At 62.1% G+C, this 47,496-nt stretch carries 35 protein-coding genes; 18 read left to right on the top strand and 17 right to left on the bottom strand.

Translation table 11 applies throughout. The features are described 5' to 3' along the window. The 9 genes from FJ222_02965 to FJ222_02925 all read right to left on the bottom strand — a co-directional run. A partial coding sequence (locus FJ222_02965; GenBank protein ID MBM4163389.1) for a hypothetical protein occupies positions 1-2,454 on the bottom strand: 2,454 nt, incomplete at its 3' end. A gap of 170 nt (positions 2,455-2,624) precedes the next feature. After that, positions 2,625-4,430, bottom strand: a complete 1,806-nt coding sequence (locus FJ222_02960; protein ID MBM4163388.1) for a hypothetical protein — start codon at positions 4,428-4,430, stop codon at positions 2,625-2,627. A 2-nt stretch (positions 4,431-4,432) separates the two neighbouring features. After that, the gene (locus FJ222_02955) at positions 4,433-6,694 is read right to left on the bottom strand and encodes a hypothetical protein (GenBank protein ID MBM4163387.1); all 2,262 of its coding nucleotides are present in this window, start codon (positions 6,692-6,694) and stop codon (positions 4,433-4,435) included. Further along, positions 6,678-8,822, bottom strand: coding sequence for a hypothetical protein (locus tag FJ222_02950; protein ID MBM4163386.1), 2,145 nt, complete (start codon positions 8,820-8,822; stop codon positions 6,678-6,680). The genes FJ222_02955 and FJ222_02950 overlap by 17 nt, the downstream gene beginning before the upstream one ends. Continuing rightward, a complete protein-coding gene (locus FJ222_02945; protein MBM4163385.1) occupies positions 8,816-9,733 on the bottom strand; it encodes a DUF58 domain-containing protein in 918 nt (305 codons plus the stop codon). Before FJ222_02945 ends, FJ222_02950 begins: the two co-directional genes overlap by 7 nt. Before the next feature lie 101 nt (positions 9,734-9,834). Continuing rightward, positions 9,835-10,842 (bottom strand): MoxR family ATPase, encoded by a 1,008-nt coding sequence (locus tag FJ222_02940; protein MBM4163384.1) that lies wholly within the window; start codon positions 10,840-10,842, stop codon positions 9,835-9,837. 131 nt (positions 10,843-10,973) lie between these two features. Continuing rightward, entirely contained in the window at positions 10,974-11,753 is a 780-nt protein-coding gene (locus FJ222_02935; GenBank protein MBM4163383.1) for an ABC transporter ATP-binding protein, read from the bottom strand. Then, positions 11,750-12,556, bottom strand: coding sequence for a cobalt ECF transporter T component CbiQ (gene cbiQ, locus FJ222_02930; protein MBM4163382.1), 807 nt, complete (start codon positions 12,554-12,556; stop codon positions 11,750-11,752). The genes FJ222_02935 and cbiQ overlap by 4 nt, the downstream gene beginning before the upstream one ends. Positions 12,557-12,583: 27 nt before the next feature. Beyond that, positions 12,584-13,609, bottom strand: a complete 1,026-nt coding sequence (locus FJ222_02925; GenBank protein MBM4163381.1) for a cobalamin biosynthesis protein CbiM — start codon at positions 13,607-13,609, stop codon at positions 12,584-12,586. 211 nt (positions 13,610-13,820) lie between these two features. On the opposite strand from FJ222_02925, the gene FJ222_02920 reads away from it, so the two are divergent. From FJ222_02920 to FJ222_02905, 4 genes are read left to right on the top strand one after another with little or no spacing between them, the layout of a single operon-like run. Then, the gene (locus FJ222_02920) at positions 13,821-15,125 is read left to right on the top strand and encodes a homoserine dehydrogenase (protein ID MBM4163380.1); all 1,305 of its coding nucleotides are present in this window, start codon (positions 13,821-13,823) and stop codon (positions 15,123-15,125) included. Positions 15,126-15,150: 25 nt separating this feature from the next. Then, entirely contained in the window at positions 15,151-16,512 is a 1,362-nt protein-coding gene (locus tag FJ222_02915) for an aspartate kinase (protein MBM4163379.1), read from the top strand. Between the two features lie 12 nt (positions 16,513-16,524). Further along, a complete protein-coding gene (locus FJ222_02910) occupies positions 16,525-18,141 on the top strand; it encodes a citramalate synthase (GenBank protein MBM4163378.1) in 1,617 nt (538 codons plus the stop codon). Positions 18,142-18,145: 4 nt separating this feature from the next. Then, a complete protein-coding gene (locus FJ222_02905; GenBank protein ID MBM4163377.1) occupies positions 18,146-20,839 on the top strand; it encodes a valine--tRNA ligase in 2,694 nt (897 codons plus the stop codon). A gap of 111 nt (positions 20,840-20,950) precedes the next feature. On the opposite strand, the gene FJ222_02900 is transcribed toward FJ222_02905, so the two are convergent. From FJ222_02900 to FJ222_02885, 4 genes are all read right to left on the bottom strand, one after another. After that, entirely contained in the window at positions 20,951-21,172 is a 222-nt protein-coding gene (locus FJ222_02900) for a ChpI protein (protein ID MBM4163376.1), read from the bottom strand. Positions 21,173-21,682: 510 nt separating this feature from the next. Continuing rightward, the gene (hisS, locus tag FJ222_02895) at positions 21,683-22,966 is read right to left on the bottom strand and encodes a histidine--tRNA ligase (protein ID MBM4163375.1); all 1,284 of its coding nucleotides are present in this window, start codon (positions 22,964-22,966) and stop codon (positions 21,683-21,685) included. A gap of 11 nt (positions 22,967-22,977) precedes the next feature. Further along, positions 22,978-23,268 carry an HU family DNA-binding protein gene (locus FJ222_02890; GenBank protein ID MBM4163374.1) on the bottom strand — a complete coding sequence of 97 codons (291 nt, stop codon included), beginning with the start codon at positions 23,266-23,268 and terminating at the stop codon, positions 22,978-22,980. 72 nt (positions 23,269-23,340) lie between these two features. After that, entirely contained in the window at positions 23,341-25,074 is a 1,734-nt protein-coding gene (locus tag FJ222_02885; protein MBM4163373.1) for a proline--tRNA ligase, read from the bottom strand. Between the two features lie 224 nt (positions 25,075-25,298). On the opposite strand from FJ222_02885, the gene gatC reads away from it, so the two are divergent. Genes gatC through trmB form a run of 9 tightly spaced genes read left to right on the top strand, consistent with a single transcriptional unit; the run spans position 25,299 to position 35,724 of the window. After that, positions 25,299-25,589, top strand: coding sequence for an Asp-tRNA(Asn)/Glu-tRNA(Gln) amidotransferase subunit GatC (gatC, locus tag FJ222_02880; GenBank protein ID MBM4163372.1), 291 nt, complete (start codon positions 25,299-25,301; stop codon positions 25,587-25,589). Between the two features lie 26 nt (positions 25,590-25,615). Next, positions 25,616-27,061, top strand: a complete 1,446-nt coding sequence (gene gatA / locus FJ222_02875) for an Asp-tRNA(Asn)/Glu-tRNA(Gln) amidotransferase subunit GatA (protein ID MBM4163371.1) — start codon at positions 25,616-25,618, stop codon at positions 27,059-27,061. Beyond that, complete coding sequence (gene gatB, locus FJ222_02870; protein MBM4163370.1) at positions 27,058-28,500, top strand: Asp-tRNA(Asn)/Glu-tRNA(Gln) amidotransferase subunit GatB; 1,443 nt, start codon at positions 27,058-27,060, stop codon at positions 28,498-28,500. The genes gatA and gatB overlap by 4 nt, the downstream gene beginning before the upstream one ends. A gap of 41 nt (positions 28,501-28,541) precedes the next feature. Further along, positions 28,542-30,239, top strand: coding sequence for a type II/IV secretion system protein (locus FJ222_02865; GenBank protein ID MBM4163369.1), 1,698 nt, complete (start codon positions 28,542-28,544; stop codon positions 30,237-30,239). Next, a complete protein-coding gene (locus FJ222_02860) occupies positions 30,239-31,330 on the top strand; it encodes a type IV pilus twitching motility protein PilT (protein ID MBM4163368.1) in 1,092 nt (363 codons plus the stop codon). Before FJ222_02865 ends, FJ222_02860 begins: the two co-directional genes overlap by 1 nt. Before the next feature lies 1 nt (position 31,331). Further along, positions 31,332-33,038 carry a pilus assembly protein PilB gene (locus FJ222_02855; GenBank protein ID MBM4163367.1) on the top strand — a complete coding sequence of 569 codons (1,707 nt, stop codon included), beginning with the start codon at positions 31,332-31,334 and terminating at the stop codon, positions 33,036-33,038. A gap of 20 nt (positions 33,039-33,058) precedes the next feature. Further along, positions 33,059-33,979 (top strand): thioredoxin-disulfide reductase, encoded by a 921-nt coding sequence (trxB, locus tag FJ222_02850; protein ID MBM4163366.1) that lies wholly within the window; start codon positions 33,059-33,061, stop codon positions 33,977-33,979. A gap of 29 nt (positions 33,980-34,008) precedes the next feature. Then, complete coding sequence (gene queA, locus FJ222_02845; protein ID MBM4163365.1) at positions 34,009-35,064, top strand: tRNA preQ1(34) S-adenosylmethionine ribosyltransferase-isomerase QueA; 1,056 nt, start codon at positions 34,009-34,011, stop codon at positions 35,062-35,064. 39 nt (positions 35,065-35,103) lie between these two features. Next, entirely contained in the window at positions 35,104-35,724 is a 621-nt protein-coding gene (gene trmB, locus FJ222_02840) for a tRNA (guanosine(46)-N7)-methyltransferase TrmB (GenBank protein MBM4163364.1), read from the top strand. A gap of 4 nt (positions 35,725-35,728) precedes the next feature. Here the strand turns inward: trmB and FJ222_02835 are convergent, their stop codons facing one another. Both FJ222_02835 and nadB read right to left on the bottom strand, forming a co-directional pair. Continuing rightward, on the bottom strand, positions 35,729-37,957 hold the full coding sequence (locus tag FJ222_02835) for a hypothetical protein (GenBank protein ID MBM4163363.1): 2,229 nt from the start codon (positions 37,955-37,957) through the stop codon (positions 35,729-35,731). Positions 37,958-37,971: 14 nt separating this feature from the next. Then, a complete protein-coding gene (gene nadB, locus FJ222_02830) occupies positions 37,972-39,609 on the bottom strand; it encodes an L-aspartate oxidase (GenBank protein MBM4163362.1) in 1,638 nt (545 codons plus the stop codon). Positions 39,610-39,752: 143 nt separating this feature from the next. On the opposite strand from nadB, the gene FJ222_02825 reads away from it, so the two are divergent. The 4 genes from FJ222_02825 to FJ222_02810 are packed head-to-tail and all read left to right on the top strand — an operon-like array spanning position 39,753 to position 43,496. Next, positions 39,753-40,808, top strand: coding sequence for an N-acetyl-gamma-glutamyl-phosphate reductase (locus tag FJ222_02825; protein ID MBM4163361.1), 1,056 nt, complete (start codon positions 39,753-39,755; stop codon positions 40,806-40,808). After that, positions 40,805-41,842 carry a ParB/RepB/Spo0J family partition protein gene (locus FJ222_02820; protein MBM4163360.1) on the top strand — a complete coding sequence of 346 codons (1,038 nt, stop codon included), beginning with the start codon at positions 40,805-40,807 and terminating at the stop codon, positions 41,840-41,842. Before FJ222_02825 ends, FJ222_02820 begins: the two co-directional genes overlap by 4 nt. A gap of 12 nt (positions 41,843-41,854) precedes the next feature. Then, a complete protein-coding gene (locus FJ222_02815) occupies positions 41,855-42,658 on the top strand; it encodes a DUF432 domain-containing protein (protein MBM4163359.1) in 804 nt (267 codons plus the stop codon). A 10-nt stretch (positions 42,659-42,668) separates the two neighbouring features. After that, on the top strand, positions 42,669-43,496 hold the full coding sequence (locus FJ222_02810) for a mechanosensitive ion channel family protein (protein ID MBM4163358.1): 828 nt from the start codon (positions 42,669-42,671) through the stop codon (positions 43,494-43,496). A 102-nt stretch (positions 43,497-43,598) separates the two neighbouring features. Here FJ222_02810 and FJ222_02805 read toward each other — a convergent pair whose 3' ends face one another. Both FJ222_02805 and FJ222_02800 read right to left on the bottom strand, forming a co-directional pair. Continuing rightward, complete coding sequence (locus tag FJ222_02805; GenBank protein ID MBM4163357.1) at positions 43,599-44,804, bottom strand: hypothetical protein; 1,206 nt, start codon at positions 44,802-44,804, stop codon at positions 43,599-43,601. 124 nt (positions 44,805-44,928) lie between these two features. Next, positions 44,929-46,380: a S1 RNA-binding domain-containing protein gene (locus FJ222_02800; GenBank protein ID MBM4163356.1), complete on the bottom strand. Its 1,452-nt coding sequence runs from the start codon at positions 46,378-46,380 to the stop codon at positions 44,929-44,931. 211 nt (positions 46,381-46,591) lie between these two features. On the opposite strand from FJ222_02800, the gene FJ222_02795 reads away from it, so the two are divergent. Next, the gene (locus FJ222_02795) at positions 46,592-47,296 is read left to right on the top strand and encodes a hypothetical protein (GenBank protein ID MBM4163355.1); all 705 of its coding nucleotides are present in this window, start codon (positions 46,592-46,594) and stop codon (positions 47,294-47,296) included. Positions 47,297-47,496 lie beyond the last annotated feature (200 nt).

The following is a 47,496-nucleotide window of genomic DNA, read 5'->3' as shown; positions in this document are numbered from 1 at the left end:
TCGGAAGCGGGCATCAACCGACATCGGCTCCGCTGAAATACTGCCCAGCGTCATCTTCAGTGGTTGCCCCGGAACGAGCAGCATCGTCTCGTCCGGATAGTCCAGTTCGGCGACCAGTTCCTGCTTTGCCGACAAATGCGTGCTAACCGTGACCTGGTCCACCCGGATCGCAGCAGGCCCCCCGTTCTCGGTCCAGGCCAACAGGGTCAGATTCAGTGGATACCGCGGCGCATAGAACGGATTTCCTTTACCGTCCGACGATCCGTATGCCGGAGGGATTGGAGGCGCGGCGAAACGGCAGGCTTTCCATCCCTTCCAATCCACCCGCACCGGCTCACTGGCGTGCTGCTGGTACGGCAGGTCGAACTCCGCAGATCCGCTGTCCGCAAAAATCGCCTGCAGCATCACGGGAACGCCATCGCCAAACACCTGCATCTCGACGCTTTCGACAACCCCGGGCAGGGCTGGATGCAAAACCACGGATACCGGAATATTCGTTGTGACCGTTAACGGCAGCGACCGCGCCGTGCCGTCCGCGCCCCCCGCCACCGGATCGGCGCCAACGGGCGTGCTGACCAGCGCCCACTCGGGCTGCTTACTGTCTCCCGGAGGCCTCTTGTTCAGGTTTCCGCCTTGCAGGCTGATGTAATACTTGCCGCCCGAGAGCACCATCGAATGCTTGGGGTAGGTCGATTGGTAATACCACGCTGGCGCCACGGGATTGAAGTGCTCCTGGCGCTCAAAATTCCAAACCAAACCAGCGCCCGTCGGGCGGCTAAACACCAAGCGCCCCTGGACCCGCTGTCCCGCCACGGGCCCCGTGACGGTCACGACGGCCGTGACCGGTCCGCGCGGCTTCCGCGCCTCGACCGCCGCCAGCGACAGGGTCTTGACCACCACCTCGCCCATGCCCACGTCGAGCCCCTCCGTCAGGTCAGCGTCCGGTACGGTTTCCCCTGCACCATCGAGGAATGTCACAGCAATGCGTCCGTTGCGGATGTCGTAGGGCGTCCCGTTCCCGACCGAGACTATCAGCTTCGCGTCGGCCTGCAGTCGCCTCTCCGGTGTGTCGCCACGCAGCTCCAGCATCATCCGCTCGCTCCGGGGCGCCTGCGTTTCCACCAGGAGATCGTCAACCCAGACGCTTCGCGGCGCGACGTTGGATGGGGCGGCCTTGCCCTGCGGCTCAGGAATCACCCGCAACGCGGCGCAATGAAAAGGAGTTTGGATCGGATGCCGGGGCTCCAGGCCCGAATTCCCCGCCATATAGGATCGGTTGTCGCGCGCGAGCAGGCCGTTGCCCAGCACCGGAACCGTGAAACATTTCCAGTCCGAGAAATCCAAGCGGCAGACCTCCACGGCCGCAGCGTTCATGAAACGCTGGTAGGACGCAGCGGTGAAGTTGCAGGGATCTCGCCACTCGATCACCAGCCGGTCGCGGGTGTTATTCCCCTTGACCCAGATTCGCGCCGCCGTGGGCAGACCCGGCAGGCGCACGTTGCTGCCGATGGTGGCCGTTGCCGTCGGCAGGTAGTCGATTCGAAGGCTCCGGGCGCCCTGGTGTTTCACCTCGGCATCGAAGAAAGGGCGATCAAACGGCTGGTAGACGCTGAACAGGATATTGGGCACCGATCTCGCAGCCCCTTCGCTCAGCGGCGTTCCGGGAAGATGCCAGTCGGCCAGTGTGTCGCTCTCCATGCTGGACACCGGCACCAGGAGGTTGGCATACGGAAACCGAACATCGCTGGCCACCTGCATGCCCAGCGTCTCGTTGTTCACCGTGAACGTGACTGTGTAGGGGCCGGTCATGTCGCGCTTGGGCGTCACGTCCTTTTCGAAATGAGTCGGCTGGGTGTCGGACAAGGCGACCTCGGCATCGCCGCTCGACACGGGGTTTCCTTCGGCATCCAGAAGATGGAACTCGACGGCGGCCTTCTGTTCAATCCCCTGCTTGTGCGGACCAAAGTGCAGTGCAAAGTACGCCTGGCGGTCACTGAATCCGCCCGCGAGGCGCACCGTGCAGGACTGCAGCGGCGAATCCGGCTTGAAGGGGTACACGAGCACCTCGCCGGCCAATCCGATCCCATCGTCCCGCGCAGTCACCCGGATGTAATCACCGGGAATCATCACGTCCTCTTTACCCAACCGCCCCGGAGCCTTCCAGAGCCGTTCCAGCGGAATTTTTGGATTCAATATCGGAAAGTTCGTCGTCACCGACTTGCCGTCCCCTGCCAGCTTTATGGCGCAACCGGTCGTAAAGCCCTCGGGACTCTCGCCGCGCTGGTTGACCGGCTTGACGGCAATCCAGACGGTTTGGGTCACGGCCGATCCCGGATCGACCGTCACTTGTAATCGGGGTTCCGCTCCCACCCAAATCATGTGCGACCGGAAGGTTGCCGCCGCGTGCGAATCCAGACTGGAGCAGCACCACGCAAGAACAGAAAACGCAAGCATGACGACCTGGCGCCCGGTCTGAGAAATGGTGTGGAGGGCTCTGTTGCACGCTGTGTCGAACGCGCTCCCCACCCAGCGGGAAGCACGTTTCTCATGCCGTGTTCCATCGGGCGACACCGAGACAGCGCCCCCGCTGAAACCTGAACCCTGAAATCTGAATACGCTCTTCATCATTTGACTCCTGAGAAGGCTTTCCCGTAGTCTCCGGCCGTCTCGCCGCGCGCTCCGGTGACCTCTCGGCGGCTATCGGTGACCCGATCGCTCTTGAACTCGTTCTTGCCGCTTTCCGTCGTGTCCAGCTTAGACGGCATCCCGATCACGCGCGATCCGCCAACCTGCGTGTACACGCGGGTCACCCTCGGGCCGCCGTCCCTCTTCACCCTCGACGTGATATTATCCACCCCATCGTTGATCGTCCCCCCCTCGCTCCCCTGCCCCCGGATGAAGATGGAGAAGCTGGCGGAAACGGTCGATTGAGCCTTGGGTTCCCGGTTGTCGAACGCCTCAATCTGAAAGGTGAAGAGATCATCGCCCTCAGCCGTTTGCGACTGCTCGCGGAAGATATTCTCGAAGACCGCCACGACCGTCGGCCTGGGCGGAATGAAGACGCGTTCGATCGGTTCGCCCTTCACCTTAACCTGGTTGGGCTTGTCCGTGGTGGATTTGTGCCACTTCACCACGCACTTGGCCGCGCCGAAATCGTCCTCCACGCGCACGCCGAAGGTGAACCCACCCAATTCGTCTGCCGTCAGCGGCATGTCCGCCTTCAGGAATGGGGGCACGAAGAGCTTGGGCGGCTTGTCCACCGTGAGGCCGAAGTCGATGACGTGCGGCTTGTCCAATGCGAACCCGTGTATATCCTCGACCTGGAGGATGGCTCCTCGCTCCAGCGCATGCACAAACGACAAGGAGGCGAAGCGTCCCACCACGTCCAGCGGGATGCGCGTCGTGTCGTCGAACGTCAACACGGCCGATTTGAGCCCCTTGCTGAATACGAAACCCATATTCACACGTGTTCCCGCAAGCGCAGTGACTCGGTCCACAATGCCTTCCGACTCCTTCGGCACCAGCCGGGTATAGAGCGGATAGACCAGTTCCACCTGCATGTTCTCGATCATGGGCGTCGTCGTGAACACCAGCGTCATTTCCTCGGTCATGCGCTTTCCGAAGGCGAACCGGACCCGGTATTCTCTCTCAACCGTGGACTCCAGCGTCACGACAACGCGCCCCGAGGCGTCAGCCTTCAGGACGCTCCGCTCGACCTCTTCCCGGTCCGAAGCTGCGGTCAGCATTGTGACGTCTGGGTAGCCGAACCGGGTAAAACGAAGCCCCACCTCCATCGGCGTGCCGATCCGGCAAACCGTTGTCCCCGGGAACAGTTCGTAGCGAGTCGGGAACAAAATCTCCCGAAGCTCCACCGCAGACCGCGTGACCGTGCGCCCCATCCTGGCGAAACCGAACCCGGAAATCAACCCGGACCCCAGCAGCAGGAAGAGGACCAGCAGGAGCACGAACCGGACGCGCAGGCGATTGCGCGCGCTCCGGTCGATCAGATGCTCGAACGGCCGATCCAGATCCTGACACGCCCGCTCGATCAGGGCGGCAACCAAAGGCGCCACAGGCGCGGGCCGCTTCAGAAAATCGACGGCGCTGATCAGACGGCTGTTGAGGTCGCCGGCCAGATCCTCCAGCCGGAAGGATTCGGAGAGCGTCTCGCGACGCCATTCCCATCGCCGCGCCAGGCGAACGAACTGCCAGACCAGCAGGCCGCCCCCGATCAGCGTCAGCGCGCAGTTGACGAATGGATTGGCGATCCAGCCCCTCAGCAGGAGCATCGCCGTGATCCCGACGCCAAGCATCGAGACGCCAGCGGCATAGGCCTGCCTGCCGTTCGCCACCCGACGCCGCGCGCGACCAAAGCGGTCGATCCGCCTCTTGAACTGTTGCTGAACATCGTTCATGGGTTCACTACTCATCGCTAGGCCAGTCCCTGCCGCTTGCGCACAAAGCAATCCGCGCACACCAGCAAAATGAACAACACCAGGACAGCCGGGCTGTTCCACACTTCCAGATCGCGCGCCGCCGGCTGCGTGACGGGCCGCCGGTCCGCCTGTTTCACCCAGGCGGGAAGATCCTCCATCAGACGCCCGTCCGCCGCCGCCAGAAGCGTCTTCATGCGCTCGCGGTCCACCGAGAGGTCCGCATACTCGTCGTCCTCGCTTCGCACCACGAACCGGGTGGTCCGGTTGGTCTTCGCGTAACTGACCGTGGCGGTCCAGTCGCCCGGCTGGTCGGCCGGGAACCGGTATTCATAATAGCCCGGCCGCTCCGGCAAATCGCAAGGGTAGAGTGTCAGCGACTGCCCGTCGGGCTTTATGACCCGCACCTTGAGTTCCGCCCCGCGCACGGGTTCGTAGCTCTTGTCACGCAGCACGGTGGACAACACCACCGTGTCGCCCAGCGTCGGCGTCGGGTCTTCCGCCACAATATTGACGCTCCCCGCCCGCAGGCCCGGCTCAGGAGCCATGTACCGGACAATGTTGGCCGTCAGCGTTTCGAGCGGCGGCGGGTCAATATCAGCTTGCAACTGCCAGTACCAGAACGTGTCCACGGAGGCGGCCAGAATCTTGCCGTTGCCGAAGTCCTGATAGGCCAGAACCGGAACCTCTACGATGTTCGTGGTGCCGGTGGCGCTCCGGATTCGCGTGTGCCGGGTCAGCAGCGGCTTGGCCATGGACTTGAAGGATCCCACGTTGTTACAGCCGTCAAGCTCGGGCATCGCGTTCCAGCGGGCCTTGTTCTCTGCCGCGTCAGGCAAAAGCCGCAGGAGCGGGTGGTTGTACTGATCGTTCACGACGTTCACGATGAAACGGCCGGGAAACTGCGGATCCTTCGAGAACCGGTCGCTCAGATCGAACGGCAGGACCGCAGCCAGCGGGCTGTCTTGGTACCCGCCCGCCCGGTACACACTCTGCCCGCCGGTGACCATGAGCCCTCCGCCCCGCTTCTGCAGGAAGGACACCAGCAGCTTCATGGATGTCTCGGACTGGTCATCGCCCGCCCGGAAAAGGGAACGCGGCACATCGCGCAGGATCACGACGTCGTACTTGAACAGGTCTGGCTCGCTCTGAATGATGCCGACGGCCGGATTGGCGTGCAGCGCGCCGCCCTGCACATAAACCCCGCCGCCGGGCATGTGGCAGATCGTCACCAGATTCACGAGCGGGTCGGTCTCAAGCGCCACCTTCATCAGTTTGAACTCGAAACGGGGAAAACCCTCGATCATCAGCACATTGATCTTCTCCTCGAGCACATCGGCAAAGAAGGACACGGTGTTGTTGCCAGGGTTGGTGTCCTCCTCCGCCATCGCGAGCGTGTAACGGTGCAGACCGGCCTTTTCCGGCTTGTAGGCGACTTCGAACCAGCCGAACGAGTCGCGCGGAACCGACACCTCCCTCACCTTCTTGCCGTTCTCTTCAAGCGTCAGCGTACAGGCCGACTTCCCCGAGGGATCCTTCAGGGCGCCGCGAATGAACAGCGACTCGCCGAGCCGGATCACGCTGCGCTCCGGTTTGGCGGTGATCTGCGAATCCTGCATGGGCTTGTCGGTGCCGTACAGCACGACATCCAGCGCCACGCCGTGCGACTTCAGCGCCTCGCCGGTCCCAACAAAATCCTGCCGCTCCACGTCCCGCCCGTCGGTCAGCAGAAGCAAGCGTTGCAGGCGCGGCCGCTCCGCCAGCTCCCGGAGGATGGCGGCGTGAATACGCGTCGGGGTCTTCTCCCCCGCCTCCTCGCCGAGCGGTGCTCCGCTGAGCGTGGCCGCATCGAGGGTCACGTGGCGGCCAGCGGCCCGGCGCACAGCCTCCAGGTCGGCGAGGGCCGCCTGGAACCGCGTGCCGTCCCTGACGTCCTTCGTCCGCATCGATCCCGAGTCATCCACCAGCGTCAGCCAAGACTGATCGCGCGCCAGCCGGATATTCAGATCCAGATGCACCCGTAACAGCACCAGCAGGAAGAGGCCAACCATCCCAAGGCGAAACAGGAACGTCAGCACGCGGACCCGCATCCGCATCTTGACCGCCGGCAGGAAATTGATCGCCGCCATGGCCAGTCCGAACACGACCACCGCCCACACAATGGCAGGCGGCATACCGGGCTCGGTCACGAGCCGCATCCCGGTAATCCGGTCAACCTGTGTAAACGGGTCCAGCCCGAACCATCTAAGCACCTGCTCCATGCGTCTCCTTCTTTTGGCGCGACAGCAGCGTGCCTGCCGTCTCGGCCGTCAGGGCCACGAAAACCAGCGTCAACAACAGGATGAACAGCTCGCGGCGGGGACGGAACAGCCCGTCGAGCCGGTCGGACGTCGCGGTCACCTGTCCGACACCGCACAGGCCCGCCAACTCGTCCGAGCTCATGAACGCGGATGACGACTCGTCTGTGGACGGGTTCACCGCCAACCACCGGTCCCGGGCGGCTGTCTTGGCGGGATGGGTTGCGCGGTAGGCGCCGGCAACGTAAATATCCTTCACCGTCACGTAAGCATCCTCCGACGATAGCTTAAAGGCATAGGACCGGGGGCCCTCCAGCGTGACATCCCCGCCAAGGCCGCGGAACTGGGGCAGCCCCATTCGATGGGAAGTCCCGGCCGAAACCTGATCGGGGCCGCTGTATCCTTCCGTGTCCGCGTCCAGACTCGACAGGTGATCCACGACGGCATGCGCGACGCCAACGAAGGAAAGGCTGCGAGGTAGGGAGGTGTCCTCCACATTCCAACTGTGGGTCTGGATGCACACCCGCCCTTTCCCCATCTCGGCGACCGCCAGAAGCACGTCGCCATCTTGCGTCTTCAACGCCGCCCGGGTGCTGCCGATGTCCAGCGTCTCAAAATAGCGCGCGAACCGGATGTCGTTGACGGTTCCCCATTCGCCGCGAATCAGCCCGGTCAGCAGCGGGTCCGCCACATTTTTCTCGTTGGTGTCGAGAGGCGCGGCGATCTTCGGATCCCGCCGATCCCCCAATTGGAATCCAGACAACAACGGGGCCAACTCCCGGTTGAACGTCGAGGAGTTGACCGTGGTATCCGGGATGATGTATAGGCCGCCGCCCTGGCGCACATAGCCCGCCAGGTCTTGGACCACCTCGGGCGAGGCGAGTTGGTCAAGACCGTAGAGCACGACCACCGAGTACATCGACAGCGCCCGGCGCTCCAGATCCATCATCGGCACACGCTTGACGGAAATATACGTTTCGCCCCGGGCCTCCCCCGTGGCCTCGGCGGGGTTCAACGCGCAGGTCAATAGATCCGCACCGCTGGTTCCCAGAGTCAGCCCCTCCGGCTTGGGATACTGCATCGAGGTGACCAGCAGGACCTGCCGCCGGCTGCGCATGCGCACCGTGGCATAGGCGTCGTTGTCGGCCAGGAATCCGTCCTCCGAGAGGCTCACGCACCAGGCCGTGTCATTGGGCGACCCAAACGACTGGCGAAGTTCTACGTGGGCGGTCTCCCCGGTGGCCAGGTTGCACGACCGGGTCTCCACCGCCACCGGTCCGCTCTTCAGCGACACGGTCACCACCTGCTGCGTCTCCGACGCATTGTGCATGCGCGCAGTCACCTTACCGCTCGCGCCCAGGTAGATTCGCTCCGGGTAGAACTCCGCGCCCTTCAATTGCACGTTGGGTGCATTCGTCAGGGGATCGAGCACGAAAACCGGCTTGATGCGGCTTCCACGAAGCAGCGGCGCCAAGCTCGGGGAGGCGAGTTGCGAGCGATAGTTTTGGCTCTGCTGATCGGAAAACACAATCAGGGCGGTGTTGGGCGCACGCCGGGATCGCAGTTCGCGCAAACTGTCTTCCAGCGTCGCGATCAGGCTGCGGGCGCCGCCGTCGCTCGCCCACGCGTTGGTCACGGCCTGTTCGAGCCGCGCGCGATCACTCGTGAACCCGGTGCTGTCAAAGACCTGATCGCCCACCAGCGTGAAGGAGAAGAAATCGCCCTGCTTCATGCCGCGTATGAGATCGAGGATGCGCTCCCGGTGAACGTCAACCAAGCGGCGGCCGTCGGGTGTCAGCCGTTTCATGCTCATCGAGTTGTCCAGAACAATCGCCATCGCGCGCGGTCCCACCGTCGGGCTGGGTCCGGTCATCCGGACCATCAGCAGGATAAATAGCGTCAGCAGCAGAAGCCGCAACAGAAGCTGTAACAGGTCGCGCGGAACCGGAGCGAACGCGTTCGCCACGTCCTGCTGATCGAGAAAGTCAAGCGTCGCGAACTGCCGGGGCTTCATCCGCCGCCGGTTGATCAGGTGGATCAGCACCGGAATGCCCAGCGCCGCCAGACCTAGGAGCATGAGCGGATTCAGCATGCGCTATTCCTCCTGACCAGGCGTTGCACAAAATGCGACGAGAGCAGGGCGGCCAAATCGTCGCCGGTATGGAGGCGTAAATAATCCACGCCGTGCTGGATGCAAAACAGGCGGACTTTCTCCACATGTGCCGTGATTCGCGCGAGATACCGATCCCGGAGCGCCTGCGGATCACCCATGATACGCCGCCCCGTTTCGGGATGACGGAACTCGGTCATCTTGTCGAACGGGAACGTCAGCTCCGCCTCGTCAAGCACCTGGATCAGGGTCACATCCTGTTCACGCACCATGAGACCCTTCAAGGTTTCAATAAGCGGATCGAGCGGATCCAGCGCATCGGTTAGAACAAACGTGACCCCCCGCCGCCCGATTTGCTGCAAGGTGGTCCAGGCTATCTCTCCAAATTTCCCGCCGCCCTGACCGCGCGGCACCCCCAAGTGCTGAAAAAGCAACGCCAGATGCCGCATGCCCTGCCGCGCGGGAATGGCCTCATCGATCATGTCGCCAATGCAAAACAATCCCGCTGAATCCTGCTGCGACACCGCCATCATGGCCAGCGCGCCGGTGATGGTCGCGGCAAGCTCCAGCTTGGTGGGGCGCCCCCCTTCAGCCGGCACGCGCATGGAGTCGGACGTGTCCAGGATGAAGTGGACGCGCATGTTGGCTTCCATCTCGAAGCGCTTGACGTAGAGACGGCGGGTGCGGGCAAAGACACGCCAATCGATGCGGCGGATCTCATCGCCCCGCTGGTAGTCCTTGTGCTCGATGAATTCGTTGGATGCGCCGAAATCCCGGGTGCGGTGGCGGTTCTCGTAGAATCCGCGCACCAAGAAACGGGATTTCAGCTCGATCCCTTTCAATTGCTCCAGCAGGCGCGGATCTATCGTCAGACTGTTGTTCCCGTTTGACATCGTTCAGGGTTCGGGGTTCGGGGTTCAGACAGGGTTCGGAATCCGGATTCAGGGGTTCAGGTTCAGGTTCCCATGCAGGCTCCTGAACCCTGAAACCGCCTTCATCCTTCGGCCGGCACTTCCTTGAGCAACCGGGCCACGATCTCCACATCCGTCAGCTTGTCGGCCATGGCGTTGAAGTTCAACGCCACGCGATGACGCAAGACGCTCGTGGCCACACGCCGCACATCCTCGATCGACGCATGCGTGTTGCCGTGTAAGACGGCGTTTGCCTTGGCGCCGAGCACGAGATACTGCGCGGCGCGCGGCCCACTGCCCCAGTTGAGATACTTCTTCACGAAGTCGGGCGCCGAGGGATCCTTCGGCCGGGAGGCCGCGCTCAGCCGCACGGCATACTCCACCACCGGCTGGGCGACCGGTATCCGGCGCACAATGTTCTGGATACCAATGATCTCTTCGCCTGTCAGCACGCCGCCAGCCACTGGCGCCTGCTCGCCTGTCGTCTGCTGGACGATTTTCACCAATTCGGCGTTGCTGGGGTAATCCACAAACGTGTTGAACATGAACCGGTCAAGCTGCGCCTCGGGCAGCGGGTAGGTTCCCTCCTGCTCCAGCGGGTTCTGCGTCGCCATCACCAGAAACGGACGCGGCAACGGACGCGTCTCGCGCCCCGTGGTCACTTCCCGCTCCTGCATGGCCTGGAGCAGCGCCGCCTGGGTCTTCGGCGGCGTGCGGTTGATTTCGTCCGCCAGCAGCAGGTTCGTGAACACCGGCCCCTCCACAAAGCGGAACTCGTGCCGCCCCGTTCCCGGTATTTCATCCACCACGATCGACCCTGTGATGTCCCCGGGGAGCAGATCGGGGGTGAACTGGACCCGTTTGAAATCCAACTGCAAGACCTTGCCTAGGGTCGCAATCAGCAGCGTCTTGGCCAACCCGGGAACGCCGACCAGCAGAATATGCGCGTTGCAGAACAGGGCCATCAGGACATCATCCACCACGTCTTTCTGTCCCACAATGACCTTTCCCACCTCCTGCCGTATACTTTCGTAGGCACCCTTACACCGCTCAATTGCCACCAAATCCGCGTTTTGTTTCTCGTTGGCCATAAGTCCGGTTCTCCTTAATTGACGCGAAGCCGATCCCTTTTGCCCCTTTTCGAGGCGTCAGCAGCGAACACACGAACCTGCTGATTCTGCTTTTCCTTAAGAGCATATTCCATGCCTGCTGACTTGTCAAATCACAAACGGCGTGATCCAGTCGGCGAAACGTTTTCATGCGGATGGTGATGGTGCAGGCTATGCGGGCGTTCGAGGCCGTGCGCCAGCATGAGCGTCTCATCGTTTAACACATCATCGGTCGGCCCTTCTGCCACGATCCGGCCGGCATCCATCACGAGCACGCGGGTGCAGACCTCAACGACCAATTCCAGATCGTGTGTGGCGATGATGCGGGTATGCGCAAAGCCCTGAAGCCATCGGATCAGTCGGCGGCGGGCACGCGGATCGAGGTTGGATGACGGCTCGTCCATCACCAAAATGTCCGGATCCATGGCCAGCACAGTGGCAATGGCCACGGCCCGTTTCTCTCCTGCCGATAGTTTGTGCGGCGGGCGGGCATGCAGGTGTGCCATTCCCACGCGCTCCAGCGCGGCCGTGACGCGCATTCCGGCGGCGTCATCCGAAAGTCCCTGATTCAGGGGGCCAAAAGCCACATCCTCGAAAACCGTGGGCATAAAAAGCTGGTCGTCAGGGTCCTGAAAAACGAGTCCCACCGCTTTCCGAGCTGCCGCCACGGTCTGTCGCGTCACCCGTTCATCGCCGATCCGCACCTCGCCCCGCGTCGGGGCCAGGCATCCGTTCAGATGCAGCAGCAGCGTCGACTTACCGGCGCCGTTGCAGCCGATGAGGCCGACCGCTTCGCCCGGAGCGATTTGGAATGACACGCCGCGCAACGCCTCTGCACCGCAGGGATAGGCGAAGCCGAGGTCGCGGACTTCAATGATGGGAGGATGACTCACAGACCATTCCCCGTTACGAAAGCCCCCAGCCCACGCGCGATGTTCACGCTCCTGGCGACGGCAAAGAATGCGATCCACCCGGCCAGGAAGGCCAAATCACCGGCGCGTAACGCGGTGGTGCCTAACACACGCACCCGCCCGTCGAAACCGCGTGCGTTCATCGCCTGATAGACCCGCTGCGCGCGGTCCATCGCCCTGAGAAGCAGATTGCCAACGAGTGGGCCAACGGTGCGCAACCGGAGCGCGCCACGGCCCGCAGACCGCAGCTCGGCGGCGCGCCTCATGCGCGCGCCCTCCCCGACGATGACGAAGAGATAGCGGTACAGCAATTCCAACTGGATCGTGAAGACCTGTGGGGCTCCCAGTTGTTCCAGCCCGGCGCAGAGCCGGTGGATGCCCGTGCAGGCGACTAAGGTCAGCGCCGTACTGACTGTCAATATGAAGCGCACGGCGATGGAAGCCAGAGACAGCCAGCCGCCGGAAAGGGTGTGTGCGCCAAGAATCGCGACTGACTGCCGGTCGAGCAGGGGGTTGAAGATGCCGACGGCCAGCGCGAAGGGCGCGGCCACCAGCAGCTTCCTGAACAGGCAACTGGGGGGGATTCCTCCCACAGCCATGAGCGTCACGGGATACAGGACGAATGGCAGCAGCGCCGACACCTCATACTTGGGGAAAGACATCACCGTCACCAGAAAAGCGATCGTGCTCAACGCCTTCACACGCGCGTCAAGCCGGTGAACGGGCGAGTCCAGACGCCCGAGTTCGTCCATTCGTCCGACATCCGCATCATGTCCAAATCCCATGTGTGCCCCACTCCACGCACGATTCGCTTAAACCGCCGTCTGCCGTCTACGCAGCCCATATCCCGCCAATCCCGCCAAGACCAGCACGATCAGTCCTCCCACGAGACCGGATACCGTCGTGCCTGCGCTGACCAAGGGCCAGCGCGCGGGCTCGGAGGCGGCGGCCGTCGGATGCGCCGGAAAATCGTAGTCGGGCAGAAACGCGATCCGCTCCTGAACATTCGCCAGACGCATATGGACCCCCTCGTTCAGGCGTGCGGGCGCCTCGCTCCCCCGGATCTTGTCCATCGCCCATTCGAGACCATCAGGACGCGTCGACGCGAACCAACTCATGCCGCCGCCGATCACAACAGCGGCGATGAGAAAGCCGGCCACAGCGCGACCTGTGTTGAGAGCCACGAGCGGACTCGCCTTCGTGACCGCCAGTGACGCCGGCCGGGTTCGCTGAACAACGGACACCACCGCCACCGTAGCCACTCCCTCAGCAACCCCAATGGCCAAGTGAATCGGCTGCATCAGCAGCACAAACGAGCGAAACGGAAGATCGGACAGTCCCGACAGGGTCGTCTCCAGCACGACGCCAAACGCACCCAGTTGCAGGCCAATGACCGCCGCCAGCACCGACCCTGCCCACAGCCGGACGCCGCCCCTCGCCTGCCCCAGGATCGGTCTGAAGATCAGCGGGTACGCGACAAACGCTGGAAAGAATCCCAGGTTGAAGATGTTACAACCGAGTGCCAGCAGGCCGCCGTCGGCGAAGAACAGCGCCTGGACAGTCAGCACCGACGCCAGGGTGACGAACGCCGCATGCGGCCCGAGAAGGATCGCCAGAATCAGGCCGCCGCCCAGATGCCCGCTCGATCCAGTGGCCGGGATCGAAAAGTTGATCATCTGGGCGGTGAAGATAAACGCGCCGATCACGCCCATCAACGGAACCTGCGTGTCGTCAAGGGTTTGCCTGACCCGGCGCGCGCAGTGCGCGAGCAACCCGGCGCTCACCGCCCACAGGGCTCCGCCAACTGCTGGTGAAAGAGACGCATCGGCCATATGCATAGCATGTGTTTCCTCTGTTGGGTGCCACCAACCGACATCAGACGAACGCAAGCCCGGACTGAGCTGGGGCTGTGATTTCAGAGAGCATGCCAGAAACGGGTATTCCTGTCCAGAGCGACATGCACAACAAGATTGATACTTCGTCCTTTTTATTGTAATGTTTCGTTTTGACATAACACGGTTATGCGTTGCAGTGAAAGTGAGTCGGGATATGAAGCAAATTGGGGTGGGCATCGTTGGCTTCGGCACGGTCGGTGCCGGAGTGGTAGACGGGTTGCAGCGAAACCGCGAGCTGCTGGCTCATCGCATCGGTGCCGATATCGTGGCCCGCCGGATCGCGGATGTCGATCTGGCGCGCGATCGCGGCGTGGCCGTTGACCCGGCCATTCTGACAACCGACGCGCGGGCAGTGATCAACGACCCTTCGGTGGATATCGTCGTCGAGCTGATCGGCGGCACGGGCATTGCCCGGACGCTGGTCATCGAGGCGCTTAAGGCGGGCAAAGCGGTCGTCACGGCAAACAAAAAGCTGCTCGCCGAATATGGCGAGGAGATCTTCTCCCTGGCTGAGACTGCGGGCGTCGATCTCTATTTCGGCGCAAGCGTGGGCGGCGGCATCCCGATTGTCCGCGTGTTGCGCGAGGGTCTGGTCGGCAATTCGATCCAGAGCCTGTTTGGCATCCTCAACGGCACCTGCAATTATATTCTCACCCGGATGGAGAACGAAAGCATCCCCTTCGACGAGGCGCTCAAGGCCGCCCAGACAGCAGGGTACGCCGAGTCCAACCCCAGTCTGGATATTGACGGCTTTGATACGGCGCACAAGGCGGTGATTCTGGCATCTCTGGCCTACGGCTTCCAGGTGCCGATGAGCGTGGCCGCCGTCGAGGGCATTCGCAGTCTGGCGGGCGTCGACGTGCAATTTGCCCGCGAACTGGGCTATCGCATCAAACTCCTGGCTGTGATCCGGCGGGATGGTGCCGAGATTGAGGTGCGGGTTCATCCGACGCTGGTGACACGTGACCACATGCTCGCCTCGGTGAGTCATGCGTTCAACGCGGTCATGGTTCGGGGCGATTTTGCGGGCGACACCCTGTATTACGGGCGCGGCGCGGGGCGTGAGCCCACCGCCAGCACGGTGATTGGCGACATCGGCGACGTGGCCCGCAATCTGCTGGCCGGCAGCCCGCGCCACAGCCGCGGCATCGCCAGGCTCTCCTCCGAGCCGCTGCGGGTGCGCGCGCTGAGCGCCATTCACTCGCGCTATTACCTGCGGCTGATGGTGGTGGATCGCGCGGGAACGCTCGGCCAGTTCACCACCATCCTCGGCAAGCACGGGGTGAGCATCCATGCCGTGAGCCAGAAAGGCGGAGCGGATGATCAGGAAGGCGGCTTTGTTCCGGTCGTCGCGCTGACCCATCTGGCGCGCGAGGCGGACGTGGATGCGGCGCTGGCTGAGATTCGGGCGACGGGTATCGTCGGCGAGGATCCGGTCAAGCTCAGGATGTTGGACTAAAACAGGAGATGTTGGAGTCGTTATGATCAAGGTATGCAAATTCGGCGGGTCTTCATTGGCAGATGCGGAACAAGTACGCAAAGTGTGCGACATTGTGCTGGCCGATCCTGATCGCACGGTGGTCGTGGTCTCGGCGCCGGGCAAGCGGAACAAGGCCGACACCAAGGTGACCGACCTGTTGATCCAGTGCGCGAACCAGACGCTGGCGGGCCAATCCTGCGCCGCAGAGGTTCAGGCGGTCGTCGCCCGTTATGCCGAGATCCAGCGTGATCTCGCGCTCCCCCCCGGGCTGATCACCGAAATTGACGCCGATCTGCGGCGGCGCGCGGCGGGGCCGACCCGCCACGCGGGGAAGTTCACCGACAGCCTCAAGGCGGCGGGAGAGGACAACAGCGCCAGACTTGTCGCCGCCGCTCTCCGCGCGCGCGGTGCGAATGCCGTGTATATCGACCCCCAGGAGGCGGGGATGCTGCTGACCGACGAGTTTGGCAACGCCCAGTTGCTGCCCGAATCCTACCCGCTGCTTCAGGCCCACCTCACGCAGATTCGTGGCATTGCCATATTCCCTGGCTTTTTTGGCTACACCCGCGGCGGTGACGTGGCAACGTTCCCGCGTGGCGGCTCCGACATCACCGGGGCGATTCTGGCCGCCGCGATACCCGCGGATGTGTACGAAAACTTTACCGACGTGGACTCCGTCTATCCGGTCGATCCACGCCTCGTGCCGGAGGTCAAGCATGGCATCACGGCGATGACCTTCCGAGAAATGCGCGAGCTGGCCTATGCCGGATTTGGCGTCTTTCACGACGAGGCGGTCTTGCCCGCGATCCGAGCCGGCATCCCCGTCAACATCCGCAACACCAACAGGCCGGGACTGCCGGGAACGATGGTGGTTCCCAAGCGGGAATACGACGCCTGCGCCGTGGTGGGAATCGCCAGCGACGACGGATTTGTCCAAATCTATATTGACAAGTACATGATGAACCGCGAGGTCGGCTTTGGGCGCCGACTGATGCAGATCCTCGAGGATGAGGGGCTGTCGTGGGAACACATGCCCACCGGCATTGACAACATCTCGGTCGTCATCCGCGAGGCGAAATTCACGGCGGCGGTTGAGCAGCGGGTGGTGGAGCGGATTCACGCCGATCTCGCCCCCGATCATGTGCTGGTCGAGCGGGAGCATGCGATCATCATGGTCGTGGGCGAAGGGATGCAGTACACGGTCGGCATGGCGGCCCGGGCCACCCAAGCCCTCGCGGCGGCGCACGTGAACATCGAGATGCTCAATCAGGGCGCGTCTGAGATCAGCATGATGTTCGGCGTCCGTTCGGCCGACCGCGCCCGCGCGGTGCGGGCGCTCTATGACGCTTATTTCAAAACCTCTTAAGACGGTGCGATCATGGCAAAAATCCATCTCTACGACACGACCCTGCGCGATGGCGCGCAAGGAGAGGACGTTTCGTTTTCGGACAGCGGCAAGATCCGGTTCGCCCACCTGCTGGACGATTTGGGCGTCGATTACATTGAAGGCGGCTATGCCGGCTCCAATCCACGCGACCGCAAATTCTTTGAGGACATCCGCCGGGAGCGCCTGAGTCACGCCGTGGTGGCCGGCTTTGGCAGCACGCGCCGGGTCGATATCGACGCGGCGGCCGACCCGCAGCTTCAGGGACTGCTTGCGGCCGAAACCGCAGTCTGCACGGTCTTCGGAAAATCGTGGATTCTGCACGTTCGCGACGTGCTGCGCACGACGGAGGCGAACAACCTGCAGATGATTGCCGACACCGTCGGCTTTCTCACGACTCAAGGCCGGGCTGTCTTTTTCGACGGCGAGCATTTCTTTGATGGCTACAAGGACAACCCGGCCTATGCCCTGAGCTGTCTCGATGCGGCCGTCCGCGAGGGTGCGCGAGGCGTCGTGCTGTGCGACACCAACGGCGGATGCCTGCCGCACGAGATTTTTGCGATCACCGCGCAGGTGCGAGCGCGGTTTCCCGACATCCAGGTCGGCATCCACGTGCACAACGACGGGGGGCTGGCGGTTGCCAATTCGCTGGAGGCTGTGCGCGCGGGCGCCAACCAGGTGCAGGGAACGATCAACGGCTATGGCGAGCGCACGGGGAACGCCAATCTGATCTCGATCATCCCGGCGCTGGAGCTCAAGATGGGGCATCACTGCATCGGTCTGGAAAAACTCAGAAAGCTCCGAGCCTTCTCTGCCGTGACCGACGATCTGGTGAACAGGCGCAGTGACTCCCAGCAGCCCTATGTGGGACGCAATGCGTTCAGTCACAAAGGGGGGGCGCACGTCAACGCCGTGCAGAAAAATCCTCAAACCTTCGAGCACATCCAGCCCGAGGCGGTTGGCAACGAGCGGCGCATTCTGGTCTCGGAGTTATCGGGCGGGGCGAACGTGCTGATGAAAGCGGCCGAGGTGGGCATTCCCGAGCTGGCCGATGACAAGGAAGCCGTGCGCCGCGTTCTGGACGAGATCAAGCGGAAGGAGAACGCGGGCTATTCGTTCGAGTCGGCCGACGGCTCATTCAAAATCCTGGTTCAGAAGGTCATGCAGACCCACCAGCCCTTTTTCGAGTTGGAGGGCTTCCGCGTCATCGTCGAGAAGCGCGGCAAGGACGATCCGTGTGTTTCGGAGGCGACGATCAAGTTGCGTGTCAATGGCGAAACTGAGCTGATGGCCGGCGAGGGGCACGGCCCCGTCGATGCCTTGAATCGGGCCCTTTCGCAGGCGCTGGTCCGATTCTATCCGCGCATCACTGACGTGACGCTCAGCGATTACCGCGTGCGAATCCTCGATCCCCATCAGGCGACTGCGGCCAAAACGCGGGTCTTGATCGAGTCGGGCGACGGCCAGCGGCAATGGGGGACGGTGGGCGTATCGGAGAACATCATTGAAGCCTCCTGGCAGGCGCTCGTGGACAGCGTGGAATACAAATTGTTTGAAGACGCCGCCCGGCAGTCGGCCAGCGGCGAGACGCCAGACGGAAACGGAAACTAACGAGATGGATAAGCATTACGACCCCCAAGCCGTGGAAGCCAAGTGGTATCCTCTGTGGGAATCGGGCGGCTGTTTCCACGCCGATGCCTCGCAGCCGGGCGATCCCTACGTGATCGTCATACCGCCGCCCAATGTGACCGGAATTCTCCACATGGGGCATGCCCTGAACTGCACCATCCAAGACATCCTCGTCCGCTGGCGGCGGATGCAGGGACGGAACGTGGTGTGGGTGCCCGGCACCGACCACGCCGGTATTGCCACCCAGAACGTGGTCGAGAAAGCGCTGCGCAAGGAGGGAACGTCGCGGCATGACCTCGGACGCGAACCCTTCATCGAACGGGTCTGGGCGTGGCGCGAGGAGTACGGCGGCACGATTGTCCGGCAACTCCGCAAACTGGGGGCCTCGTGCGACTGGTCGCGCGAGCGTTTCACCCTCGACGCCGGCCTCTCCGAAGCCGTCCTCGAGGTCTTCTGCCGCCTCTATGACGAAGGGCTCATCTACCGCGGCAACTATATCGTCAACTGGTGCCCCCGCTGCCATACGGCCTTGGCCGATGAAGAGAGCGAGCATGTCGATACTCAGGGAAGTTTCTGGCACATCCGTTACCCGGTGGCCGACTCGGATGAGCATGTTACCGTCGCAACGACCCGCCCCGAGACCCTCTTGGGGGACACGGCATTGGCGGTGAATCCAAACGATCCGCGTTATGCTCACCTGATCGGCAAGACCGTGATCCTGCCGCTGCTCAACCGGCCGATTCCGGTCGTCGCGGATGACTACGTCGATGCCGCCTTTGGCACCGGCGTGGTGAAAATTACCCCGGCGCATGACCCCAACGATTTTCTCGTGGCGCAGCGTCACGCCCTGCCGGCGATCAACGTGATGAACGGCGACGCCACCATGAATGAGGCGGCTGGCCCGTATCAGGGGCTTGACCGTTTCGTGTGCCGTAAACAGGTGGTGGCCGATCTCGAAGCGCGGGGCCTGCTGGTCAAGACTGAGCCGCACCCGCACGCCGTCGGCCATTGCTACCGCTGCGACACCGTGGTCGAGCCGCGCCTCTCCAAACAGTGGTTTGTGCGGATGAAGCCGCTCGCAGAGCCGGCGCTGGCGGCGCTCCAGGATGGTCGCGTCCGCTTCATTCCCAACCGCTGGGACAAGACCTACAGTGAGTGGATGGAAAACATCCGCGACTGGTGCATTTCGCGCCAGATCTGGTGGGGCCACCGCATCCCGGTCTACACCTGCGGCACGTGCGGCCACGAATGGGCCGCCAAGTCCTCGCCGCTGAAATGCCCGAAATGCCACGCACCCGAGAGCGCGATCACACAGGATGAAGATGTGCTCGACACGTGGTTCTCCTCCTGGCTCTGGCCCTTCAGCACCTTCGGCTGGCCTCACGCGAGCGCCGATCTGAAGTTCTATTACCCGACGCACGACCTCGCGACCGCCAGCGAGATCATCTTCTTCTGGGTGGCGCGCATGGTCATGGCCGGGCTCAAGTTTATGGGCGAGGTCCCCTTCCGACAGGTCTACATCCATGGGACGGTGCGTGACGACCAGGGCCGCAAGATGTCCAAATCGCTCGGCAATTCGCTCGATCCCCTGGAGGTCATCGGGGCCACCAGCGCCGACGCCCTCCGCTTCTCGCTGATGATGATAACGGCGACCGGACAGGACGTCTACGTGAATATGGAGAAGTTTGAAATCGGGCGCAACTTCGGCACCAAGATCTGGAATGCGGCTCGGTTCATGAAGCTGCACATGGAAAAGGCGTCGCTCGACTGGCGCGCGCTGGCGCAGGCCGAGGATCCCGGCGTCGACCCGGAGTGGATCACCGACGACGACCGCCATCTGCTGGCCGTCTGCGACGCGACCCTCACCCTGATCGAGACCCATCTGGAGGCGTTCCGCTTCCAGGACGGCGCGCGTCTGATTTACGAATTCCTCTGGACCGGCCTGTGCGATTGGTATCTGGAGTCGGTCAAAAACGACCTCTACGGCGAGAACGCCGCCCGTCGCGAGACCGTCCTGCGGGTGCTCACGCACGTGTTTTCCAAGTCCCTGCGGATGCTCCACCCGTACATGCCATTCCTCACCGAGGAGCTGTGGCACCAGATGGGGTATGCAACGGCTGGCGAATTCATCATGCGCGCGGCATTCCCACGGCCGCTGCCGCCTGCGACGGTGGCCGCCTACGGCCTGTCCGACGGCGTGACCGCCTACGTCGAGGCTCGTCGCGAACTCATCACTGCCGGACGAGCCCTGCGCGCGGACTACGGCATCTCACCCGCCAAACCGGTGCGTTTCATCGTGCAGGCGGCGGACGCCACAACTGCGGCACGGTTGACGCGCGACCGCGACATTCTGTTGGCGCTACTCCGCGCCGAGACGGTGGAGATTTCGTCCGCAACCGATGCGCTGCCCATGCCCGGCTCGCTGGCCAAGCTCGGCACGATCTTTCTGCCGCTCGACGGGCTGGTTGATATCCCGGCCGAGATCAAACGGCTGTCGGGAGAATTGCAGAAGACACGCGGCTTCCTCGCGGGCGTGCAAGCCAAACTCGGCAATGCTGGATTCGTCAGCAACGCCCCCGCTGCGGTGATCGAGCAACAACGCGCTAAACTGGTTGAACTCCCCGAGACGATGGCCCGGCTGGAGCGCCTCATTGCAACACTGAAGCAGGCAACGTCGTAGTCCGTTGTTCTCCTCATCCTCAAATGGCCAGAACAAGCCGGAGGCCATCGTCCACTTCAGCCATGGTCGCCGGGTCGAGCGCCCGTACCTTCTCGGTCAGGAGTCGCTTGTCTACCGTGAAGCAAACTGCAACTTGCAGAGCACGGGATCGAGGCGTGAGTTCTCGCTCACGTACACGTGGTCCAACCGTTCGGTCACACCTTCTCGCCGGTGATGCGCCAGAAACTCCTCCACGGCGCGAGTGACGAGGGCGCTTCGACTCAGCTTCTGCTCGCGCGCAAAGTGATCCGCGGTTCTGAAGACATCATCAGGCATCGTGATCCATGATCTCATCGTTTTCTCCGGCGAACGCTAACGTTCCGAAGTCGCTTCTGGAACGTTCTGTTGGGACTGTTTCCATTCTTGATATTGTCGGCAGTAATGCGCTTTCTCAATCCACATGACTGGTGCAAAAAGGATCCGAGTTGGCACCGCGAAGATCCCAAGGTCTCCATCTACGAAAACGTCTCTTGCGGTCACGGGACGAGGGGTTGGCTCCCCCACGGTCAGGCGGCATGGTTGAATTGCGTTGATCCCCCCATAGTATCTAAGAAGTCCGTAAATGCATAAGTACGCCAGGACTGCTACCGTGCAAGCGTATGGAAACCAGCGTTTCATAACCCGTTCTTGTCCCAACGTTTATTCTGGTATGGTTGGGACTGTCTGGATGACGCAATTGCCCGTCCTGGCGGTGCATAGAGGCGCTTGCAGAACCGACGCAGGAGGTTTTACAAGCGCCTCCGGTAATAATGGAATCTCGCTTGTGCGATGAGAATCGCATCATCCTGCCTCATATAAACGAGCTCAGGACGGCGCGGCCGGGTCCAGCGCGATGTCGGATTCGTCGCGCGTCTCGAGATTCTTGAGTTTGGCCATGCCGCGGCCCAGATCGTCGGGGCCGATGAAGACGGCGTGGGCGGCCGATCCGCTGCCAGCGCGAGAGAAGAATGCTTTGGGCTTTTGGGGCGCGAGCGCCAGATCCACACGGGTCCCTGCGGCGCGGAGGCGGATGGCGAGGCGGGTCGCGGCCTCGCGCTGCTCCGGGAACATGTAGCCGACGGCGACGCCCGAGCGCGCGGCCGCGGCGGTCTCGCCGCAACACGCCTTCAGCACCTCCACCACGACCACATCGCCGAAGCCGAGTCCGACGGCGGGCGTCGGGGTTCCGCCGATGGTCGTGAGCAGGGAGTCGTAGCGGCCGCCGCCGAAGATCGCTCGGAATTGGCCGGCGGTGTCAAACGCCTCAAAGACGATTCCCGTATAGTAGGCGAGGCCGCGGATGACGCCGATATCGAACACCAGCCGATCCGTAATGCCGTAGAAGGCGGCCAAGCGCATCAGCTCGCGCAGGTCGGCCAGAGCGGCCGAATGCGCGCCAACGATGGCCTCGGCCTGGTCGAGCGACCGGATGGCCAGAAGATCGAATGCTTTGGCCACAGTGTCCGGGGCGAGCCCAGCGGCCAACAACGATTGGGCAATTTCGTCATCCGCTATCTTGCCGCGCTTGTCCAGTGCCAGAAAAACGGCCGCGTGCTGGTGGGCTGGAATTCCGAGTGTGGCGAGCAACTCGGCGAGCAGCGCGCGGTTGCTGATGCGGATCTGATAGGCGCTGTCGGGCAGCCCCATGCACCGGAGCGCGGCTGCGGCTGCGGCCAGAATTTCGGCCTCGGCCGACACCGAGGTCTCGCCGACAACATCGAGGTTCCACTGGTAATGCTCGCGTTTGCGGCCGCGGGTCATCCGCTCATAGCGAAAGCATTGCGCGATCGTAAACCACTTGATGGGAAACTGGAGCTGGCCCTGACGAGCGGCGATCATGCGCGCCAGCGTGGGCGTCATCTCAGGCCGGAGCGCCAGCTTGCGGCCCGACTTGTCCTCAAACGCATAGATCTGTTCAGAGACCTCCTCGCCGGACTTGCGTTCGAGCAGCTCAAGCGATTCCACGACGCACGCATCATAGGGCGCAAAGCCGACCTGAGTGGCGGCCGCGCGCCACGCTTCAAACACGTGGTTGCGCCACACCATGTCATCAGGGTAGAAATCACGCATGCCGCGGGGCGGCTCGAAAGAGATGGATTGAGCGGGCATTGGGCGTGCCTTTAGCGGGTGATCTGCTTCATGCGCCTGCCGGGCTTGAACTTCACCACCTGGCGTTCGGGAATGCTGAAGACATCCTTCGGTTTCCGGGGGTTGCGTCCGATCCGGGCTTTGCGCGTGGTGACTTCGAAGACGCCGAAGTCGCGAAACTCCACGTGCTTGCCGTCCAGGAGGGCGTCGGTGATGCCATCAAGGGTCATTTGGACGACGTCATACACCAATTGCTGGGGCAGATCCAAATCCTTGGCGATCTGAACGACCAGCGCACGCTTGGTCAGCGCGTTGCTATCGATTTCCGGTTCCATTTTCAGGCCTGGCTTTTTCTGGTTATTCATAGGTTCTCTTTCGTGTGGAGTGAGGGGTAATCAGTTTGCAGGTACCGGATTGAGGGCGACACGGGCCTCGGCGACCGCCTGCCCGATCCGGGCGGCGGCGGTTTCAATCGGGATCAGCTCGGAGTCTGCGCCCGAGCGGCGCTTGAGTTCGACGCAACCCTTAGCGAGCGATTTGGCCCCAACAACGACCCGGAACGGGAAACCCACGAGATCGGCGTCCTTGAATTTGACACCCGGCCGGTCATCGCGATCATCCACCAGCACATCGATGCCGCTGGCTTCGAGCTGTCGTTCGAGATCCGACACGGCCTTGCGGACTGTCTCGTCCTTCGGGTCCAGCGACAGCAGCGCGACGGCGTAGGGCGAGACGGATGCGGGCCAGACTATGCCGTTCGCATCGTGGCACTGTTCGATAATGGCCTGGAGGGTGCGGGTGACGCCGATTCCGTAGCAGCCCATAATCATGATCTCGGCCTTGCCCGCTTCGCTGAGGTAGCGCGTGTCAAACGCCTCGGTATATTTCGTTCCCAGTTTGAAGACGTGACCGACCTCGATGCCGCGCGTGAGACGCAGCGGCCTGCCGCAGCGCGGGCAGCTATCGTCCTCACAGGCATTGACCAGATCGCAAAATGCCGTGATGTGGGCATCGCGGCCGATGCAGACGTGGCGAAGATGGGTGTCGGCGGCATTGGCGCCGGTGAGGGTGTCGCAGGCATTCTCGAGGGACTGGTCGGCATAGACCGGGATGGCTAGGCCGACGGGACCCGCGTAACCGACCGGCGCGCCCGTCACGCGTACGACCGTCGCATCGTCGGCGTGTTCGAGCGTTTTGGCGCCGAGAATGCGCAGCAGCTTATGTTCATTGACCTCGCGGTCACCCGGCACGAGCGCGGCGACCGGCTTGCCGTCGGCGGTGAAGATCACGGTCTTGACGATGCGGGCCGCAGGCGCCTTCAGCAGCGCCGCAACCGCCTCGATGGTGCGGGTGTTGGGCGTGGCGACCGGTTCAGGCGCGGGGCAACCGGCGCAGGGCGCGGGGACCGTGACGGCCCGTTCGGCCTTTTCCACATTCGCGGCGTACGAACAGGCGGTGCATTCGATGACGGCATCCTCGCCCGAATCGGCCATCACCATGAACTCGTGCGACCACTTGCCGCCGATCGCGCCGGTGTCGGCCTCCACGGGTTTGACGCGCAGGCCGCAGCGGGTGAAGAGGCGGGCATAAGCATCGTACATCGCCTGGTACGAGACGTCGGCCGCCTCCGGCGAGGTGTCGAACGAATAGGCGTCTTTCATGATGAACTCCTTGGCGCGCATGAGGCCGAAGCGCGGGCGGATTTCATCGCGAAACTTGGTCTGGATCTGGTAGACCGTGCAGGGAAGCTGGCGGTAGGAATTGATTTCACGGGTGATCAGGTCGGTCACGACCTCCTCGTGGGTTGGGCCGAGCGCCAAGAGACGATCCTGACGATCCTTCAGCTTGAACATGCCCGGCCCCATCGTGGTCAGTCGCCCGGTCTTTTCCCACAGCTCGGCGGGTTGGAGTGCCGGCATCAGGATTTCCAGGGCGCCCGCGCGGTCCATCTCCTCGCGAATGATCGCTTCGACTTTTTTCAAGGCACGCAGACCGAGGGGCATGAAGATGTACAGGCCACCGGAGAGCTTCCGAATCAGGCCGGCTCGCAGCATCAGCCGATGGCTGTCGATTTCGGCGTCCTGCGGATCTTCACGCAGTGTGGGAATGAGGGTGCGGCTCCAACGCATAATACATCCTGTCAGTCCGGCGAATGATAATCAGGGATGCCACACTTGCAGACCATTCGCCCAAGTCACAGAGATGGCATTGAGATTGTATTTGACACGAAATCAGCGAGTTACGCAAGCCGAAAAATGAATTTGTTTTTGATTGAGTGTTAATCTGTTAAACGGTATGATGAAAAACAATTTTCAGTTGATACCCTGTTTCAACGACAACGGAGGGGGTGGCTGTGGCGGCGGAAGAAATTGATGTTGCGTATGTCGCGCAACTGGCGACGATCCGGTTGACCGATGAAGAGTCGCGGTTGTTTCAGCGCCAGATCCCGGTCATTTTGGCGTATATGGAGAAGCTGCGCCGCCTCGATGTGAGCGGGATTGAGCCGACGTCGCACGGACATCCGGTCTATAACGTCCTGCGCGATGACGTGCCGACACCGGGACTGGATGCTGAACGGGCGCTGGCCAATGCGCCGGCGCGGATGCGCAATACATTCAAGGTTCCGCGAATTGTGGAAAGCTGATGGCTGCTGACAGGAGTTGCAAGCGGATGGATATCGGATCACTGACTGTGCGTGCGGCGATTGACGGGTTGCGAAAGCGGCAATTCTCGTCGGTCGAGTTGACGCGCGCCGTATTGGATGCCATCATGGCCCGGGACGGGGTGATCGGCGCCTATCTCTGGGTGGACGAGGCTGATGCGTTGAAGCAGGCCGCAGCCGCAGATGCCGCGCGGGCAGGCGGATCGGACGGATTGCTGCTGGGCGTCCCCCTGGCCATCAAAGACATTCTCAACGTGGAGGGCCAGCCCTGCACCTGCGCCTCCAAGATCCTGGCGGGCTACCGGGCGCCGTATGACGCCACGGTGATCGCCCGGCTGCGGGAGGCGGGGGCCGTGTTCGCCGGGCGCACCAATCTCGACGAATTTGCCATGGGGTCGACCACCGAGAATTCGGCGATCCAGTTGACGCGCAATCCGGCGGCCCCGGATCGTGTTCCGGGTGGATCGAGCGGCGGATCGGCTGCGGCCGTGGCCGGAGGCATGGCCCTTGCGGCGCTGGGGACCGACACCGGCGGTTCGATCCGGCAGCCCGCCTCCAACTGCGGCTGCGTGGGGCTGAAGCCCTCGTATGGCCGGGTCTCGCGCTACGGTCTGGTGGCGTTTGCCTCGTCGCTCGACCAGATCGGCCCCATGACCCGGACGGTGGAGGACGCCTCGCTGCTATTGGGTGTGATGGGCGGCCGCGACCCGCGCGACGCCACCACGCTGGATCGTGCGGTTCCGGACTACGCCGCCGCGCTTGGCGGCGATTTAACGGGACTGCGTCTCGGGCTGCCCAAGGAATATTTCGTGACCGGCCTCGATCCCGAAGTGGCCCGCCTGGTTCAGGATGCGGTGGAGGCGTGCCGACGGTGCGGCGCGGAGATCGTCGAGGTGAGCCTGCCGCACACCGAATACGCCGTGGCGACCTATTACATTCTGGCCTCGGCCGAGGCCTCGACCAATCTGGCTCGGTTCGATGGGGTGCGCTACGGCCGCCGGAGCGCGGTTCCCGCCGACACGCCCCTCGATATGTACCTCAACACCCGCGCCGAGGGGTTCGGTCGGGAGGTCAAACGGCGCATCATCCTCGGGACGTACGTGCTTAGCAGCGGCTATTATGACGCCTACTACACCCACGCCCAGCGTGTACGCACGCTCATCCGGCGTGATTTCGATGAGGCCTTCAAGCGGTGCGATGCGCTGCTGACGCCGGTCTCGCCAGATCCCGCCTATCTCATCGGCGCGACGGCGGAGGATCCCCTCAAGGCCTACCTGATCGACATCTTCACGGTCACGGCCAATCTGGCCGGCATTTGCGGCATTGCGGTGCCCTGCGGGACGACGCGCGCGGGCCTTCCCGTGGGGCTGCAGGTGCTCGCCCCCGCTTTTGAGGAAGGGACGCTTCTGCGGATTGGTCATGCCTATGAGCAGGCGCGGGAGGCGCGGCCATGAAACAGACCTACCGTGTTTCCATCGGGCTGGAGGTGCATATCCAGCTCAAGACGCAGACCAAGCTGTTCTGCGGCTGTGCGACCTCTTTTGGCGCGCCCCCCAACTCCTGCGTCTGCCCGGTGTGTCTCGGGTATCCGGGAGCGATGCCGGTCATGAACCGGGAGGCTGTCCGACTGACGCTGGTCAGCGGTCTGATGCTGGGGTGTTCGATCAACACGACCAGCACGTTTGACCGCAAGAGTTATTTCTACCCGGACATGCCCAAGAACTACCAGATCACCCAATATGACAAGCCCTTGTGTCTGGACGGAACAATTGACATCCCTTTGACGGACGGCGGTCGGAAGCCGATCCGGTTGATCCGTATCCATTTGGAGGAAGATGTCGCGAAAAGCATGCACGAGGCCGGCTGGAGCGGCGTCGATTTCAATCGCGCCGGCACACCGCTCATGGAGATCGTAACCCATCCCGACCTTTCGTCGGCGGATGAAGCGGCCGCATTCCTCACCGCCCTGCGGCAAATTCTGCTGTACGTCGGGGTCAGCGCGTGCAACCTGGAGGAAGGTAACATGCGGTGCGACGTGAATGTGAGCCTGCGTCCGCCGGGGCAGGACACGTTGGGGACCAAGGTTGAGCTCAAGAACATGAACACCATTTCCGGCACGCATGACGCCCTGCAATATGAGATTGAGCGGCAGTCGGCTGTTTTGGACGCAGGCGGGCGGATTGTCCAGGAGACGCGGCGATGGGACGTGGACAATGGCGTGACCATCCACATGCGTTCGAAGGAGGATGCCCATGACTACCGCTATTTTGCGGAGCCCGACCTGCTGCCCATCGTGACGCCTCCCGACCAGATCGATGCCTGGCGCCGGTCGCTGCCGGAACTGCCCGCAGTGCGCCGCGAGCGACTGGCCCGGCAATATGACATTCCCGACTACGACGCCGCGGTTCTTGCGGCCGACCGGGCGTTGGCCGACTTCTTCGAGGCCGTCGCACAGCGTTGCGGAACTGGCAAGACCGCATCCAACTGGATTATGACCGATGTGTTGCGGCTCGTGACCGCGCACGAAACACCCGTCACGGCATGCGCATTGACTCCGGACGCACTGGGTGAATTAATCGGGCTCGTGGAGGCGCAAACAATCAACGCGCTCACGGCAAAGGAGTTGCTGGAAGAGGTTTTTCTGTCCGGCGGCAGTCCGGCTGAACAGGTTCGCTCGCGCGGTCTGGCCCAAGTCTCCGATTCGGGCGCGTTGGACGGGTGGATTGACGCGGTGATGCAGGCCCACCCAAAGTCTGTGGCGGACTGGAAGGCGGGCAAGCAGGCCGCCGCCGGGTTTCTCATCGGACAGGTGATGAAAGCGAGCCAGGGCAAAGCTGACCCCAAAAGGGTCGGGCGGTTGCTCGGGGAGCGTCTGGCACAACAGAACGGGTGACGCAAACGGCTCCCCATGCGGAGCTTCGCGGGAGGATCAGCGTGACATCGAACGATGATTATGTGCTGCAACTACTGCAGGAACAGCGTCTCGTGACCCAGGAACAGGTGGATGCTGCGGCGGTTTCCCTGCGTCAAGAGGGCGAAACGACCGTTGACGTCCTCCTGAACATGGGACTGATTACCGAAGAGGCCACCCTCAATCTGATCGCCTCGCAATTCGGCATGGAGCGGGTCCATCTGGATCCCGCGACGCTCAACGTGACGATCCGAGACATCATGCCGATCGAAACAGCCCGAAAATACAGCGTCGTGCCGCTGCACAAGACGGGCGAGACACTGACGCTGGCCGTCAGCGATCCGATGAATTACGACACGATCGACACGCTCGGGTATCTTCTCAAATGCCCGATCGAGAGTGTCGTGGCCTCGCGCGCAGACATTCGCGCCGCCTTGGACGTCCTGTATCCCCAAGAGAACGACATGCAGTCCCTGCTCGTTAAGATGTCGTCTGAAGATATGGATATTGCGCATATCCTCGAAGGCTCGGATGGCAGCGTCAGTGACGCCGACGCGCCCGTTATCAAGCTCGTCAACATGATCATCGTGGACGCCTGCAACCGGCTGGCGTCGGATATCCACCTCGAACCGATGGAGAAGCATTTCCGCGTCCGGTTTCGCGTCGATGGCGCGTTGCTCGAGATCAAGAGCCCGCCCAAAAAGCTGCAAGGGGCGATTATTCAGCGCATCAAGATCATGGCCGGGATGAAAATCTCAGAGAAGCGCATTCCGCAAGACGGGCGCATCGACCTTCCCTTCCGCGGCCGCAGTCTCGATCTGCGCGTCTCCTGCATACCGACCAATCATGGCGAAAGCATCGTGATGCGTATTCTGGACAAGCAGAGCCTGGTGCTGGGTTTGCCGGAACTGGGATTTTTGCTCGACGATCAACTGCAGTTTGAGAGCTTGATCAAGCGCCCCCATGGGGTGCTTCTTGTGACGGGCCCCACCGGTTCGGGAAAGACAACCACGCTCTATGCCTGCCTCGGGCAAATCAACCAGCCCAATCGCAAGATCATCACCGTCGAGAATCCGATCGAATACTTGATGACGGGGGTCAATCAGGTTCAGGTTCTGGAGGACATCGGGTTAACGTTTTCAGCCGCCTTGCGATCCATTCTGCGCCAAGCGCCAAACGTCGTGATGATCGGCGAAATTCGCGATAAGGAGACGGCGGACATCGCCATGGAGGCGGCATTGACGGGCCATCTGGTGTTCAGCACCCTGCACACCAACGACGCCCCCAGCGCCGTGACGCGCCTGCTCGATCTGGGCGTCAAACCTTACATGGTGGCATCGGCGCTCCAAGCGGCCATGGCGCAACGGTTGATCCGGTGTGTGTGCAAACTGTGCGGCGAATCCCATACCATGACCGACAAAGAACGCAAGATGCTGGGCCCGCTGGCCAAGGGGCTGGCCAATGCCGAGCTGCGGCACGGTCATGGGTGCCCGGCCTGTTCCCTGAGCGGCTACAAAGGACGCAAGGGCATCTTCGAGATCTTTGTGGTAGATGATGTGATTCAGCGGATGATTTTCGACCATCAGTCCACGCTCACCCTCCGGCAACGCGCCCGCGAAATGGGCATGCGGACGTTGCGGGAAGACGGACTGTTGAAAGTGGCAACGGGAATGACCACCATCGAAGAGGTCCTCAAGGCCACACTAGGGGATGCGGATTAATGAATACCTTCACCTTGGACGTCGACGCGCTGATGCAGTTGACGATTGACGAAAACGGTTCGGATCTTCACCTGCGTGTCGGCGCGCCGCCCGTTCTGCGCATACACGGGGCGCTGATGCCGCTCGATCTTCCGGTGCTAACGCCGGACGATACGAAGAACTTCATGGCGCACATTGCCACGGAGGCCCAGCAGCGCAGCGTTTACGAGGATTGCGGCGTCGACTTCGGTCTGAGTTTTGGCGACCAGGGGCGGTTTCGCGTAAGCATCTTTCTGACCAAGGGGACGATCGGCGTCGTGATGCGATTGTTGCCGACGACGCTGCTGACCCTCGAACAGATCGGCTTTCCCGAGCAAGTGCGCGAGTTGCTGTACAAGCCCCGCGGCCTGATTCTGGTCACGGGCCCCACCGGATCGGGCAAGACCACGACGCTCGCAAGCATGCTGAACATCATCAACGATACGCGCGACTGCCACATCATCACCGTGGAAGACCCGATCGAGTATTTTCATCGGCACAAAAAATCGCTGGTGACACAACGCGAAATCGGGGTGGACGTCCCCAATTTCGCCGAGGCGCTGCGCCGGGCGCTGCGCCAGGACCCGGATGTCATCCTGGTCGGTGAAATGCGTGACCTCGAAACGATGCGGGCTGCGATCACGGCGGCAGAGACGGGGCATCTGGTCTTTGCCACGCTGCACACGACGGGCGCTTCGGCCACTGTTGATCGTATTGTCGACGCATTCCCGACCAACGAGCAGGAAGAGGTGCGGACACAGCTGGCCGTCTCCATCGTCGCCGTCATCTCCCAACTGCTGCTCCCGCGCGCGGACAAGCCGGGCCGCGTCGCCGCTTTTGAGGTGATGATCTCGACGCCGTCCATCCGTTCACGGATTCGCGACAACAAAACGTTCCAGATCGCCTCCGACATTCAAACCGGAACGAAGTACGGCATGAACACGCTCGATGCCCATCTGCTCGAACTCTATCTCGCCGGCAAAATCCACTATGACGACTTGGTGACCAAATCGCAGGACCCCGACACGCTGGTCGCAAAGTTGAAGAAGGACTTGGAAACACGGGAGCGATGACATGAGCGGACATCTCGATTTTGATCCCGTTCTCGACCTGGCCATTACCAATGGCCTCGTTGATGAACAGCAGGCGCAGGAATTGCTCGACGAGAAAAAACGCTCAGGCAAACCCATGCGGCGGCTCTTGCTGGACAGCGAGTTTGTCACCGAAAACGACCTGCTGGGCATGATGGCCGCCTATCAGGGGTGCGAGGTCGTCGATCTCACGCAATTGTCCATTCCCCAGGCGGTCATCAAGTGCATTCCTGCCAGCGTGGCGCGGATGTACAACGTGATACCCATACGGACGGGAACCGGGGCCGTGACGTTGGCCACGTCCACGATCATCGATCCCCATGCGATGGATGAGATCATGTTTGTCCTGACCAAGGACGTCTCCTTCGTGATGGCCCGCGAGGGCGATATTCATGATCGCGTCACCGAGTATTACGGGGATGACAGCGCAACCGTCGCCGATCTCCTGACCAGTCTGGAGGGCGAAATCTCCAAGGATCCCGCCCTGGCTGCGAGCGAAGAGGTGGATGACAAGGGGATTGCCGAGGCCGCCGGTTCCGCGCCGATCATTCAGTTCGTTCATCTGGTCCTGTATAATGCGGTCATGGCACGGGCATCGGACATCCACTTTGAGCCTTTCGAAAAGGAGTTCCGCATCCGTTACCGCGTGGACGGCGCCCTCTATGAGATGGCGCCGCCGCCCCGGCGCCTGGCGACAGCGATCATTTCGCGCGTCAAGGTCATGTCCGGCCTGAACATCGCCGAACGCCGAATGCCGCAGGACGGACGCATCGCCATCACGGTCGCTGGTCGGCATATTGACTTGCGCGTCTCCTGCCTGCCGACCCGTTTTGGCGAAAGCGTCGTGTTGCGTGTGCTGGACCAAAGCGTGGTCTCACTCAATCTCGACACCCTGGGCATGCCGGAAGATGTCTTGAACGATATCTTCAACGACGTTGAGAAACCCAATGGAATCATCATCGTGACCGGGCCGACCGGTTGCGGAAAGACCACCACGCTGTATTCCTGTCTGAGACGGATCAACACGATTGATCTGAAGCTGCTGACCGCCGAGGAGCCCGTCGAATACGATATTGACGGCATCGTTCAGGTGCCCATCAACCCGCTGACGGGCAACACGTTTCCACTGGCTTTGCGGGCGTTTCTGCGCCAGGATCCCGATGTGATGATGATCGGTGAAATCCGTGATTTGGAGACCGCCAAGATCGCCATTGAGGCCGCGTTGACGGGGCACTTGGTCTTCAGCACGCTGCACACCAACGATGCCGCCGGTGCCATCACGCGCCTGATCGACATGGAGGTCGAGCCCTATCTCATCGCCTCGACGTTGGAGGCTGTCCTGGGCCAGCGGCTGCTTCGCACCATCTGCCTGAATTGCAAAACGGCCTATGAGCCGGACGACGACACGCTGCGCACCCTGAATTTGACGCGATCAGACATCGGATCGCGCCCGTTTTATTACGGGCGGGGCTGTCAGAAGTGCAACAGCACCGGCTACAAGGGGCGCAAGGGCATCTACGAATATCTGCGGATTTCGAACGATATCCGCGAGCTGATCAATGAGAAGAAACCCACCCTCTTCCTCCGTGAAAAGGCTCGGGCGATGGGCATGCGCACGCTGCGCGAAGATGGCATACGCAACGTGCTGGATGGCTATACGACGGTGGATGAAATTCGCCTCTACACCTAACCCGATACGGAGACGTGTGTATGGAAAATGTGGCAATTATCGGGAGCGGCCCAGCCGGTTTGACGGCGGCCATTTATTGCGCGCGCGCCAATCTGCATCCGGTCGTGATCGAGGGGCAGCAACCCGGCGGGCAACTGACGCAGACGACCGATATCGAAAACTATCCGGGATTTGAAAACGCCATCAGCGGTTTTGATCTGGTCATGGCCATGCGCAAGCAGGCCGAGCGGATGGGCGTCCGCTTGATGATGGATCAGGTGAGCGGATGTGATTTCGGCAGCGACGTAAAACGGCTTTCGCTGGAGGCGAATGGTGAGTTGCTGTCGAAGACGGTAATCATCGCCACGGGCGCCATCGCCCGCTATCTGGGCCTGCCGTCGGAGCAGGCGCTGATCGGCCGCGGCGTCTCGGGATGCGCGACGTGCGACGGCGCGTTTTACCGCAACCAGGATGTTGCGGTGGTGGGCGGAGGCGATACCGCGATGGAGGATGCGCTGTATCTGTCACGCATCACGCGAACCGTCACGCTGATTCACCGGCGCCGTGAATTCCGCGCGTCCAAGGTGATGGTGGATCGGGTGCTGGCAACGTCCAACATCCGGGTTGTCTGGGACAGCACGGTAGCGGAGGTTCTCGATCCCAAGAAAAACGAGGTGTCCGCTGTCGTAATTCAAAACGTCAACATGGGCGAACGGAGCGAAATAAAGGTCTCGGGTCTCTTCATCGCCATCGGCCACACGCCCAGCACACAGCCGTTCAGGACGGCCGTCCGGTGTGACGATGCGGGGTATATTGTGACGCAGAACACGCGGACGTCTACAGACGGCGTGTTTGCGGCTGGCGATGTCCAGGATCCTGTCTATCGGCAGGCGGTCACGGCCGCTGGAACCGGCTGCATGGCCGCCTTGGAAGTCGAGCGGTACCTGGCCGCAAAGGGTTGACCCCTGCTTTTGTTTTCCGTATTACCGCCATGCAAACGTCTGATTTCGACTATGTGTTGCCGCCGGAACTGATCGCGCAGGAGCCCCCCGCCGTCCGCGGGTCTTCGCGAATGATGATCCTGGATCGCCAGACGGGTGCGCTGGCGCATCACCGGGTTGCCGACTTGCCCCGTTTTCTTCAAGCGGGCGACCTCCTAATCTTGAACGATACTCGGGTGTTTCCCGCCCGGTTGCTGGGCCGTTGGGAAGATACCGGCGGTGCCGTGGAGTTTCTGCTGCTCGAACGGGAGGACACGTCCGACGCCCAGTGGCGTGTGCTTGTCGGGTCCGGCAGACGGGTGCGAGCGGGATTGCGCGCGAGCTTCGGTGAGGGGGCGCTGATGGCCGATATCGTGGCCCGCGGCGAGGGCGGGCAGGCGGTGATCACGTTCGATCTGAATGGTCCTCTGGAGCCGCTGCTCAACCGCTTCGGCACGACGCCACTGCCGCCCTACATACAGCGGACGGCTGTCGATAACGCCCGGCAGCACATCGACCGCGAGCGGTATCAGACGGTGTATGCGCGGAATGTCGGTGCCGTGGCCGCGCCAACAGCCGGCCTTCACCTGACCGAAGCGCTGCTCGATCAGATTCGGAGTCTGGGCATCACCTGTGCAACCGTCACGCTTCATGTCGGGATTGGGACGTTCAGACCGGTCACCTCCGAAACGGTGGAAGGTCATCACATGGACGCCGAACGCTACTGTGTGCCGATTGAAACGGCCGACGCGGTCCAGGCGTGCCGAGCCCGCGGCGGTCGGCTGGTGGCGGTCGGCTCGACCTCGGTCCGCACACTGGAGACCGTCGCTGCCGCCCACGACGGTATGATTGTGGCGTGCTCCGGACGCAGCGATCTTTTCATCCATCCCCCGTACACCTTCCGCGTCGTCAACGCTATGCTCACCAATTTTCATCTCCCCCGATCAACCTTGCTCATGATGGTTTCAGCATTCGCCGGACGGGAACGGACGCTGGACGCTTATGCCGCCGCCATCCACGCAGGCTACCGATTTTTCAGCTACGGCGACTGCATGTTGTTGCAGTGATCTGCCCGTTTTTGCACCGCTTGACTGTACGGATTCGCTATGACATCATCGCCCCCGCCTTCACCGCCCATTCGAGAACTGACGACCTTTATCCTGACGCCGGCATCGATCACCGAGCCGTTGCCCGTTGATGCGATCTTCTCGGCGGACGCGCCGCTGGAGGTCGACGTCGGCGCCGGCAAGGGACGATTCCTGCTGGCCCGCGCCTCGGCCAATCCCGACGTGTGCTACATTGCCATCGAGCGACTGCTGGGACGCGTCCGCAAGATTGACAGTAAGCTGACGCGCAACGGGCTAGCCAATGTGCGAATCATCCGCCTGGAGGCGTTCTACGCTCTGCAGTTTCTTCTGCCGCCCAAACGCATTCGGACGGTCTACATTCACTTCCCCGACCCGTGGCCCAAACGACGCCACCACAAACGACGACTTTTCTCACCGGAATTCCTCGATATGCTCCATGATCGGCTTCAACCCGGCGGCACGGTGCAGATCGCTACCGATCACCTCGATTATTTTGAGGCGATCCGCAAAGCGTTCGCCCGCGACACGCGGTACCAAGAGGCACCGCCCATTCCCCGCCTGCCCGAGGAGCAAACCGATTTTGAGTTGATCTTCCGCGGCAACGGGCAAACCATCGGCGAATGCGCCTACCGCATTTGATCCATTATAACGGTTCACGCTTCGGGTCGTTCTCTGCCGTCTGACGCAACAACTGATCGAGCTCTCGAAGGCTCCGGACCGTCAGTTGATCGCGCCGCGCGTTCAGTAGCGCGAGAATCGAGAGGCTGGCTTGTGTCTCACCCCGCGCCTGCAAGGCCGTGGCCAACAGCAGAAGCAGTTCGGGTGAACGGAACGGCTCGGGTGTATTGCTGGCCAGCTCGACCACCGCATCGGGATGTTCCTGTTTCATGAGCACCTGCGCCAACAGAAGATACGCATCACCGGAAACGTCTGACTGTCGCAGGGCCGCTTCGAGGGCCAACCGGGCCTGATCCGGCTGATCGGTACGCAGATAGGCCTCCCCCATCGCCGTCAGGATCGGTCCGTTCGTGACAAACGTCAGCGTCTCGGCTAAGTGAATGACGGCCATGCGAAAAGACGACCGTTTGAGCAGCGCCCGACCCAACACTTCATTCGCGCGCACATGATAGCGATTACACTTCAGGATCGTCTGGCAATCGCGCTCCAGTAAATTCCAATCCTGCTTGGCGAGCCCCGCATCCAACATCCAGTCCCCAATGCGATCCTGCTCCGGAAGCCCGCGCGGCAGGAGGCGCATCAACAGAATGCGCGCCGAATCGAGTGATCGTCCGCCACGGGCGACCAAGATGCGCGCGCGAAGCAGATCCATTCGGTCACGATGCAACGCCGGACGCATTCTGGCCAGATGGGGCAAGATGACCCGTTCAACCTCCCGTGCACGACCCTGATCCAGCAGAACCATCGCCGACTCCGCAACCGCTGCCGCATCCGCTGCTGGATCGATGACGTAGGCCTCAGGCCGGACTGCATTCGTTGTCGCAGATTCCGCCACGCTTCCGGCCTTCACCCAATTTTCATTCAGAAGAACGGGATTCACCACGGACCAATTCAGTCCGGGCTGAATCACGGCCAATCCGAATGCCAGAATAAATCCGCCTGCGCCGAAGACACGCAGCAGCACCCACCCCAACATCCCTTCCCGATCCGAAACGTCCACAAAGGAATCGTCGCCCGTGTCTTCGCCGCTACCAGAACGATAAACCGTCGCCACGAGAAACCAGCGGCTGATGAAATAACCTGCCGCAAACACAATCGCCAAGGCCGCGATGAGCGACACATCCCCCCGGCCCCGCCAATCGGCACCCGGCGTGTATGGAAAATTCAGAAGCACGACCCCCAAGGCGCCCGTCCCCAAAGTCAACAGGGCGGTCGTCCCTAATCGGTGCTCGCGCTGCTGACTCAACGAGAGACCCAGAGCCAGCACGAAGGGGATTCCGGCCCACAGCATGGTCCACATCCAATGCGGCGACAAGCCGACGTCCTGCACTGCGGCCAAATGACCGGCCGTCATGGCGCGCACCACCTGCGGCACCGAAATGGCCGTGTCAACCGATTCGCTCAGCAACAGCGAGGCGAGGCCAAGCTGCACCGCGAACCCGATACCGGAACAGACAATCGCAGCGACGAAATAACGTTGGAAGGGCAACTCGAAATGAATAATGGCCCGCACATAAAAAAAGATCAGCACACCCGCCACCACCACAAAGACTGGGCTTTCTGCGATTCCGATCCCCGCCACCGCGCTGACCAGACACGCCGCACTCAGCGATGGCCGCAGACAAAACGACGAGGTCAACCAGCCCGCGACCAGCAGCAACAGCGCGTCAAACGAGCCCGGACCCGCACGCGTTGCCGTAATCCAGAACGGCGCGCTGAAGGCGTACACCAGGCCCGCGCCCAGCGTCCCCAGCGCGAGTGCCAGTCGCTCCCGCCGCGTGAACTCCCCACAGATCAGCGCCATTGCCTCATGCGCGCTCTGAACCGGAGGAAGCGGCTTGTCGGAGTCATCGTCCCCCTGAAGGAAAAAAAGCGTCGAGACGTCAACCCGGCTCATTCCGCACGCCAACAGCCGCCGGAACACAACGAGAAACCCGCACAGGCCCACGCCCGCAAACACCCCGCTCAGCGCGTTGATCGTGACCTCGGGCTCCGCCAACTTGAGCGCGACGGCCCAGCGCGCGCTCAGCAACCAGACCTGATGAAGCGCGACGGTCTGTGGATCAAGACTCAGAACGAGTCCGCCCATTTCCGTGGGCAGCCCCGGATGGAAGGCATCGGACACGCAGAACAGCAATAGAAAAGCGGCATAGGCCAAGCCCGCGGTGACGGCCACAAGCTGAAACAGTTTCATCGCGTACCCCCTTCTCAATCCGCATGCAGCGGCGCATAATGTGACCCCGCCGACGGCGTATGGATGCGGCGACCAGCGATCACCGTCGGCTTCACCGTCTCACTCCGTTCCGGATAGTCCAGCGTGTAATGCAGGCCCCGGCTTTCCTTACGATGGGCCGCGCTGCGGATGATCAGCGCCGCAACATCGGCGATATTGCGCAACTCGAGTGTGTCAGGCGTGACCCAATAATCAAAATAATACTGGCGGATCTCCCGGCGCAGGTTGGCGATGCGCCGCAAGGCCCGTTCGAGCCGCTTTCCGGAACGGACGATCCCGACATAGTCCCACATGCACGTCCGGACTTCGTTCCAGTTGTGAGACACCACCACCTGCTCGTCGCTGACCACAGCGCGCCCATACTGCCAATCCGGAATCACCACATCGATCCGTTTCACCGGCTCCTGCCTGACCCGCTCTGCCACGGCCTGCGCGCAGACCAGCGCCTCCAGCAATGAATTGCTGGCTAGCCGGTTGGCGCCATGCAAACCGGTGCAGGCGCATTCGCCCACCGCAAGCAATCCCGGAAGCGTGGTCTCGCCAGCAACCGTTGCCTTGATGCCCCCACAGCAATAGTGAGCCGCCGGAACGACCGGCATCAGATCAGCGGCCATGTCGATGCCGAACCGCTTCGCCGTCGCATACAGCGTGGGAAACCGCTCTTCGATAAAGGAGCGCGGCTTGCTGCGCATGTCGAGACAACAGTAGGGCGCAGCGGTTCGCTTCATTTCGGCGTCAATCGCGCGGGCTACAATGTCGCGCGGTGCCAAGGCTCCTCTCGGATCATAGTTGAGCATGAACGGTCGACCGTCACGATCCACCAATTCCGCGCCTTCGCCCCGCACCGCCTCGCTGATGAGAAAGTTTTTGGCTTGGGGATGGTAGAGACAGGTTGGATGAAACTGGATAAATTCCATGTTGGCGATGTCGGCGCCCGCTCGCCAGGCGATCGCCACTCCGTCGCCCGTGGCAATGTCGGGGTTGCTCGTGTAGAGATACACCTTGCCGCACCCGCCAGTCGCCAGAATCGTCCACGGCGCCCGAACCGCGCTGATCTCGCCGGTCGCCTCGTCCAGAAGATAGGCGCCGATGCACCGATTGGGCCCGGACAGCCCGAGCCAGCGTGTCGTGATCGCGTCGATCACCATCGTGCGCTCGCGGATCACGATGTTGGGATGCTCCAGCACGCGTTCCAGCAGCACACTTTCCACACGCCGCCCGGTGATATCCCCTGCGTGCAGCACGCGCCTTCGCGTATGCCCCCCCTCGCGCCCCAGATCATAGCCGCTGGCGCTCTCGGCGCTCGCGCTGAACGTCACGCCGAGCCGCTCGAGATCGGCAATCCGCGCCGGGCCGTCCGAAACGATCCGCCGCACCACCGACTCGTCACACAACCCCGCGCCCGCATCGAGCGTGTCGGCCACATGCTGTTCGAAGGTGTCACCGGGCTCCAGCACGCAGGCGATACCGCCCTGGGCGTAATTGCTGTTGCTTTCGGCCGATTCCTTCTTGGTCGCAAGGAACACGCGACCGCTGGACGCCATCCGCAAGGCGGCGGACAACCCTGCAATGCCGCTTCCAGCAATAAAATAGTCAAATGACTCGATGCGCATGGTACAGCCTTTTCCGACTCACACTTGACAAGACCGGTGTCGAGGCTTCATATTATCACGAATCAAACGGATTGGAAGAGCGGACTTGCAGCTTTTTTGCGCTCATTAGAACGAAGATGAACCCCTTTTAAGGTGATTGACGCATGATTACAGTCAAAATCATCGGCGCGACAGGCTATGGCGGAGTCGGCATCATCGAATTGCTGCTGCAACACCCGGAAGCGCGTCTCGTGACTCTGGTTGCGCGTGAGGACATCGGCCAGCCCCTGAGCGCGGTGTATCCCCACCTGACCGGCTTCTGTGAACTTCCCATCCTGGCCCCCGATGATCCCGCCGCCGCTGAGCCCGCGGATGTCGTTTTCTACTCGACGCCGGACGGTGTCGGCATGACCCGCGCCCACGCCGATCTCGCCAAAGGATCCAAGATCATCGATTACAGCGGTGACTTTCGCTTTACGACTCCTGAAGCCTACGCCGATTATGCAACCCGCATCGGCCGCAACCCCGCCCATGCCGCACCCGATCTGCTCGGCGGGAACGCCTACGGTCTGGCCGAACTTCACCGCGAGGCGATTCGGAACGCCCGGATCGTGGGCAACCCCGGCTGTTTTGCGACGAGCTGCATTCTGGGCCTCGCACCCGCCGCCCGCGCCGGCCTGATTGATCCCGCAAGCCTCATTTGCGACTGCACCACCGGGGTCTCCGGCGCCGGCAAGAAGGTCGCCCCCACGTTCCACTACCCGGCGCGCTACGAGCAGTTGAACGCCTATAAGCTCGCTGGTCACCAACACGTCTGCGAGGTCGAGCGCGAACTCTCGCTCGTCGCGGGCCGCGAGATGCGCGTCACCTTCACCGCGCATGTGGCGCCCGTCTGCCGCGGCATCATGTCCACTCTCTACGGCACCCTGACCGCACCGCTGACCGAGAATCAGGCGCTCGATTGCTACCGCGCGTTTTTCTCCGGCAGTCCCTTCGTCCGCGTCTTCCCCAGCACCGCTGCAATCGGCACGCTCCACGTGCGGGGCACGAACTTTTGCAACCTGGTCGTCAGCGTCGATTCCCGCACGAACCGGCTTCGGGTTGTCGCGTACATCGACAACCTGATAAAGGGACAGGCCGGATCCGCGCTGCAGAACATGAACCTGATGTGTCACTGTGATGAAACCCTCGGTCTCAACCGTCCAGGAAACTACCCGTGAGTAAAAAGAAATCCGCGCCGCCGCAAAAGAAACCGGCCGCACCCCCCGCTGTCAAAGGACGCCACGGCTTGGGTCGTGGTCTGGGCGCCCTCATCAGCGCCGTGCCTGCATCCGTTGACGCCGCGCACGCGCCCCATGCGACGGCCGTTCTGGCGCTCGAGCGTGGCGCGACAACATCCCCCGCCGATCCCCTCCCCTTGCCGCCGGGCCAGCAATCGGTGCTGTCCCTTCCCGTGGGAGAAATCGCGCGCTGTCCCTGGCAACCCCGCTCCGTCTTTGATCAGGAGGCGCTGCGCGAACTCGCCGAATCGATCAAGGCTCACGGCGTGATCCAGCCGCTCATCTGCCGCAAGTCGGATGGCGGAGGTTTCGAGCTGATCGCCGGCGAACGACGCCTGCGCGCGGCTGTTGAAGCCGGCCTCGGCCGTGTGCCGGTGATCGTCCTCGATGCCGCCGACCGCGATGCCGCCGAAATGGCCGTCATCGAGAACATCCAGCGCGAAGATCTCAACGTCATTGAAGAAGCCGAGGGCTACCGCACCCTCGCCGAGACCTTCAACCTGACCCAGCAGGAGGTCGCTGATCGCGTCGGCAAGTCGCGCCCCGCCGTCACCAACGCCATGCGCCTCCTCGACCTGCCGGATGAGGTCAAACAACTGCTTTCATCGAACCTGCTTTCCACCGGCCACGCCAAAGTCCTTCTCGGCGTCACCGATCCCGCCGAACAGACCCTGCTCTCGCACAAGTGCCTGACCGAGGGCATGACCGTCCGCAGCCTGGAACGCCTGGTGGCTCGGCGCAAAAGCGCCCGGGACTCTGATGTCCTCGCGCGACTCCCCAAACCCGACATGCCCGAGGCTCACCTCCGGGATCTCGCAGACCGCATGAACCGCCACTTCGGCACCCATGTGCGTCTCACTGCCAGCCAGACCTACGCCAACGGGAAACGGTCCAAGGGCTGCATCGAGATCGACTTCTACGACAACGACGATCTCGACCGTCTCCTCTCGCTCCTCGGCATCACCGTGGATTGATCCTCAATCGGTATGAACGACGCCTTGTCTGAAATGTGGGTGCCCCAAACCCTGGAACCGGGGAAGATACATGCGCCGCGTATCGGCCCGCTGCAGTTATGGCTGGCGCATCGCGGCGACGAATTGCATCTCGCTGCGGGGTTGATCGATGAAACGGACGCCCGCGCGGAAGCGGCTCCGGCTCAACCGGCGGAGGCGGATGTGGCGGCGTGGCGGCGCTGGGTATGCGGGAGCAGGCCGATACAGATTGCGCTGGAACCGCGGCTCCCCCCCCGCCCTGTCATCGTGCGTCCTGCGATGCCGGTGACGGTCCTGCCCGGCGAGGAAGTCGCTTTCTTTGTCAGCATTCCGATACGCGTGGCCGTCCTCTGTGTCCGGGACGGGGGCGAACCGCGCGAGGTGTGCGAGGAACCGTCAGTCCTGCTATCCAACTCATGGTTCGGACCACCGATCGAGGGCGAGTTGTGCTATGCGGTCAAGACCCACGCCCGTCGACATCTGGACGAGTTGCGCCACGATGCGCATCTGGCCGTGTGTCCGGTCACCATTCAAAACGCCGACAGTCACAGCCTGACGTTCGAGCGACTCTGTCTGCGGACGCAATCGCTCGGCATCTATGCGGGCACGCATCATCTCTGGACGAATCGTGGAACGCTCGTGTACCGCGGCGACGATCATCCGGCAAACATCACGTTCGAAACGACCCCGCCCCCGTATGACCGCGCGAGACGGTTGGTGGCGGAGCCGCGCAAACCCCACAAGCAGAGCCGGATGATGCGCGCTTTCGGCACCTTCAAATCCATTTCCGGTTTTTAAAGAGGACACCATGCAAGGACTTATCGATTGGTTCTACGCGCACCACATTGCGCTGGCCCGGCTGGTGGTTCTGGTGATCATCGGCGTGCCCCTGATCGGGTTGGCCGAAAAGATTGCGCGCCGAGTGGGAGCGAAGAAATTCTCGCCGCAAGGGGTGATGCTCCTGCGCAAATTGATTCGCTACGGGCTTGGGACGGTTCTGGCCGTGGTCCTGCTCGGCGAGATGGGGTTCAATTTGACCGCCATTCTCGGCGCGGCGGGCATCGCCGGCGTGGCGATCGGCTTTGCCGCTCAGACAAGCCTGTCGAATCTGATCAGCGGGCTGTTCTTGATTCTCGAAAAGCCGTTCCATGTCGATGACGTGCTCCAAGTCGGGGAGACGACGGGGCTGGTCCATGAGATTGATCTGCTGTCGGTCAAGCTGCGGACGTTTGACAACCGTTTTGTCCGTATTCCAAACGAATCCTTGATCAAAAGCACATTCATCAACATCACGCGGTTTCCGATCCGGCGGATGGATATCGATATCGGCGTTGCTTACAAGGAAGACGTGGATCACGTTGTCCGCGTGCTGACGGAGATTGCCGATCAGAACCCCTATGCGCTTGACGAGCCGGCGCCGTTGATTCTCTTCAAGGGCTTCGGAGACTCGGCGCTCGAGTTTCTGCTCGGCGTGTGGTTTGAGAAAACGGACACCATGACGCTGCGCAATTCGATCATGAAAGAAATCAAATCACGGTTTGATCGCGAGGGGATCGAGTTCCCCTTTCCGCATCGTACGCTGTACGTTGGCGCAAACTCAGCCCCCTTCCCCGTGCGCATGGTCGATGCTACCTAATAGTGATGATCGCCAGGCTGAGGTCGGCTTCCGACTCATGAAGACGGGCGGAACTCAACAATAGACCTGCAATCGCCGCGCGGATGCAGGTCGCGATGATGTTTATCCCCGGTACGCGGGCGGTTTGGGATCGAGCCAGTTGAGCAATTCCGGGCGGATGGCGTAGGCGAACCAGAAGTTTCCGGGCGGCGTGTGGTGCCCGAACACCTGGGCGCCGGCACGGGCCACGAAGAATCGGTTGAAGAATTCTTCATTGGTTCCCTTGAACACCTTCCGTTCTGCGGCAAACTTCGGCAGGGTGTCGATGTACAGGTACTTCTCCCGGTTCAGGAAGTCCACAAACTCCTGATCGAACCGCTTTCCGGTCTTAAAGTATTTCTCCAGCGTCGGCACATCATAGCTCAGCATGATCATGAACTTGCGCTTGTTGGCCTTGCACCACGTGCGGAACTTGTCCACGGTGTACATGGTGGAGCGGATGCCGTAAGCGAGGTGCAGCTTCTGGGCATCCGCCTGCCGGGTCTTCGCGTTACGCAGGTTGACCTTGACACCCAGCGCTTCGGCCAGCTTTTCCGACTGCTCGACAGGCGCTTCGCCCCCTTCGCGCAGGCAGTATAATTGCGCGCCCTGATCATCCTTGAAGGCGTTGTAAAAGTTATCCGCTCCCACGAGCTTGCGGAGATCTGCGGTCTTCTTGAACATGCCGGGACGTTCGACCCACGTGCCCGTATCGGTATCCAGGCGCAGGTGATTCCAAGGGAATCCATGAACCGGATAGCCGTCCTTCTTACCGCGCGGGAGTGCCCGGCACATCCACGCCACACGCACCCAGCGGGCGGCGTCGATGTTGCGCAGGTAGTCATCATCCCACACATTGAGAATGATATTTTCGGCGGCGACTTCCTTGATCGCCTCCATACGCATCGCCCGCTGGTAGGCCTGATAGACGCCGTAGCCGCCAACGCCGAAGTTTCGGATCGGCTCGCGGAAGTTGGCGGCGAGAAACTCCTGCCACGTTTCGCCGTTGCTCACCTGAGCCCCCTGGGTGTAGCTGTCGCCGTAGGTGTTGATCCGGCACGGCTGATCCGCGTAGTTGATCATGGTGCGGTTATAATAGCGGCGGTCGTACGTTCCCAGGGTGACGGTCCCCTCCATGCCGTCTTTCATGCAATGGTTCTGGTGGATATAACCCAATTCCGCGTCAAACTTGAGGATCGCCGGATTCTTCGGATCCATGTACCGCTCGATTTCAATCGGATGGTACGCGCATGTGTGCAGCAGATGCTTCATGTCCTTGAGTTCGCTCATGCAGATTCTCCTTGTTGGAAAAGCGTCGCCATGGATCGGTCAGTTCCGTTGCATCCGACCTGAAAACGGCGTGTGAAAGGTGTGAGAATAGTAAAAACGTATTGGACGGGTCAAGGAGAATAGGCTACAGCTTCAAAGACCCGAAGACGTCGCCGAGGTTTCCGAGGCCCTTCGCCGGCGCTTTGGACGAGGCCAGAAAGGCGGACACCTCCGCCTCCTGTCCCTCACCCGACGTCCGCGCTTGCCACTTGGCGGGCGTGGTCAGCGAGATGCGGCCTCCCTCGATCGATCTCACGATCAGCTTGATCGCCGAACCGGGAGCGAACATCCGCTCCAGCCGGGCCGCTGGCGCGCCGCCCTTGGGGATGTCGGTCTCGCTGATATGAAGCAGGCCAGCCTTCTCCTCGGAGAGGCGGACGAATACGCCGAATTCCTTGATGCCCTCCACGATGCCCTCGACCTCGCTCCCCGGCGCCAGCTCGCCCGGCTTGAGCGCCTGCACCCGCACGTCAACGGGCTTCAACGCGATCCGCCTGCGCTCAGGATCGATCGCCTCGACCTGCACCAGCAGCTCCTGTCCCTCGCTCACCGCCTCGCGGGCCGAGAGGATGCGTCGGCCGTTGCCCAGCTTGCTGATCGGCACCAGGCCATCGACGCCGGGGATGATCGCGATAAACGCGCCGAACGGCTCGATGTGCGAGACCCTGCCCGTCAGCGTGCTGCCAATCGGATACCGCTCGATGGCGTCCTGCCACGGATCGCGTTGGGTCGCGCGCAGACTGAGCGAGACGCGGTTGCGTTCCAGATCAACCTCGCGCACCTGGACCTCGACCGTGTCGCCCGCCTTGGCGACGTCTTCGGGCTTCGTATCCCGCACCCACGAGAGTTCCCGCAGCGGGATCAGCCCATCGATGCCGCCCAAGTCGACAAAAATACCGAAATCGGTCAGGCGCGAAACCACCCCTTTGCGCACATCCCCTTCGCGCAGATCAGCCAGGAGGGACTCGCGTTGCGCTTCCCGCTCCTTCTCCAGCAAGGCGCGACGGCTCAGCACCACATTGTGGCCCTCCTCGCCGTACTCGCTCACCAGAAAGCCGAATTTTTGGCCGACATACACAGCCCCTTCGGTCTTGTGCAAATCGATCTGTGAATAGGGACAAAAGGCGCGAGTCGCACCAACCGCCACTTCGTAACCGCCGCTGATCTCGCTTTTAACGAGCCCCTCGATCGGCATGCCGCTTTCGAAGGCGCGGCCGACGGTCTGATCCATGAGAAGCGAACCCGAGACCCGCAGGGCAAACATGAACGCGCCGCCCTGCATCGCGGTGAAGATGACCGTCAGGCTATCGCCGGGTTTAACGGTCGGCTCGCCCGCCTCGTTCAACACCTCCGCAATCGGGAGCAGCCCCTCGTTCTTGGCCTGCACGTCCAAAATCGCGTAGACGTCGTTCAGCGCCAGAACGCGCGCGCTCACCCGCTCGCCCGGATTAAACCCCTTGCGGTAGACCACCGTCTGGGTGTCCAGCATCGCCGCAAAAGCGGCCGATGCCGCCGAATGATTCGTCTGTTGTGCCATAGATCCGATTCCTTGATGACGCGCCTCACGCGCGAACGCTTTCCGATCCGAAAAGGTGTTAGTGTAACCGAACGGGGTGTGTTCGGCAACGCCGGATCACGCGAAACCCAGCAATTCTCCACCGCATTTCTCCACGCCGAGGATTGGGCTTTACGGATTCGCCGTCATCCGGCATACTACGGGCGCCGTTGCGTTACCGCTGCGGAGAGCCATGAATAAAATCGTACGCTTCGTGATCGCCCTGCTGCTCCTGCCGCTCTGCGTGGCGGTCACTCGGGCCACGGCCGACATGGTGTTCATCTCCTCGACGGCGGTTTCCCCGTTCGCGCCCTCCGCGCTGGCTCTGGCCGGCGGCGGGGTGCTGTGGGTGGTGTTCTATCTGTTCCTGCCACATCCGATGCGCGCCTACATAGTCGCTCATGAGTTGACCCACGCCGTCTGGGGACTGATATTCGGGGCCCGTGTCAGCAGGCTGGACATCCAGCCAACGGGTGGCAGCGTTCATCTGACCAAGACCAACACGCTCATCACGCTGGCCCCCTACTTCTTCCCGTTCTACACCCTGATCCTCGTCGCCATCCGGCTGTTGCTCGGCCTGTTCATGGAGCCCGCGCCGTACCATCTGCTCTGGCTTTTTCTGATCGGCCTGTCGTGGAGTTTTCACCTCACTTTCACCCTCAACAGCCTGCTGATCCACCAGCCCGATATCGCGGCCTGCGGGCGGCTCTTCTCCTACATCTTGATCTATCTGCTCAATCTCGCCGGCGTCGGACTCTGGATCGTCTGCACGACGCCAGCCAACCCTGCGGCGTACGCCGATGCCCTGACCGCACGCACGCGCAGAGCGTACACGCTCACGGTGCGGCAGGCAAGCCGCCTCCTGCCCAACCGTCCCGCACGCACAGCCTTGCCGTAAACCTACCCCTCCAAAAAATCCTCCATGCCGGGCAAGATCGGCGTGCCGCGACCGGGGTCGGGAACCTCGGGCAGAGGCTCGCCGTCCATGACGTGCCGCCGCATCCAATCCAGCCGCCAATAGCCTTTGGCGTGGAAGTGCACGCACAAAAAGACGTCTACCCCGGCGGCGGGACGATGTGTCCAGGTTCGTAAGGCATA

This window comes from Lentisphaerota bacterium, assembly GCA_016873675.1.
Classification (GTDB): domain Bacteria; phylum Verrucomicrobiota; class Kiritimatiellia; order RFP12; family JAAYNR01; genus VGWG01.
The sequence above is the reverse complement of the archived record's forward strand: the minus strand, read 5'-3'. Positions and strand labels throughout refer to the sequence as shown.

What these genes read in the sequence shown, in the direction of transcription:
- FJ222_02960 (MBM4163388.1), bottom strand. Translation starts at nt 4,430, where the DNA reads ATGAGTAGTGAACCCATGAACGATGTTCAGCAACAGTTCAAGAGGCGG.
- FJ222_02955 (MBM4163387.1), bottom strand. Translation starts at nt 6,694, where the DNA reads ATGGAGCAGGTGCTTAGATGGTTCGGGCTGGACCCGTTTACACAGGTT.
- FJ222_02950 (MBM4163386.1), bottom strand. Translation starts at nt 8,822, where the DNA reads ATGCTGAATCCGCTCATGCTCCTAGGTCTGGCGGCGCTGGGCATTCCG.
- FJ222_02945 (MBM4163385.1), bottom strand. Translation starts at nt 9,733, where the DNA reads ATGTCAAACGGGAACAACAGTCTGACGATAGATCCGCGCCTGCTGGAG.
- FJ222_02940 (MBM4163384.1), bottom strand. Translation starts at nt 10,842, where the DNA reads ATGGCCAACGAGAAACAAAACGCGGATTTGGTGGCAATTGAGCGGTGT.
- cbiQ (MBM4163382.1), bottom strand. Translation starts at nt 12,556, where the DNA reads ATGGGATTTGGACATGATGCGGATGTCGGACGAATGGACGAACTCGGG.
- FJ222_02925 (MBM4163381.1), bottom strand. Translation starts at nt 13,609, where the DNA reads ATGCATATGGCCGATGCGTCTCTTTCACCAGCAGTTGGCGGAGCCCTG.
- FJ222_02920 (MBM4163380.1), top strand. Translation starts at nt 13,821, where the DNA reads ATGAAGCAAATTGGGGTGGGCATCGTTGGCTTCGGCACGGTCGGTGCC.
- FJ222_02910 (MBM4163378.1), top strand. Translation starts at nt 16,525, where the DNA reads ATGGCAAAAATCCATCTCTACGACACGACCCTGCGCGATGGCGCGCAA.
- FJ222_02905 (MBM4163377.1), top strand. Translation starts at nt 18,146, where the DNA reads ATGGATAAGCATTACGACCCCCAAGCCGTGGAAGCCAAGTGGTATCCT.
- FJ222_02900 (MBM4163376.1), bottom strand. Translation starts at nt 21,172, where the DNA reads ATGAGATCATGGATCACGATGCCTGATGATGTCTTCAGAACCGCGGAT.
- hisS (MBM4163375.1), bottom strand. Translation starts at nt 22,966, where the DNA reads ATGCCCGCTCAATCCATCTCTTTCGAGCCGCCCCGCGGCATGCGTGAT.
- FJ222_02885 (MBM4163373.1), bottom strand. Translation starts at nt 25,074, where the DNA reads ATGCGTTGGAGCCGCACCCTCATTCCCACACTGCGTGAAGATCCGCAG.
- gatA (MBM4163371.1), top strand. Translation starts at nt 25,616, where the DNA reads ATGGATATCGGATCACTGACTGTGCGTGCGGCGATTGACGGGTTGCGA.
- gatB (MBM4163370.1), top strand. Translation starts at nt 27,058, where the DNA reads ATGAAACAGACCTACCGTGTTTCCATCGGGCTGGAGGTGCATATCCAG.
- FJ222_02860 (MBM4163368.1), top strand. Translation starts at nt 30,239, where the DNA reads ATGAATACCTTCACCTTGGACGTCGACGCGCTGATGCAGTTGACGATT.
- FJ222_02855 (MBM4163367.1), top strand. Translation starts at nt 31,332, where the DNA reads ATGAGCGGACATCTCGATTTTGATCCCGTTCTCGACCTGGCCATTACC.
- trxB (MBM4163366.1), top strand. Translation starts at nt 33,059, where the DNA reads ATGGAAAATGTGGCAATTATCGGGAGCGGCCCAGCCGGTTTGACGGCG.
- queA (MBM4163365.1), top strand. Translation starts at nt 34,009, where the DNA reads ATGCAAACGTCTGATTTCGACTATGTGTTGCCGCCGGAACTGATCGCG.
- trmB (MBM4163364.1), top strand. Translation starts at nt 35,104, where the DNA reads ATGACATCATCGCCCCCGCCTTCACCGCCCATTCGAGAACTGACGACC.
- FJ222_02835 (MBM4163363.1), bottom strand. Translation starts at nt 37,957, where the DNA reads ATGAAACTGTTTCAGCTTGTGGCCGTCACCGCGGGCTTGGCCTATGCC.
- nadB (MBM4163362.1), bottom strand. Translation starts at nt 39,609, where the DNA reads ATGCGCATCGAGTCATTTGACTATTTTATTGCTGGAAGCGGCATTGCA.
- FJ222_02825 (MBM4163361.1), top strand. Translation starts at nt 39,753, where the DNA reads ATGATTACAGTCAAAATCATCGGCGCGACAGGCTATGGCGGAGTCGGC.
- FJ222_02815 (MBM4163359.1), top strand. Translation starts at nt 41,855, where the DNA reads ATGAACGACGCCTTGTCTGAAATGTGGGTGCCCCAAACCCTGGAACCG.
- FJ222_02810 (MBM4163358.1), top strand. Translation starts at nt 42,669, where the DNA reads ATGCAAGGACTTATCGATTGGTTCTACGCGCACCACATTGCGCTGGCC.
- FJ222_02805 (MBM4163357.1), bottom strand. Translation starts at nt 44,804, where the DNA reads ATGAGCGAACTCAAGGACATGAAGCATCTGCTGCACACATGCGCGTAC.
- FJ222_02800 (MBM4163356.1), bottom strand. Translation starts at nt 46,380, where the DNA reads ATGGCACAACAGACGAATCATTCGGCGGCATCGGCCGCTTTTGCGGCG.
- FJ222_02795 (MBM4163355.1), top strand. Translation starts at nt 46,592, where the DNA reads ATGAATAAAATCGTACGCTTCGTGATCGCCCTGCTGCTCCTGCCGCTC.